Raw genomic sequence first — 57671 nt, 5'->3', positions numbered from 1 at the left:
ATATCATAAAAGCCTCTTATTGCTGCTAAAGCCATCGAGTCATTCATGCAAAAAATAGCGCTAGGGCATTTTTCCATATTCTTGAATTTCTCAGCCGCAATCAGACCAGACCAATATCTAAAATCCCCTTCAACAACAAGTGATTGGTCGAAGTTTATGTTGTTATCTTTCAGAGCCATAAGGTAGCCTTTCATTCGTTCCAATGTGTGCGGGTTTTCTCTCAAACCAGAAATCACGCCTATTCGCTTGTGGCCTAAATTGATTAAGTGGCTAACAATTTTATATGCAGCGCCGACATTATCGATGCGAACCGAGCTATAGGGTGTTTCCTCGCAGCTATTAGCGCTGACTGAAAATACTCCTCTTCTAGGTAAGAGAGAGTTACACTTAACGTATGGACTTAGGTTTATGACCCCATCAGCTAATAGATTTTCAACCATACGAATAAACTCTTCCTCTTTACTTACAGAGCCTTTGGTTTCACCTATGAGCACATCATAACCCGCTCGTCGCGCAACAGATTCAATACCTCTGATTGTTTTAGCAAAAAACAAGTTGGCGATGTCAGGCACTAGAACAATAATTGCGTTAGCTGTTTTACTACGAAATTTTTTTGCAAGCATGTTAGGTTTATAATTCAGCTTCTTGATGGCCGTGTGAACTATATCCAAATTTTTTTGAGATACGCGTTCAGGTCTATTCATAGCTTTGGATATGGTTCCGGTGGATAAATTTGTTTCTTTCGACACATCTCTTATAGTTGCCACATCACTACCTCTTAACAGAATTTCAAGTGTGCTTTGGTTTGTTAATTTGTGATACTAATACAGTTCCAAAATAACCCAAGCTAGTTTACTGATTATCACATCAAACACTATAACTGCGAAAGAATGTTAGCTGATATATAACTTGCTCTATCCTGCTTCCATGATCGCGATCGTAATTTTACGTGTACATATCGAAATCTACTGGGAGTAACAATCAAATCAATTTTTTCGTAGATAATCAAATAACTCGGTAAATTCTAAGCTTGAAGAATATCCTTGGTTTACTCTAAATCTGTGGAAAAATTAGAGTTGCTTCAATTGAAACTTTGAAATTGGCAATGATGAAATGAGAGTTGTTGTAAACGAGAATAGTAATTAATTGCTATTCCAAACTTTTTCACGCTGAATATAAGTCATACTTGCCGTGTACCGCGTTAGTTCCATTGATTAAAAGGGTCCTCATTAAATCGTAACATTTACGCCAAATTAAATCTGAAAAACTCTTGTATGAAATAACTTATTGACTAGATGTAACCGGTTACGTTAATATTTTGTTGAGTAGTTTGCAACATCATTGAAATTAAGTGGTTACTGGTTACATTGTTGGTTTAGATGTTGACTATGACAGTTACACGCTAATACAAGCTAGAGATGAGTGTAGACGTCTTGACTCGGTACCTGTTCAAGTTTCGTGTAGAGGGACTTTTTAGCATTCTGGCTTTGCAAAGAACGGCTATTGGGTCGCCTTTTTATTTAAATACAGGTTATTTTGACTATGAAAACTCCTTTTAAAACCAACATTGAAATGAGATCTGAGCCGCTAATAGAAGATAAGAAACGACGGTCTATTCTTTTCGGCCTCAGCGCTGTCATCGGCAGTGCTGGAGCCTCAAAAATGCTTGGTGAAAATGCGTTAGGCGTTGCCATGGCCTATCAAAATCGCCCTGATTGTGTTCGAGCAGTGGGCCGACTATTTACATCTGGACAGATGCAAATATTGCGTGAAGTGTGCCAGCTCGTCATTCCAAAAACCGACACTCCAGGTGCAGCCGACCTAGATACGCATGGTTTTATCGATAATCAGCTAGTTCGTTGCCATCGGGCCGACGAGCAACTACGAGTGGTAAGGTTATTGAAATTGATGGATTCGTCAGCAAAAAAACAGTTCAAGAAGAATTTTATTCAGAGTAGCGAGCAACAACAACTATCCCTTTTAACGTCGATTGAAAATGCAAAAAACGGTTTTTTGGAAGACGATGCTAAACATTTCGCTTTTCTAAAACAACTAATTGTCTTTGGCTATTTTACGACTGAAATTGGCGCAACTGAAGAATTGGCGTATTTACCTGTACCGGGTGGTTTTAAAGGGTCGTTCCCATATTCTTCCGTTAATAAGGCTTGGTTTGGCTAACCTGGAAGCTAGCGTTCCGGATTTTGAGACAAAACGTTTAGCTTAAAGATTTTCTTATAGGGCAATGTGATGAACAACGAAATGTATATTAAAGAAAGCAATCAGGTGTATGACGCGATAGTCGTGGGCTCTGGCTTATCAGGAGGTTGGGCGGCAAAGGAATTTTGCGAGCGCGGCTTAAAAACGTTAATGATAGAAAGAGGACGCGTTGTAGAGCACAGGAAGGATTATATTGGAGAAGGTGTCCCGCCTTGGGAAATGCCGATGCGAGGCAAGGTTGACAATATCTTACTCGAGCAACGTCATCGAATTCAAAAGCAGTGCTATGCCTTCAATGACGCTACCAAGCATTTCTTCGGAAACGATAGAGATTTACCTTATACCACTAAAGAGGGAACGACATTTAGTTGGATACGTGCCAATCAGCTCGGCGGGAAATCCATGCTATGGCATCGACAGTCCTTCAGGTTAAGTGACTTCGACTTCAAAGCAAATACCCACGATGGTTACGGAAATGATTGGCCAATTCGATATTCAGAAATCGCAAAGTGGTACGAGCACGTGGAGAAACATGCAGGAATTAGTGGTGCAAAAGAGGGCTTGGAACAGTTACCTGATAGCGATTTGTTTCTACCTCCGTTTGAAATGACAAAACCGGAAATTGATATAAAGGCTGCTATAGAAAAAGCCTTTCCCGATCGTAAAATGATAATGGGGCGCATGGCTCATCTGACAAAGCCAACCGAGCTTCACATTCAGCAAGGTAGAGTTCAGTGCCAAGCACGGAACGAATGCCAGAAAGGATGTTCATTTGGCGCTTACTTTTCTACGCAAAGTTCAACGTTGCCTGCTGCCGCTGCAACAGGCAATTTACATATTGCCCCAAATAGCGTGGTACATAGCCTGATTTATGATGAAAAAAGTAAACAAGTTCAAGGTGTTCGAGTTATTGATAATGACACGCTTGAAGAGCGTGAGTACTTTGGCAAAGTTGTTTTTCTTTGTGCTTCAACCTTAGGCTCCACGCAAATAATGCTAAATAGTACTTCAAAGTCTTTCCCCAATGGCATTGCTAACAGTTCTGGCGTATTGGGTCATTACTTAATGGACCATAATTATAACGCTAAAGCCTATGGAGACATTCCGGGATATGAAGAGGAGTATTACAAAGGTCGTCGCCCTGGTGGGATCTATATACCAAACTTTCAATATGAACCTAAAAAAGGCAGCAAGAAATACTTAAGGGGGTACGCATTAGCAGGTGGCGCGTATAGAGAAGGTTGGAAAGAAAATGCCAGTAATAAAGGCTTTGGTCGTGATTTTAAAGATGGTATTTCAAACGCAGGTAAATGGAAATTTAGCCTTAGCGCTCAAGGAGAAATGCTTCCTAGATATGAGAACACTGTTCAGTTACACCCTACTCTGAAGGACAAATGGGGTATTCCCCAATTAGATATTAACTGTCGCTGGTCTAGCAACGAACTCGATATGATGAAAGATGCAGCAGATACAGCTGAAAAAATGTTAAAGGTTGCAGGGGTAGAGAACATCAAAAAAACGGTGACGCAAAAGCCACCTGGTTTAGCTATTCATGAGTTGGGCACTGCCAGAATGGGAAGTGATCCCAAAACGTCGGTTCTCAACGGGTTTAACCAATCGCACGATATCAACAATTTATTTGTAACTGATGGATCTTGCTTTAGTAGCTCAGCGGTTCAAAACCCCTCGTTAACGTTCATGGCTCTGACCGTCAGGGCTGTAGATTTTGCAGTAAAAGAAATTAAAAACGGACGGATTTAAAATGGGAGTAAAAAAAATGTTTACTAATTTTATCGCTAAGCAGTTATTCATCAGCAGTATAGTTTCTATTTTATTGCTGCTAAACGGTTGTGCAAATAGGGCTGAACAATCACCCACGCCAAAAGTTAGCGTGCAACTATGGTCTGTAAAAGACGCCGTAAAAAGCGACTTTGAAGGGACATTAAGTGAATTAGCAGATATGGGATTTGATGGAGTGGAATTTGCAGGTGAATTTGGCAAATACCAAGAAGACCCAACAGCACTTAAATCGTTTTTGGACGGTATTGGGTTACAAGTTAGCGGAGCACATATTCATTTCGACAAACTAAACTCTGAGAATTTTAGTGCAACCACTCGTTTTTATCGCGCACTAGGATGTGACACGTTGATCATCCCTTTTGATAAAAGAGCGTTTGATGATGACCAAGTAGACAACCTTATCGCAGACTTAAACCGATTGTCCGTTCAGCTGGCACCTTTGGGTATGAAGATTGGCTACCACAATCATGCGCAAGAATTTGGTGTTCATAAAGATACAACGTTTTGGGATTATATCGCCAAAAATACAAATGAGAATGTCGTCATGCAACAAGATGTGGGTTGGACGACTTACGCAGGGAAGGATCCAATTGAATATGTGGAACGTTATCCTGGCCGCACGCTCACAACGCATTATAAGGTAGAGCTACCTGAAGGAACTCAAGGGAAATTGCCGTTAATTGGCCAAGACACTATTGATTGGGCAAATCTGATTGACGCGAATATTGAGTTTGGTGGGACTAAGTGGCTCGTTGTCGAACAAGAGACATACCCTAACGGCTTGACCCCTCTTGAAGCGGTCAAAGTATCTAAAAATGGATTAGATTCTTTTTTACAAGATCTTTAATTACAGGTAACTCGATTTGGCTACTTTGTCCTTAGGAACGCTTAGTTTTGTTTAATTGTTATGTTCTTTTGGGCTTGTCGCTAGAAATGTAGTACTAGATATTTAGGAATAAAATATATGCTTAACTCGACGGCGATTAATAGCATTTTAATCAGCGTGCTGTTAATTTTTTCTACAGTGGTCTGTGCGCAAACTCAGTTGGAAAAAAATACCTCTCAACCGAACATAGTGTTGATTTTAACGGATGATCAAGGATGGGGAGATGTGGCTTATAACGGTAATAATTTGATTGACACCCCCAATATTGATGGAATAGCGAAAAAGGGTGCTACGTTTTCACGATTTTATGTTAATCCTGTTTGTGCACCCACACGCGCTAGCTTATTGACCGGTCGTTACTCTTTAAGAACGGGTGTTCACAATGTTACGCGGGGCGAAGAAGCGATGAGGGCTGAAGAAGTAACGTTAGCCGAAGTTTTAGCTGACAAGGGATACGCAACTGGTGCTTTTGGAAAGTGGCATAACGGTGCATATTTCCCGAATACCCCTCTAGGGCAAGGGTTTGATGAATTTGTGGGATTTAACGCCGGGCATTGGAGTGAATATTTTGATACAGAACTAGAGTTTAATGGTGTGATGAAAAAGACGTCTGGTTACATTACCGACGTTCTCACTGATGCAGCGATAGATTTCATTCGAAAGCAGAAAGATAAGCCTTTTCTTGCCTACATCCCCTATAACGCACCACATAGCCCCTATCAGGTCCCTGATACTTATTTTGAAAAATACAAAGCTAGGGGGTTAAACGATAGAACTGCGTCAATCTATGGGATGGTAGAAAATATCGATACCAATATTGGGCGGGTTTTGTCTGAGCTAGATAGGTTAGGCTTAAGTGATAACACTATTATTGTTTTTCTTTCTGACAACGGGCCTCACCAAAGTGAGAATGTAGGAGGACGTCGTTATAACGGAGGTATGCGAGCAGGGAAAGGTAGTGTGCACGAAGGAGGCGTAAGAGTGCCACTATATATACATTGGCCAAATCATATAGAGGGAGGCAAGGTTGTTCAGGACATAGCCCAGCATATAGACTTGTTTCCAACTCTTCTTAACCTTACTAATGTTGATGTACCTCAAAATCTAGATATAGATGGAATGGATTTAACTGCGCTACTTACATCTACAAAAAGCCAACTGCCATCAAGGATGCTGTATACACATAGGTGGAGTATGGGCGAGGTTGTACCTTCTCCTGGCGCAGTGCGCACTAAACAGTGGCTAGCTACGCTTGAGGAAGGTAGTTGGTCACTGTACGACGTTGTCAATGATAGCGAAGAGCAGCACAACCTCGCTACTGAATATCCCGCTCAGTTAGATAAAATGTCTAAGGCCTACTTCTCCTGGTTTGAAGATGTCACGTCTGCAGGGTTTGATCCTATACCGGCTGATATCGGCCACAAAGATTATCCCGTGGTGATGCTTGAAGGGGCTAACGCTTATTTAACAGGTACAGGTATTGGCTACGCCGGAGGCAACGGTTGGGCGCATTCCTGGGTAACTAATTGGATTGATCCCGAAGCTTATATGACATGGCATATAAATGTCGTTGATGCCGGAGCATATAGTTTATCAATGCGCTACGCCCTAAATGAAGACGCCAGAGGTATGATTGTGAGAGTTGAGATTGGTGATCAGCATATTGATACCAAAATTACTAAGTCTCACAAACGCAAAGCGTTACCTGCCAGTGATCGAGCTCCAAGGTATTCAGTTTTTGAACAAACTTGGGGGACAGTCGATATTGGAGCTATTAACCTTGCTGAGGGGCAGGATAAAGTACATATCAGAATCCTATCCAACTCGGGTAAGAAGGAGATTGAAGTGAAGGACTTATCGATCAGTAAGTTATAATTGTCATTCATCTGTTACATCGTATTTGTTAAAACATAAATTTCACAGCACTCTGTAGTGGTCAACTCCAACCGGACACTTTCTTTTGAGATATTTCATATTTAATCGGTGACATATTGCCATTTGCCGTATGTAACCGATCTTGGTTGTAATATTTCATATATTCAGCCACATCTTGCTTCATATGTTCACGAGTCGGTTGAGCTGTTTTTAATATCCAATCGTGTTTTAAACTCCCGAAGAAACGCTCAACTACCGCGTTATCCCAACAAGCCCCCACATCACCCATTGATGCGCGAATGCCATATCCTTTTAGCAACATACTAAAGTGCTTGCTCGTATATTGTGAGCCTCGATCGCTATGGAATACGAGTCCAGCCTTAGGTTGTCTCAGATTCACTGCTTTGATAAGTGCTTTACTTATTAAGTCAGTGGTCATGTGTTTTTCTATTTGCCATCCCACAATACGGCGAGAGTACAAATCCATAACGATAGCCAGATACATCCAGCCTTCTGCTGTTTTCAAATACGTAATGTCGCCAGCCCAAATCTCGTCACTAGCGAGCGGATTAAAGTTTTGATTCAACAGGTTATTCGCCACTTTATCGCTATGTTTACGCTTAGTTGTGACCTTATAGGCGATGCGCTGCTTCACCTTTAGCTTTAATTTTTTCATCAATTTGATAGTGCGATATCGACTGATTTTATAGCCAGTTTCGTTCAGCTTTTTAGATAACTCTCGGCTACCCAAACTGTCTCGACTGGCTTTGAACAGGGCTTTAGCTTGACGATAAAGCGATAGTTCGTGCTCTGTTATCAATTGACCAGACCGAGCGCACCAAGCGTAATAGGCTGACTTACTGACCTTCATCACACGACACAATATGCGCACCGGATAGTGCACAGCTTGTGTCTTTATGAAACGAAATCTTATTTCATTTCTTTCGCGAAGAAGGCACTGGCCTTTTTTAAAATCTCTTTCTCCATGCGCAATTCTTTATTTTCTTTGCGCAGGCGTTTTAACTCTTCGCGCTCATCTTCAACAAGCACTTTACCTTGGATTTGCTGCTCATGAAGCTCTTTCCAGCGGTAAAGCATATTGGCGGCTATATCCAATGACTTAGCGGCTTCAGGGACGGAATAACCTTGCTCTAATACCAGCGCAACCGCTTCTTCTTTAAATTCCTTTGGGTACTGCTTATAACTACGTTTCTGTGTCATGTTCACACCTTAATATTTGACGGTTAATTGTCTCTTATTAAAGTGTCCGGTGCCATTTAACCAGAACACTCCTTAAATGAATGACTAGTGCACGTTACTGTTAAAACAGAGTTTATCTGCAGTACCTATATTAATAGTCATTTTTCTTTAAATTAAAAATTACAACAATTCTTGGTAATATAACTTAACGCTGTACTATGACTGTTCTGTTTAATAAACATTAGACAGATATAGATTCGTGTTTGATACTTAGAATAGAGATTAATAAGGGACAAATATAGAGATTTAACTCATCACTTCTTCCCAATTGGAAATTCCTGAGAATCCAACAAATAAATCTTACTCAAAACTGGTATTTAGTACTTCTGTACCAGAGATTACTAATAGATGTAGTGCAATAAATAATTGTTTTTCATTTTAGTAAAGAATCTAAATCACTTTGACGTAAGTTACCGGTTACAAATAGTGTATGAAATAATAGTTATAGAAAATTAAGTTGTCACAAGAACCCAAATTTAAAAATTACAACCTCGCTTCGTAACCGGTTACAACTGGGGTTGGGTGTTCTTATTCTCATATTACGCTGGAGTGAAGACAACTTAAGAGCGGGTTGTAATATAATGTTAAAATTAAATAATTCATTTTTACTACTTTAACGTTATGATTTTATTGCATATATTTTACTTGGCATTTAATTTGTCAAAATAATTATAAACGAAATTTGAGATGTGAGATATCTGTAAATGTACCGAAGAGATATTTGAGTGTTTGGTTTTCTAGTTGTTTCTCTGAGAGAAAGTACTAGTGAAAGAATATGGTGTTTTTATTATTATAATTCAATAGGTTAAGGCGTATGTTTTTGCTTTCTTGATATTTATGTAATTAAAATGTTGATTATTTGTAATCGGTTACGTTAAGCTTCACATACATTGTTTGAGTGGAATTTTTTTCAATTTCAATGTAACCGGTTACTCTATTCGGTGTAAATGTGAATATTTTATTAAATTGTTAGTCATTTAGCACTGAACATTTATAGATGCACGGGATGCTACCTAAGCTACGTCTCAGAACATAATTAAAACAGGAAATGAAATATGCTTTTTGAAAATAGAAAATTTAAGCGCAGTATTTTGTCGGCTAGCGTATTGACGGGGTTAGTCCTAGCTCCCAACACACTCTTTGCTCAACAAACGTCTGAGGCAGAACTCGAAAACGAAGCCGAAAGCGGTGTCGAAGTGATTCAAATTAGGGGGATTAAGGGCTCTCAAATTCGTTCAATAAATACAAAGAGATTCGCTTCTAGCGTAGTAGATTCAATTTCTGCAGAAGATATCGGTAAGTTGCCAGACGCAACTATTGCAGATTCTTTGCAGCGCGTTTCAGGGGTACAGATTACGCGCTCCGCAGGGGAAGGCGCCCGATTAAACGTTCGAGGTATGCCACAGGTTAATACAACACTAAATGGTGAACAGTTTTTAGCTGCTGGTTCAATAACAACAGTGCAACCTGACTTTGCTGACATACCGTCTACAATGGTGTCTGGTATGGACGTGATTAAATCGAACACGGCTAGTGTACTCAGCGGCGGTATTTCTGGCACTGTAGATCTGAAAACACTCAGAGGTTTTAATCTTGATGAAGGTACTACTTTCGCAGGTTTAGCTGAACTTACACAGGGCTCATTGGGAGATGACACCGACGGAAAGCTATCTATTTTTGGCGGAATTAATACGGGCACTATTGGCGCTACAGTAAATGTGGCTTATCAAACATCCAATCTAGCTGATTATACGTTAGGCTCGGCCGGCGATGGTTGGTTTCGTGGCGCATCCGAAGACGGACCTGGTGGCGGGCGATTTGCTCGTTCTCCTGATGACATAAACGGTGACGGCGATTTCAATGACGGCTTCCAATCTTTCCAAGGGCACCAAGCGGCAAATAAGTTTACGGACCGTGAGAGATTGGGTATCAATGCGTCTTTTCAGGCACAATTATCAGATAGTTTTGTACTGACGGCTGACGTTTTTTATACCCAAATGGAAGAGTATCAGCGCTCAGCAGCTTTCATCGCGAGTAATGCATGGCAAGGTAATTGGGGATGGTTCAATCCTATTGAAACAGTAGCCCGCCCAGATATACACGACGCAGATGGAGGAGACTTTCATTCAGTCCAAGCTGCTGAGCTTCAGGCTCGTCGAACTATGTCTCACTCTGAAACGCTATACTCTGACAGAGACTCATTAAATACAAATATCGAATTGGAGTTCGACAACGGTGGAGTATTCTCAGGCAGTGTTCGTTATGTACACGGGAGTGCAAAGAATGATCAATATGGCGGATTTGCCGATAATTACATTAATGATGGCTCTCAAGTAGGTGCAACTTATAAGGGGCCTGGTGGTGAAGTGATAAGTGCGGTAAATCCTTGGGGCTACGCAGGCCAGCCTGCATTAGATGCAGCATCTCAACCAGTTTTAGATTCAGACGGAGCTCCCGTTTATACGCAAATCCCAGTGGGGATCCGTTATTCAGGAGACAATCAGCACTGGGAATTACCCATTATTGATGGCGAAGTGTTAGGTTCTAATCGCAGTAGATATGCAGCCACGTCCATCAACAACAACGGAAATGAAACTGACGCCACGCTAGATGTTTTGAGGGCAGATGGTAGTTATATGTTTGACTTGGGTGACCTTGTGTCTGTTGATTTTGGTGTGCGGGCATCAGAACGCGAAGTTGAAAGATTTAACTGGAATGGGTTGGCCGAGTTCACAAATGCAAATGGAGATGATTTTGTTGCTCGTTGGAAAGATACTGCATCAGGTGCACCTGTTACGGGAGAAACCTACATTCCCCCAATCTCATTTGATGACTCGCGTATTGCTGATAACATCATTCAAATAAGTGATTTTGGCGGTGCAACCGGCTTGGGTAGTCTTTACTTTCTTGACCCTAAAGTGTTGGATAACGCAGCAGACTTTAATACCAAGTTATATGGCTCAAATATTAAAGCGATGAATCCGGACAATACATTTGTCGTGAATGAAGAAACTATTTCAATTTATGCTCAGGCAAATTTCAGTGGTGAATTGGGCGTCCCTTACAATGCAAACTTAGGTTTTCGCTATATAGAGACAGATCTGGAAATCACTCAGCACGAAATTGTATCGGGCACGACCGCTGTTTTTAATAATAAGACATATTTGCTCGGGCCTGGGGCTGAGAATTTAGATGGTGGAGAAACAACTACTAGCAATGATTATAGTGACTTTCTGCCTAGCGCAAATATTTCGTTTGAAATCGCTGATGACCAAATTTTCCGCCTTTCATATAACGAAACGTTAAGCTCTCATGATGCCAATAACTTAGGCAGAGGACTGAGCGTGACGCGATTGATACAACCTGATGGGTCGTTTCAGGCACAATCAGCATCTGCCAATGGCAACCCAAATTTAAAGCCTTGGCGTTCTACTAACATTGATGCTTCATATGAATGGTATTTTAACGAAACAGGGTTAGTGAGTATTGGTTTGTTCAGTATGGATATCGAATCATTCATTGAAAATGGAACTGTGATACGCAGTGACATAACTGATTCAGATGGACAAGTAACCAACACAAGCGTACCCACAAGTACGATCCTAAATGGAGCTGGAGGGAAAATAAAAGGAGTTGAATTTAGTTATCAACAAGCATTCGATTTTCTCCCTGAAGCCATAAATGGTTTGGGTATGATGTTTAATTACACCTACGCACCAAGTGATAGTGCAAATACAGATTGGTATGGTGACGAGCTACCAATTAGTGATAATTCCGAAAACCAAGCTAATACCGTAATATATTGGGAGAAAAATGGCTTAGCGATCCGAGTGGCTCACAACTATCGCAGTGAATCCTTGGTTGGCGTGACCAGCATATGGGATGATGGAGCTCAAGTTAGCCGACCATTTGCTCATTACAACGAGCCAACAAGTTATGTTGATATGTCGGTCAGTTACGATATTAATGAAAATATATCGGTCTATGCGCAAGGAACAAATATAACTGAAGAGTCTCAAGCTCAATATCTGCAGTGGGAAGATAATCGCCAGAAACAGTTTATCAATGAGGCTAGATATACTTTAGGTGTGCGAGGAAGACTTTAGGGTAGCCTTCACAAACAAGAAATAGAAATATTCAACCACTTATAGTTTATCTATAAGTGGTTTTTTATAATTATAAGGGCGAAAACAGGGCAAAATCATCCTTGGATGATTTCTAACCAAATATCAGCTTTTCTCTGGCATCATCAGACCATGCAGCCTGTTTAAGTTTTCCTTTTATACTGTCTTTTAGTGGGCTTAAACGCGCTAGGTTCATAGCAAGTCGTCTGAAGGTGGCCATGTTTTCAGGTGCATCTCCCCGTCTTATACGCGACTCATCTTCCTTGAACGTCACATCTAGCGCCCAATGAGAGGCGTTTTCAATTGCCCAGTGACTACGTATTACTTTCGCTATACGTGGCAGGTCAACTTCTAATGAACTGATGTAATAGGCGGTTTCTGAGCTGGCTTTCTCATTGATGTATCTCGTCCTTGTTACTTCAATCACTGACTTTAAGTTGCTCCAGCCTTTGCGTTGTTCTAACCATTCGGTGACAGGAAGCTGTACATATTGCCTATGCTCTACGCGACCATGTCCATCATTGGTTAATGATAATGTGTGCTTCTTGAGTTCTTCAGGTGCGTCACGGCGGACTTTATGAAAATAGGCTTTGATTTCATTCGCTAACTTTCCCTGGTTATCTTTCACTTGTAATGCATAGTCGCCGCCTTTCTTATCTACGGCTAGCGTCACTTTCTTTAAACAATGCATGGCATCAGCAGTCATAACGTGGCCTTTAAGCTCCAGTAATTCGATCAACTCCAAAACAGTAGAGACTTCATTCTTCTTACTCAATGATTTACGTTGTGCCAGCACTAAGCCTTGCTCTACGGCATAGGCTGATACGCTGTGTAATGCTGTCTTTCTATCACCATAAAATGAATGTCGAAGCGTTTTACCATCAAATGCAATAACAGATTGACCGTTACTTTCCCGTATTTCGTTGACCCAGCTCATAAAGCAACTCAATAAGGCGCTTGGCTCTAAACGACTGATAATACGAGCGATTGTGTCGTCTACTGGGATACCTGCTTCAAAGTCTCTGAACTGACGCAACCATTCAAGCTTGCTATCACCGAACTGCTTGATATCTTTCCACCCTTCGGCACCTGATAAGATAGCGACAACCGTTAAAAAGATGATGTCGAGTAGTTCGTGTTTCTTATTGATATGGGAGCGCGTATCTTCGAGATTATCGAAATGGGTGATAAATGACATGAGCCTAGCCTTAAAAAGCTAGATTTGATCATACTCTGACTTGGGTGTGCAAGTTTAAGTATGATCTTGCCCTGAGGGCGAAAATGGAACAACTTTCTTTTATTTAACTTCATAATCTATATAGTTCATTGTACAACGTTGTATAAATAATTTAGCATCTTTAAAATTGTCATTTGTGTGATTTCTGTTGGGTAAATTAAGATCTTGAGGGAAATAGCCATTCCCTGACAAAATGGCATACCACGAAGGGATAGGGTAATACTCTGACAATCCTAATTTTACTATGAGTTGCGAGATATCAGCTCCATTTCTCCACCCATGCAGTAATTTTAATATTCTAGCATCCATGTTTGAAAAATTTTTGGAGTTTTCAATCCAGTAAGGTGTATCACGTCGAGTATTTAACGTGTAATGCAAGAGTACGTATTCTTTAATTCCGTCAAAGTCAGAATTAACACTATTGTTGAAATCAGTTTGATATTTATTAGTAAATTTGCCTTTCTCAAAATAATCAACAAACTTGCCAACCGTTTGTTGAATTAGCAGTAAAGCAGTAGCTTCTAATGGTTCGATGAAACCTTGAGACAAACCTACAGCTAAACAATTTCTATTCCAATGCTTATTGTTACGCCCTAGTTTAAATGACAAATGCCTTACCGCTATATTATCATCAAGAATATTCAAGTGAGTCTTGAGCTCCTTTTCAGCATCCTCTTTGCTTATATGCTTTGAGCTATATACATAGCCATTTCCGTATCGATTTGTGAGTGGGATCTTCCAAGTCCAACCGCAATCGAGAGCTGTCGATTCTGTTGCAGCACTTATTTTTCTATTGGTTAAAGGTGTTGATATTGTAACGGCTGAATCATTAAGTAATTGGCTGCCATAACTGACGAATTCGGTATCAGGAAATTGATTGATTATCACTCCTTTGAAACCAGTGCAATCGATGAAAAAATCCCCTTTAACAACTTCTCCATTTTTCAATTCTACAGAGCTAACTCTATCTTCTCTTGTAATTTTTATGTTTTCGACATGGGCAACGACATGCTTAACTCCTAGATCTTTTGCAACTTTTTGTAAATACTTGCCTAGTAAACTTGAGTCAAAGTGATAAGCGTAATCTATTTCAAATGGAAAATTTTCTTTTGGAATAGGGTGTTTTCGCAGCTGAGAAATACTAGAAGATAAATAAAAATCGCTCGGGTTAGCATTTACATTAATACCCGACGCTCTAAGTCTTGCGTTGTAAAAAAAGCTATTTTGAGTGTGAAAGTCCAGTTCAGATGGGAATGAATGAAAGTAGCTTTCATAATCTTTTACGGTAGACCAATCGTTAAATCGAATGCCTGTTTTAAACGTCGCATTACAGGCAGGCATCCAATCTGACTCTTTAATATTAAGTAAGTCAAAAAAATTTCTTAGCGCTGGCGTCGATCCTTCTCCCACACCAACCGTAGATATTTCTGGTGATTCAATTAAGCATATTTCAATATTCGATTTTTTAAAGGAGTAAGCTAAGATGTTAGCTGCCATCCACCCAGCGGTTCCACCTCCAACTATGATTATTTTTTTCATATCTAATCCATATCAATTTAGTCATCAAATTATAATTAATTAACTAAAATGAATAAATAGACAATTGTTTATTGAAGCTAATCTGGGACCCTTCAATTACAATATTAAATATGACGACAAAAAACTTTTGACCCACATGATGCGGACTTTAAACTAGTTAAAATAAGAGATGTAGAGAATTAGGCGGAACCTGATGACTCACAAATGTCTCACAGTTTACCCATTGACGCCTCACAAATGACTCATTGGCGTCCCACGGACTAAGGTTGTTCGATATTTATACAGGAGTTTTGAACGTAAGTACTTGAAAAGAAAAGTGGTGGTCGCTACTGGGCTTGAACCAGTGACCCTCGCCTTGTAAGGGCGATGCTCTCCCAACTGAGCTAAGCGACCATGTCTTTGTTTTTACTACTAAAAATGTGGTGGTCGCTACTGGGCTTGAACCAGTGACCCTCGCCTTGTAAGGGCGATGCTCTCCCAACTGAGCTAAGCGACCAAATTTTACTATTACTGGATTGAACCAGTGTCACTCGACCGTCTTTTGTAAAGAGCGGCGATGCTCTGTATTTTTTCAACTGAGCCAAGTGACCAAATGTTGTTGCTAAGATAACGGTGTGTACCAATTGTCCTTTGCAACTTTTAAATTCAACTTAGTAGCCGTGGCTAGTAAGTGGAGCGCTATTATAGGTATGGACTTTCGACTGTCAACATCTAAATGAAAAATAATGTCTGAGTGGGTAAAAACCAAACAATATCTTTAAATTAGTGGGTAGAATGTGAGCATAATTGTAATCAACTGCTATCCAATAAAATTTTAGGTCCCAGAGTAGGTTCTAAAAAACGCACCAAGTTAGCCTATACTTCGAATATCAATTAGGGGTTGAATCGACCATGTATAGAAATACCGTTGTTATCGTTTTCTTATTGTTAGCTGTTTCGTCCTGTGGAGGAGGTGCCGATAATAGTGCGTCAGCCCCTCCAGCCGTTGTCATTGAAACACCCACACCAACTGTAGATTTAGATGCTCGTATGAAAGACGCAGCACGGCTTTTAAATCAGGCTTCATTTGGGCCTTCAGAAACATCCATTGAGAAAGTAGTGGAACTGGGAAGAGAGCAATGGATTGACTGGCAAATGGAGTTGCCTTTGAGTTCTCAAGTTGACTACTTAATTGAGTTGCAATCCACTTTCTCCGTAGAAGATGAATTATCTCGCATGCATCGAATTGAAGCTTGGTGGCAAAACACTTTGCGAGGAGAAGACCAGCTGCGGCAACGCGTAGCGTTTGCACTGAGCGAAATTTTTGTGATTTCTGAAAACAGCAATTTTTTTGAAGAGTATGTTGGTATCGCTAATTATTATGATGTGTTGGCTAAACATGCCTTTGGAAATTATCGTGCCTTGTTAGAGGAAGTGACACTGTCACCTATGATGGGCATGTATTTGAGTATGTTGGGTAACGAAAAACCAAACAGTGAACGTAATATAAGGCCCGACGAAAACTACGCTCGGGAGGTTATGCAACTGTTTAGTATTGGTTTAGTTGAATTAAACTTAGACGGTACGGTTAAGTTGGATGAAACGGGAAGTCACATTCCTACATACGATCAATCGACAATAGAAGGTTTTGCACATGTGTTTACGGGGTGGAATTTTAATGGCACTACTGAGCAAACGTGGTGGCATTGGTGGGACAACTACGACGCCTTGAATCCTATGCAAGCGGTGCAAGCGCGTCACGATATTGGTACTAAAACATTGTTAAATGATGTGATTTTGCCCGCTAACCAAAGTGCAGAGCTGGATTTAACTCAAGCTTTAGACAATATTTTTATGCACGATAACGTGGCGCCTTTTATCAGTAAGCAACTTATTCAGCGACTTGTTACAAGCAACCCTAGTGCTGAATATGTCGCTAGAGTCAGCGCTATTTTTAATAATAATGGTGCGGGCGAGCGCGGTGACTTGGGAGCCGTAGTCAAAGGTATATTGATGGACGACGAGGCGATACACGGTCACGTTAATTACCCTAATGTCTTTGGCAAGTTACGAGAGCCTATCCTTAAGGCCACTCACCTATGGCGTGCATTTAAGGCATATTCACCTAGCGATAGATTTCAACAAGGTTACCCAGATTATTTCTTTAAACAGGCCCCTTTAGCCGCGCCTTCGGTATTTAATTTCTTTTCTCCTGGTTTTTCTCCACCAGGCGTAATTGCCGAGCAGGGCCTGGTTGCACCTGAGTTTCAGATAACCACCGAAAATTATGCGATTCGCACCAGTAACTTTTTTGCATATTCAGCGTTGTGGAGTCACACACCTAATGGTGATGCTGAGCAAGTGATAGTCGACTTTAGTGAAGAAATCGCCTTAGTGAACGAAACCGATGATTTATTAGAACGACTAAATATCCTATTGATGGCGGGTGGTATGACAGATGAAATGCGCAAAATACTGTCTGATATGCATGACGAAACTGTCAATGCGCAACCCGCGGAACGAGTCGCTGACTTAGTTTTTTTAATTATGAACTCACCGCAATATTCAGTACAAAAGTGAGGAGCATTCTATGAAACATAATACTCACGTTAATCAACCCCGAAGGTCATTCTTACAAAAATCTCTAGCCTCTATTGCGGGTATCACCTCTGCATCAGGCGTGGGATTAAATTTCTCCTTAGCAAATGCTGCCCTTGCAAATTCAATGAGCAGGTTTGACGATTACAAAGCGTTAGTTTGTGTATTTTTATACGGAGGAAATGATTCCCTGAACATGTTGGTTCCCACCGAAGACTATGAATATCAAATTTACCAGCAGGTGAGGCAAGGCTTAGCGTATTCTCAGGAGTCATTATTGCCGATCAATCCCAATAGCCCGCAACCTTATGCGGTGGGTATGCCTGCTGCAATGAGCGCGGCGCACTCTTTATTTCAACAAAATAAACTAGCGGTAGTGACCAATACTGGTCCACTAATGCAACCGACCACTAAGGCGCAAGCAATACAAGATAGAACGTTATTGCCACCACAGTTGTTTTCTCATAATGATCAACAAAATCATTGGCAAAGCGCTAAACCTCAAGATCCTGCTTTTAGCGGGTGGGCGGGTAGAATGGCTGAGTTAATTACCGATACTCAAGTAGGCTTACCCGTTAATTTATCAATTGACGGAATAAATCTGTTGCAAACTGGTACTAGTAGCTCTCCTTTTTCCTTAAACTCAGGAGGTCCAGAGCAATTTGCTGGACTCGATGCCACTAAAGACTGGAATTCGCAACGAGTAGCGGCATTTCAAAAGCTGCTCAATAACACGCCTCATTTGTTAGAGCAGGGGTTTAAAAATGTATTACTGAGCGCGGCGACTAATAATGCCCTAATATCCACTGCACTTGAGCAGGCAGTCGCGACACAAGTTCAATATCCCGCGAATAATTCATTGGCTGAGCAACTGAAAATGGTGGCTAACCTTGCCAGCGTGCAAGAGCAACTTGGGCAGCAACGGCAAATATTCTATGTAGGCCTTGGAGGTTGGGATACTCATGACAATCAAGCAACGTCCCATCCTAGGTTACTGCAGTCGTTGAGTGAGGCGCTCAGTGCTTTTCAGGCAAACATAGACGAATTAGGCTTATCCGAGCAAGTTACTACTTTTACTATGTCTGATTTTGGGCGTACGTTAACCAGTAATGGTGATGGAACCGATCATGGTTGGGGAGGGCACCAACTGATTATGGGAGGAGCAATTAATGGTCGCGAGTTATACGGCACAATGCCATCCTTAGAGTTGGGGGCCGATGATGACTTAGGTGATGGCAGGATAATTCCTACCCTATCTGTTGACCAATACGCGGCTAGTTTATCCCGGTGGTTTGGATTGAGTGAGAGTGAACTAAACGCAGTTTTCCCCAACCTAAGCCGCTTTGATACTAGCGATTTAGGTTTCTTTTAGCGTAATTTCAGCGTAATTTCTTTGGGGGACTTTTTATTTTGAGGTTAAACCTTTTGAATTATTCCCTTGGTTTCTCAAATTCAGCCTAAATCACCGCACATATTTAAATAAATTTGCCTCAAGTTGAATATGTTATTTTGGCCTGTTTTGGGTATATATTCCTTTGATTGGCTGATAAAATGCCGCCAATTTTTAGATCAGGCTTTTTATATACATGACAACTGTTACTCGTTTCGCTCCTAGCCCCACAGGTTACCTTCACGTTGGTGGTGCACGTACTGCACTTTATTCTTGGTTATACGCTAAAAGTAAAGGTGGAAAATTTGTATTACGTATCGAAGATACTGATATTGAACGCTCTACTCAAGCTGCAATTGATGCCATCCTTGAAGGGATGCAATGGTTAGGATTGGACTGGGATGAAGGGCCTTTTTATCAAACTCAACGTTTTGACAGATACAACCAATTAATAGACCAATTGTTAGCAGAAGGTAAAGCTTATAAATGTTTCATGTCAGCGGCTGAATTAGACGCTATTCGTGAAGCCCAAATGGCAAAGGGTGAAAAGCCTCGTTACCCAGGTACATGGCGTGACCGTACTGATCATCCCGAAGGTCAGCCCTTTGCTATTCGTTTTAAAACCCCGCAAACCGGTAGTGTGGTGATTAAAGACCACATTCGTGGGGATATTGAAATTGCGAATAGTGAACTGGATGATTTAATTATTCGTCGAACAGATGGAGCGCCTACTTATAACTTTTGCGTAGTTGTAGACGACTGGGATATGGGTATTAGCCACGTAGTGCGTGGTGAAGACCATATCAACAATACTCCTCGTCAAATCAACATATTACTTGCTTTAGGCGCTCCTATCCCCGAATACGCTCACGTATCTATGATTTTAGGCGACGATGGTAAAAAATTATCCAAACGTACCAATGCCGTGGGGGTAATGGAGTTTAGAGACGACGGATATCTTCCTCAAGCACTGCTAAATTATTTGGTGAGACTTGGTTGGTCTCATGGTGATCAGGAAATTTTCTCACTACAAGAAATGATTGAGTTGTTTTCATTGGACGCGATTGGACAGTCTGCTTCTGCATTTAACACTGATAAACTCATTTGGTTAAACCAACACTACATTAAAACATTGCCAGCTAGTGAAGTGGCTGAATACGCCAAATGGCACTTTTCACAACAAGGAGTCGATGTGACTCAGGGGCCGGCGCTTGAAGATGTTATTGCTGTGCAGGCAGATCGTGTTAAGACATTAAAAGAATTAGCTCAGATCAGTGGGTATTTTTACCAAGATTATGAAGCTTTTGATGAAAAAGCCGCTAAAAAACATTTACGTCCTGTTGCTAAGGAAGCGTTAATGCTTGTTCAAAGTAAATTGTCAAGTTTAACTCAGTGGAATTGTGAATCTATCCATAACGCAATTAATCAAACTGCAGAAGAATTACAAATAGGTATGGGAAAAGTGGGTATGCCGTTGCGTGTTGCAGTGACGGGTGCAGGAAACTCGCCTTCATTAGATGTGACTTTGAATCTATTAAAACCTGCTCAAATTGAACAACGTATAACCAAAGCGCTCGAATATATAGCAATCAGAGAAAATTCCTGAAAAAATCGTTGACATGAAAAGAGCAGATGCCTAGAATGCGCCCCGCTGTCACGGAACGACACCTACTTGTTGGGTAAAAGCGCAAGCTTATTTAATGAGTTTGGGGCCATAGCTCAGCTGGGAGAGCGCTTGCGTGGCACGCAAGAGGTCGGCGGTTCGATCCCGCCTGGCTCCACCAAAGATCAAGGAGTATCTACTACCACCTAGGCCAGTAGATAGAAAGATAAGACAGGTAATTAGAAACGAATAGTTTTTATTTATTTGAGACAATATTTTAGTTGTTCGGAAAACATATTGCGGTTCAGTTCGCATGCTTGCTTCTCCTAACAACAATTTATCAAAGCAATGCTTTGATAAACAAAATTGTTGTCCCCATCGTCTAGAGGCCTAGGACACCGCCCTTTCACGGCGGTAACAGGGGTTCGAATCCCCTTGGGGACGCCATTTCTATTGAGTTAAAAGATTTAACTCAAGCAGTAAAACAGGGATTATTAACTACCACCTAGGCCAGTTGATATATAGTTTGATGGAAGTTGGTTTTTTTAAGAATTAGGTCACTTGGTTTGCAAGTTCAGCTCTTCTTATAAAAACATGTCGAAGCACGCTTCGATACGTAAAGTTTCTGTCCCCATCGTCTAGAGGCCTAGGACACCGCCCTTTCACGGCGGTAACAGGGGTTCGAATCCCCTTGGGGACGCCAAATATCAAAGCCGCTTAAGCAATTAAGCGGCTTTTTTATTGTTTGAAAGTATTGATAACCCAAGGGGGTGAGAACCCCTACGGTTCGACAAAAATGTCAGGAACATTTTTGAACGTGCTTCAGCACGGCCGCGCAGCGGTAAAATCAGCTGTTAGACTTATCATACCTCAACGTTCTAGGTGTCTTGTTCGATGAGTAATTTTTCAAAGTTATCTATTGAAAGCGGTTTTGCCAATAAGTAACCTTGGCCAAACAAGCAGCCTGCTTGCAACAATAGTTGTTTTTGTTGTTCTGTTTCAATTCCTTCGGCTATTACTTCAATATTAAGCTTTTTGGCCATTACGATAATTGCTTCACACAATGCCGCGTCTTTACTCTCCGAGGAAATAGCGTGTACAAAGCTTTTATCAATTTTTAAGTAATCAATCGAATAGTTCTTAAGATAAGCAAAAGAACAATAACCCGTGCCGAAATCATCTATTGAAATGGCAATGCCTTTCTGACGTATCTCGCTAAGTGTATCGACTATTTCTGCCTGATTTTCCATGAGTAAGTTTTCAGTAATTTCAAGAGATATAGCTTCACATGAAATGTCTTGCAAAATCAGTGATTCTGCCCAGGATTTTATTTGTGCTCCTTTATTTTTAAACTGAACTGGTGAGGTGTTTATACTGATAGTCAAATCTGGGGAATAGGTGTTGCGCCAAAAGTTAGCTTGTTGTGATGCTTGGTTAAATACCCATTCGCTGATTTCATTAATTAGCCCTATTTCTTCTGCAATAGGAATAAAATCTATTGGTGAAACTAGCCCTTTATCCGGGTGGTCCCAACGAATAAGTGCTTCCGCTTTTATAATTTGTTGGTTTTGTAAATTCACTATTGGTTGATACACCAAGTGGAATTGTTTTTGAGCCACGGCAACACGTAGGTCTTGAACAATATCCATTCGTTTGAGAAAGTCAGTTCGCATATTTTCGGTAAAATAATCAACATTGTTACGCCCCCGCGTTTTAGCTCGGTACATAGCCTGATCCGCATTTCGTAGTAATGTGTCAATATCCGTGGCATCGTCTGGATAGAACGCTATGCCTATGCTAGCAGAACAATATACATTTTTTTCTTGGATAACGTAGGGTTGCGCTAATGCGCTGATTAATTTTTGCCCAATGTTGTCAATGTCTTCAGGCAAGGTAGTGCCTAAAAATACTATGATAAACTCATCCCCTCCCAAGCGAGCGGCAATCTCATTTTTCCGAATGCAATTTTTAATACGTTTTGAACATTCAATCAGAACATGATCTCCGGCTTCATGGCCTAAAGAGTCATTGACGTCTTTAAATTTATCAAGGTCTAACATTGCAACAACCAATTGCTGTTTTACTCTCTGAGCGTTGTCTATGGCGCTTTTTAGGTGCTCGTGAAGTAAATTACGGTTCGGTAAACTAGTTAAACTGTCGTAGTTTGCCTGTTGCCATATTAATTGGTCAGCTTTTTCTCTCTCTATTGCGATTCGCGTGATATTGGTAAATTGCTCAATGAGCTTAAATTCAGCGTTATTTGGAGTTGAAGTTTTGCGCTTGTAAATAGAAAAAGTGCCTAATACGTTTCCTTGGTTACTAATGATAGGTTCCGACCAACACGCTGCAATTTCTGCTTTTGAAGCTAAGTCTTTCCAAGAACCCCAATAAGGGTGGGATGTTATATCAGTGACAATAACTCTTTTGCCAGTGTAGGCTGTGGTGCCACAAGAGCCTATTTTGGGCCCAATTTCAATACCATCTTATGCATCGATATAAAAGTCAGGCAAACTTGGGGCGGCCCCCATTGCTAAATGTTTACCAGATTTATCGAGTAATAAAATACTGCAGATACTGCCAGGTAATTCGTTTTCAATAGAGTGCACAACTTGAGTTAATATCTTGGACAATTTATTTGCGGTGGCAATGGATTCGAGAATGTTATTACGAAGCTGACTAATCTCGTCTTTTTTCAATAATTCTCGGTTTTTATTTTGCATAAATAGTGAAAATATAAACGCGAATATATTTGTTGCAACAAAGGCCGCAATAATACGAGGAAAAGTAAAACTGTCGAATTGTTGGTAGGTAAGCAAACAGGCGACAAAGATAAGAATTATATTAATTATACCTGCGACGTAAGTAGGCAATAAATAAAATCCAGCAACTATTATCGGAAAAATCCAGTAAATTAAAGCCATTCCTTTGACATAGATGCCAACTAATATTGTGACTTGGGCGAGAATCGCGAAAAGCGCACTAAAAAGTTTAATATTACTAGTGAACCAAACTCCAAGAAATATGGTGAAAATTCCTACTACCGCGATAAAATCCACAACAATATGCACTTTATCTGTAGTAAAAAAGCTGGTAATTAGAAATGGAAATAAAACCAAAGAGGCCACTGCGGTAATTGCGAGGAGAATTTTTTCTTCTAAAGAACGGTGTTTCAGCTTAACCGTCATATTGTCTTAGCCCTTATCTAAAATTCTTAGTTATTGAATAGTTAATGCGTAATTGGCTAAAAATACCTAATAGAAACGTACCCACATATCTCACACCAATAAACAAATATATGGTAGAGCTAGAATAGACTCGGTATTTACAGGTGTCTACATTTGAACGCTTAGTAACAATACGCTGTATTTATTTTGTCGTTGTGCCAACTAATACTTCTCTGAAATTTGGGGTTAGTCTGCTACTACCGATTCAATGGCTTCAATATTAATGATAGCGGAACGGTTTAAGGTAATTTTAAAACGTTGGCTTTGCTGTTGGTTTTGTTTATCTGTATGCATTAAAACCACATTAATTTGGTAACGACGTTCGACTGCTTGTTTGGTTATTTTTCCATTGTCGAGTGTATACAAACGGCCTTCTCCTCTTTTTAGAAATCGAATAAAGGGAGTTAGATTAAAATAGAACCTTTGTTGTATGGCATCGTAACCGGGTAAAAAACCTTTCGCATTCACTTTAGTATCGCTACGAAAATGCAGTAATTGTGCTGCTTGTTTATTTTGTTGTCGCCTAGTTTGCAATAATTGGTCTACTTGTAGTGGCAGATCTTTATTACGAATATATTCTAACCAAATAGTTTGACTAGCAATGCGGCTTTTATTCACACTATGACGATAAATCACTTTCCATTTTGGCAAACCTTTTTGAATTCGGCGCCAAATGATTCGAGTAATATCATCCTTAAATATTTCCCGTAAACCGTAGATAACGCCTAACATGGCGATTAAGGCAATAGTGACTTCGGTAAAGTTGGTGCGAGCATTAAGTACCAGCAACATGACAAATGCCATAATTACGGCAGTGACAGTGCCACGTACAAACCGGTTTAAATTGGTGTTAAGGTTTTTAACTTGTTTTTGGAATACCACACCATACTCTATTAAACGTTGCAGCAAGCGCATCTTATTGGTGATGCGGTTAGGATCACTTAAAGTAACTTGTGAGTTATATTGGTTTTCTTTTCGGTATTGATTTTCATTGCGACACAAGGTTAATAGGAAGTTTCTTTCACTCGTAAATTCACTACTTTTTGGGGCCCTAGATAGCAGTTTCAAAAATGATTGTTCCACTTGCCAACTAAGGTAGTTGTCGGCATTTTCAAAATATGCCCTGAGTTTTCTATCTGGAGGCGTATACCTTCTCAGCTTTTTTAATAACCCAGTTATTTGTTCTGCCAACTCTATTGCTCGTGGGTAAAACTCCTCACATTCTTTTAATTTTAAAGTTTGTTTTATATCGGTATCTAGGGCGATGCGAATTTGATACGAAAATAAGTTGAGGTTAAGCCGGTAATCACTTTGTTCACCTTTTTTCTGACTAATAAAGCGACTGCGCACTAAGGGTAAATGTAATTGATCCGAAAAATACGCACTATGGCTTTGTATACTGCTATGGAAATAATGTTCTTCAGTTAGGGTCTTGGGGCTAATACCCATTTCATCGGGTAACGAAAAATATAGATCGAACCTTTGCTGATCGCTAGGCAATAATGGGTAACTAACTTTGATAGAAAGATTCTCATCTTGGGTGAGCTTAATTTTATTCACTAATACTGTGTTCTCTTTGCGGTTGTTTTACGGATCCTTAGCGATACAAGTTCGTCAATTATGCCTTAAATTTTAATTGAAGGGGCATTTGATTACCCAACGTCTAGGTTTTTTGGATATCACCACTGGGAATTTTAAAACACATACTTTGAATAAAAGTTTTGAGTATTTTCTAAATATCATGCTATACAAGGTGTGGGCGCTCATCAATACATTCGCACAAGGAGTTAACTATGAGTAGAGTCACAGGGATTGGCGGTATTTTTATAAAAGCAAAAAATCCAGGGGAATTGCAACAATGGTACAAGGACCATCTTGGCATCGATGTTCAAGCATGGGGAGGCACCTCATTTCGTTGGGTGGACAGTAGTGGTAACCCCACTGCGGGGACGACTGCTTGGATGATAGGTGATGGTGGTAACTTTGCACCGAGTGAAGCGCCCTTCATGGTGAATTACAGGGTGTCCGATCTGTTTGCACTGTTAGAAACACTCAGAGCAGAGAATTGCCAAGTTTTGGAAAAAACTGAAGAGTCTGAATATGGAAAATTCGCGTGGGTTATGGATCCTGAAGGCAACAAAATTGAATTGTGGGAGCCACCCGCCAACGAGTAAACCGTTTAAACCGAGCGCCCATTGCAGCAAAGTTATTACTTAAATTTTATTATAAGTCTTGAATTTACATAAGCGAAACCCTAAAAAACAATTGAGATTGAAAAGAAAAACTCATAGGAAAACTACAGTATGCAATTTCAACGACACGGTTTATCCATTGGCATTGAAAGAACAGGCAATGAATTTTTTCTGTCTTTGAAAGCCCAAGGGACCTTAACCCATAAAGATTATGAAATAATTACACCCTTGATAGATTCTGCTTTGTCTGAAGTTAAGCAACCTACCGTTAATGCCCTTGTTGATGCCACAGAATTACAAGGGTGGGAAGTAAGGGCGGTCTGGGATGATTTCAAAATAGGCTTAAAACATGGTCGCCAGTTTGCGAAAGTGGCAATTTACGGAAATAAAAAATGGCAAGAGTGGGCAGCGAAAATTGGCAGTTGGTTTATTTCTGGTGACGTAAAGTATTTTGATAACGAAATTGAGGCCATGACTTGGCTTAATGAATAAGATAACTGAGCCAAAGCCTTTTTAGTCAATTACAATCCCCTTCCTCGTGCAACCATCAATGTGATTGTGCGTAACAAACTTAGTCTTCAATCACAGTCAGGAATCCCAAATTAATGATAGATTATTTAGCCGTTTTTATTACCTTTTTTGCTGTTGTCGATCCTATAGGAACCATACCCGTGTTTATCGCGGTAACGGATAAATATGAGCCGAAAATTAAACGTCGTGTAGCCTTAATATCTTCAATAGTATCGGCATGTATTTTGTTATTTTTTATTGTCGCTGGCGAGGTGTTATTGCGGGCATTGTCTATCCCTCTCCCTGCATTTCAAATATCAGGAGGGATCGTTTTATTTCTATTCGCTTTAAATATGATTTTTGGTGAAAGTAAACCTGAAGAGGAAATAAAACTGTTATCACAATCACATAGAGAGACTGCTATTTTTCCGCTTGCGGTTCCTTCAATTGCCAGCCCTGGGGCGATGTTGGCGGCTGTGTTATTGACAAAAAATTCAGTATTCACCATATGGGAGCAAATGCAAACAGCATTGGTCGTGTTGTCAGTTTTATTATTGACCTATGTATTAATGTTACTTTCTGGTTTTATCGTAAGGTTTATTGGTAGTAGTGGTGCAAGTGTAATAAGTCGAGTCATGGGATTAATTCTTACTGCAATCGCGACAACCAATATATTATCGGGTTTTAATGAATACAATATTCTATTTCAACCCTAACGCCAAAATGAACAATCGAATCAGATTTCTGTAGACAGTTTTCAGATGAAATGAATGAAGTATTGAACAGCAAGATTAGTCGCTACTCAATACTTCACAAACCTAAACGTTTTTGTTTAGTTTATAAGAAAGACAACAAATCCTGATCCAATTGCATCAAGGTTTTGGGATCGGCCATCATGGTTTTGGCCAATGACTTGGTTCTAGGCAATAAACGTTCAAAATAAAACTCGGCGGTTTTGATTTTTGCTCGATAAAAATCGCGGTTTTCAACATCTCCCGCCAATTTTTCGTAAGCTGTTTGTGCCATCTGCGCCCAGAAGTATCCCATTACGATATAACCAGAATACATCAAATAATCCACCGAAGCAGAGCCAACTATGTCTCTGTCTTTCTTGGCTTTAAGTGCTAAGCGCATAGTGTATTGTTGCCAGTTCGCCACGTTTTTGCTTAATGCCCAAACAAATTTATTCATTTGGCGTTTGTGTGGGTTACTGGAAATCATGCTTTTATCTTTGCAAAATCCAAGAATTTCTTTACTGAACGCATTTAGTGATTTACCACGAGTAAGTAAAACTTTACGACCTAATAAATCCAATGCCTGAATGCCGGTTGTGCCTTCGTAAAGTGTTGAAATACGTACGTCACGAACAATTTGTTCCATACCCCATTCTTTTATAAAACCATGACCACCGAACACTTGCATTCCATGGTTGGCGCTTTCACTACCTAATTCGGTCAAAAAAGCTTTAAGAATTGGCGTGATGAAGCCTAATCTATCGTCTGCCGCTTTACGCTCGTCTTCGGTTTTTGCCATTTCGATCTGGTCAACAATTTGCGCGGTATAGTAAATCATGGCGCGCCCACCTTCGGTAATCGCTTTTTGCGTCATCAACATTTTACGCACATCAGGGTGGACAATAATCGGATCTGCTACTTTATCTGGGTACTTTTTACCCGTTAGCGAGCGCATTGATAAACGCTCTTTTGCATATAATAATGCGTTTTGATATGAAAGTTCAGAAGCGCAAACTCCTTGCAATGCCGTGCCTACTCTAGCTGCATTCATAAAGGTGAACATACACTCTAAACCTTTATTTTCAGGGCCTATCAAAACACCCTTAGCATTATCGAAATTCAGAACCGCAGTTGACGAGGCTTTAATACCCATTTTGTCTTCAATTGCACCGCAAGTGACATTGTTGCTAGCACCTAAGTTGCCTTGTTGGTCAACTTGGATTTTTGGCACAATAAACAGTGAAATGCCACGGGTGCCTTCAGGGGCACCAGGAAGACGAGCTAATACAATATGAATAATATTTTCTGTTAAGTCGTGTTCACCAGCGGAAATAAATATCTTGGTTCCTACAATGTCATAAGTACCATCTTCGTTAAGTGTGGCTTTGGTTTTAACTTGTCCTAAATCTGTACCACATTGAGGTTCAGTCAAACACATGGTGCCGGTCCAAGTACCTTCGGTTAAACGAGTCAGGAATAATTCTTTTTGCTCTTCGGTTCCATGGGTTTGAATCGTATTCATTGCACCATGACTTAAGCCTGGATACATTGCCCATGACCAGTTAGCCGTGCCCATCATTTCTTGTTTGGCCATGCCTAAAGATGGCGGTAAACCTTGACCACCATGCTCTAAAGGGTGCGATAGACTTTGCCATCCACCTTCAACATACTTGTCATAAGCCTCTTTAAAACCCTTAGGTGTAGTCACAACGCCATTGTCAAATTTACAACCTTCTTTATCGCCGCTCTGGTTTAAAGGCAGTAGTTCGTTTTCACAAAATTTTGCACATTCTTGCAGTATTGCATCGACTAGATCTGGTGTTGCTTCAGCGAACTCAGGGTATTTTTCATAATGGGAATAATATTTAAATACATCTTCAATAAGAAACTTAATGTCCATTATTGGTGCTTTGTATTGCAACATTGTAGAACTCCAAAAAGGTTGGGTTGAATAAATTTGATTGAAGTATAGCAGAATTTTTTACTGGTCATACCACTAGAGTGAAAATACTTTGTTTTAGCGCGACAATGGACATCTCCGCTTTCCGTAGGTTGTTGATTTGTCGCTGTATAGGCATCAATAGATAGTAGGGCACAGAAAATTTAAGCGGATTTCGCCTATCATTTTGTTTGTGAAATATTGCTTTGTAGATATTAAATTACAGACAGTTCAGCCACTACCAAGTATTATTGCTGCCAATAGATGCAGCTGATTGGCGATATGACCCTTTTCAATGAATAACCGTAATTCAAGTGACATTCCGTCTCCTTGTGTCCGAAACTGCTGTTTGGATGACAAAGATATGTGCCTCGGTTGTTTTCGAGTCATAGACGAAATTTTAGTTTGGGGTAAAGCAGATAATAATCAAAAATTTGCAATATTAGCCTTATGTGAGTCCCGCAGAAAAGCTCGTCTAAGTAGCCATCCCCTTTAGTTTTCTCTATTTGTTAGAATAAACAGCCCAGTTTTTATAGGTACCAATCCCAGCGATGCATATTACTTTAGCCCCGATGGAAGGGGTCGTTGACCACCTGATGCGCGACATGTTAACCCAAGTGGGCGGCTTCGACTTATGTGTGACCGAATTTGTACGAATTGTCGATCAGTTGATGCCTAAGAGGGTGTTCTATCGAATATGCCCAGAGTTACATAATCAAGGTTTAACCTCTAACGGTGTGCCAGTGAAAGTGCAGTTATTAGGTCAACATCCTGATTGGTTGGCTGAAAATGCGTATCGTGCTGTTGAACTAGGCTCCCACGGAGTGGATCTTAATTTTGGTTGCCCAGCGAAAACGGTTAACAAAAGTAAAGGTGGAGCAGTGTTATTACGAGAGCCAGAGACAATTTATCAGATTGTTAGCGCGGTGCGTAAAGCGGTGCCTAACAACCAAATTGTAAGTGCAAAAATGCGCTTGGGGTTCGAAGATACTTCATTAGCGATAGCCAATGCTCAGGCCATAGCTGATGCAGGGGCAGATTCGTTGGTTATTCACGCCCGTACCAAAGTCGATGGTTATAAGCCACCCGCTTATTGGGATTGGATAGCGAAGATAAAACAATCGGTAAATATTCCAATTATTGCCAATGGCGAAATCTGGAGTGGACTTGATGCACACAATTGCCAACAGCAATCACAATGTGAAAATATCATGTTGGGTAGGGGCGCGTTAGCCATGCCTAATCTGGCTCAAGTCATAAAGAACGCTCATGGGGCGATGCCATGGGAACAAGTCAAGGCCTTGTTAGTGCGCTATTCAGGTTACGAACTATATGGAGATAAGGGCAAATATTACCCTAATCGCATCAAACAATGGTTAGGCTATTTAAGCCGACAGTACCCACAAGCTGAAGCATTGTTTATGGAGATAAGAGCGTTAAAAAAGTCCGAAGAAATTTTGATAAAAATCCAATCCTAGTTAACCCTTCTAAGCTGATTTAGATGTACATACTAAATTAACTACAGGTTTAATAGACAATAAAAAACCGAGTTGCATAACTCGGTTTTTTATTTTGAGACGAACTTAAACACTTACGTCGACTACTGTACCGACTCGTTGATCTGGGCTTGGAATATCAGCCTGAGTCTCTTGCGGTGCGGGAGATTCTAATACTGCTTGCTGTTCAGCTCTATTAACTTGCTGCACTGAGCCCGTTTGAGTTGGTGCAATTTGTGCCACTGAACCTGCACCCGATGAACCAATTTCCATGCCGTCCTCCTGATTTAAAAAGAATGAATATTGAATGGATGTTCAACCGTCATTCTAGTTGGTTATTTTTTATTCCGCTAGGGAAGAATAATCTCACCTAAGGTTTTTTGCATCTCTTGTGCTATTAAAACTTGTGCTTCAGCGGTTGGATGAATGCCATCTCGTTGCATTAAATTTTTATCTAAAGCGATGTTTTGTAAGAAAAAAGGTAACAAGATTAAATCATATTCTGAGGCTAGATTTGTATAGGTATCAGTAAACATACTGGTGTATCGTTTGCCATAATTAGTGGGTATTTGCATTTGTTGCAAAATAACCTTCACCGCACTTTTATGTGATAGTTGAATTATTTTTTCTAGATTGTCGCGCATTTTATTGATTGGATGGCCTTGTAAACCATCATTACCGCCCAATTCAACAAATATATGAGTGGGAGAATGTTGTTCCAATAATCTAGGTAATCTAGCAAGGGCACCATCAGTCGTTTCTCCACTAATGGCAGCATTAATTACCTTGATATCTTGATTTTGCCACGCATCTTGTAACAAACTTACCCAGCCTTGCTCTTGCTTTAGACCATAAGCAGCACTTAGGCTATCACCCAGTATAAGTAATTTTGTTTCTTGGGCCCGTAACTGATCTGAAATCAGTAACAAAGGTATAAAGATAAACAATGTATAAATTTTATTTCGCAACGATTTGGTATTAAGAAACAACACTATGACTCCAACAACTATGATTAAGACAAACGGTATTAGCAAAACAGTTACTACGACTCAAGGTCAATTACAGATCCTCAAGCCAATTAGCTTTGATGTCAAGGCGGGTGAGTCGGTTGCCATAGTCGGTGCGTCGGGTTCAGGTAAATCTACGTTACTTAGCCTGTTGGCTGGCCTAGACGAGGTGAGTGAAGGAGAAATATATATAGATGGACAAGCCATGCAAAACATGGATGAAGAACAGCGTGCACAACTTAGAGGCGCTAAAGTAGGCTTTATTTTTCAAAGTTTTATGCTGGTTCAAAGTTTAACTGCGCTTGAAAATATCATGTTGCCCGCTGAAATAGCTGGCCATGGCGACGCAAAAAAACGCGCCATGGATATTTTAGAGTTGGTAGGGCTAGAGCACCGGGCCAGTCATTACCCTAATCAGTTGTCTGGTGGTGAACAACAACGGGTTGCGATAGCAAGGGCGTTTATTTCTGAGCCTAAAATTTTATTTGCTGATGAGCCTACTGGTAATTTAGATGCCGCCAACAGCGATAAAATTGAAAAACTATTATTTGAGTTAAACCAAAACTCACATACAACTTTGGTATTGGTTACACATGATTCTAAGTTGGCAGACAAATGCCAGCGTCAACTGCATATGCAAGCAGGTGAGTTGACCGAAGTATTTGCAACCTCAGTTTCTGAGCAAGCTGCTCAAAAAGTAGGTTAGCATCATGACTAATCATACTTTGAGTTTAGCGTGGCGACTTTTTCGTCATGAAACTAAACGTGGTGAACTAACCATTATTCTACTGGCAATTATATTGTCTGTTGCATCAGTTTTATCACTTTCATTGTTCAGTGAACGACTTAAATCAGCTTTAACTGAAAAAAGTGCTGAGTTTATTGCCGCTGATAGGGTACTCGATTCAAACAAACCAGTTGACCTTGCTTGGATTGAAAAAGCCCAACAAATGGGATTAAACACAGCTCACCAAACCTATGCGCGTTCAATGGTCTTTGCTAACGAACAAATGGATTTAGTCGACCTAAGAGCTGCAGATAAAGGTTACCCACTCAAAGGGGTGGTTAAGGTCGCGGAACAGCCGTTTTCACCAGGTACTGCTATTAATCAACTACCCAACTCAGGTGAAGCCTGGCTTGAGTCTCAGTTGTTCCAAACCTTAGCTATTAACTTAGGCGACAACATTGAAGTAGGCGACAAAGTATTCAAAGTGACTAAGGTGCTAACCGAAGTGCCGGACGCGGGTTTTAGTGTGTTTGGCGGTGATCCTAAAGTATTAATTTCTAAGCAAGATTTATCAGCAACTAATGTCGAAGGTCCAGGCAGTAGAATAAATTATAGTTACTTTTTTACGGGCGAAAGTGACGTCTTAGATGAGTATTACGAGTGGCTGGAACCACAACTTGACCGAGAGCTTCACGATTGGGACTCAATTGAAGATGATGAATCTGGCATTGGTCGCGCAGTAGGTAGGGCTGGGAAATACTTTTTGTTGGCCAGTTTGTTAGCCATTGTACTTGCTGCAGTTTCCATTGCAGTAGCAGCGCAGCGCTACAGTATGCGACATTATGATCCCGTAGCTATTATGAAAACCTTGGGTGCACCCAAAAAAATGGTGCAGCAAATTTACCTTTTACAAATCCTTTTTATTACCATTCTTGGTCTTTTAATTGGGGTGGTTTTAGGCTTTTTAATACAACAACTGGTAGTAGCAGCTATAGCCGATAAAGTGGATGTGTCGCTAGATGTATGGCACTGGAAACCACTGATCATTGCTATCTTTACAGGGTCGGTTTGCGCAGTTTTATTTTCGTTGTATCCCTTGATGAAACTATTTTCAGTGTCGCCATTGCGGGTTTTGCGCAGAGACCTAGGGGCAAACTTAAGTTCACGATTGATTCAGTTTTTAGCGTCGGGTGGTGCGATATTTTTATTGATGTGGGCGTACAGTCAAAACATCGAAGTTAGCGCAATCTTGTTTGTTTCAGGGATCATTTTAGTTATCAGTTTGTTAGCTATGACTTTCGGTTTGATTTGGGTTGGCCGTAAATTGGGTCAAGGTAAAATGGGGGCGTGGCAGTTAGCTTGGGCAAGAATTCATCGTCGAGCGATGGACAACAGTGTGCAACTGATCAGTTTTGCCGTCACCATTATGTTACTACTGATTGTGTTGGTAATGCGCAACGACATGGTGCAGCAATGGCAAAACCAATTACCGCAAGGCACGCCTAATTACTTTTTAGTGAATATAAGTCAGGCACAACAGCCCAATTTACAGCAACACTTTGCGGATAACCAAGTGGTTATAGAGAAGTTTTACCCTGTGGTACGCGGCAGATTTGTAGCCGTTAACGATGAAAAAGTTCGTACAGCGGTGTCTAAAGAAGATCCTGATGAACAAAACCGAGGTCGTGATGGATTAGGAAGAGAGGCCAATCTAACTTGGAGCAATACTCTTCAAAAAGGTACCGAAGTGGTAAAAGGTAAATGGTTAGGTGATAACGACGATTCCGACACTGCGGAGCAGCGACCTTTTGAAGTGTCTATCGAAGAAGGAATCGCAGAGCGTATGGACCTCAGTTTAGGTGATAAGTTGACCTTCAACATTGGAAGTGAAATTGTTGATCTTAAGGTTACCAGTATCAGAAACGTGAACTGGCAATCTATGCAGCCTAATTTTTTCTTTGTGATCGAGCCTCGAGCCTTAAAAAGTTTCATTCCTACTTATATCTCGAGTTTTAATTTGCCCACAGAACGTAAAGCCGATATCACCGAATTAATGCGACCTTTTGCAAATGTCACCTTAATTGATGTAGATGCGCGAATTAATCAACTGCGAAATATCGTTGATCAAGTGTCGTTGGCGGTAGAGTTTATATTGGTATTAGTTTTAGCTGCGGGGGCCTTAGTGCTAATTGCGCAAGTACAGGCAAGTATGGATGAAAGGCAACAAGAACTGGCTATCTTACGTACACTTGGTGCTAAAGGAACATTGATTAGAGCCAGCGTGGTATTTGAATTTATCATCATTGGCGTGGTGGCCGGCGCTATGGCCGCAGCTGCGACTGAATTTAGTTTATACATGTTACAAACCCAAATATTTGATATGCCAGCAAATTGGCATATCGAATATTGGTTTATCGCTCCAATAGTTGGCGCGTTGGTGGTGGGTATTCTTGGTGCTTTAGGATGCTGGCGATTATTGTCACTTAATACCAGTCATCTACTGAGGCAGATGGTTTAGTTAAAAACCACGAAAAAGTTGGTACCTTTGGGTATCAACTTTTTCGTATCAGAAGCTAATCCAGCACATTGTTACTTTTGGAAACATTCAAAGGCTTGAGATAGGTTAGGGTAGATAAATTCATATCCACTTTGTTGCAGGCGTTTGGGTACCACCCTTTGACCATATAAAACTAAATCAGCCATTTCTCCCATCATCATCCGCAACATAAATTTGGGGACTCTCAATAAACAAGGGCGTGATAATGCCGAAGCAAGTTCACGGCTAAATTCTTGGTTAGTGACAGGGTTAGGGGCAGTGAAATTATAAACACCTTCGCAGCTTTTATTGGTAATGAGATGAGCGATACCTTGTAACATATCTTCAAGGTGGATCCACGACATGTATTGGGTTCCGTCGCCAATTGGCCCTCCTAATCCTAGTTTAAAAGGCAAAAGCATTTTCTGTAATGCGCCACCTCGTTTGGTAATCACCACCCCAGTTCGTAATATGCATACGCGAGTTTTATCTGATTGCGCTTTTTGGGCTAAATGTTCCCAACGTTCACAAAGTTGATGGCTAAACTCGTCGTGAATAGACGTGAAGTTTTCATCAATAATTTGGTCCTGTTGACGGCCGTAAAATCCTATGGCTGAGCCACTGATTAATAAATTAGGTGGGTTGTCACCAGCGTTAATTAAGGACACTATTTTTTCAGTGATTGACCAACGACTGTGCTCAATTTTGGATTTTTGTTCAGCTGTCCACTTCTTGGCCGCTATTGGCTCACCCGCAAGGTTAATCACCACGTCATATTCATCGAGGTTAGTTAAATCCGACAAGGAGGACAAAAAGTTAATTTTATGACCCAGTATTTGTTCTGCCATGGCTACATTTCGGGTATATACCGCAATGTCACATGGACGCAAAATGGGGATTAGGTTTGAACCGATTAGGCCCGAACCTCCGGTGATGAGTATTTTCATATATCCCCTGTATAAAACTAGGTTTTATTGCATGACAAACATAAAGAAACTGAATCTGCGAACCGCAATGCGTGGGGTTTATCCACTTCTACCTCAGCATAGTTCACTCTGGTGTGTTCTGCTGCAATGCTAAGTACATCAGCTGTGAGTTTCTCGAGTAAAGAGAAGCGATTGTTTTCGACCAGTTTAATGATTCTTTTGGTTATTGTTTTGTAGTTCAGAGCGTCATCCATTTCATCTGAATCCGTCGCTTGATCTGCTTGGTAGTCAATTTTAACGTTTATGACAACATCTTGCATATTGACAATTTCGTCGTCGTTAATGCCAATATAAGTGCGCAAACGTAAATTTTTAATTCTAATGGTGGCTGGGTTGAGCTTCATACTTGTCCTAATGTGAATCTTTTGGTTATGCGCTATAAAATACCATACAGATCTGCTAGTTTGCCCACAAGGAATTCATTCAGAAACTTGATATGCAAATTAAATCTCAAAGATCCGTTAAGATACTACTCATTATGGCGTCTATCGTCATCATATTAGCAGGTGTTAAAGCCGCTAGCGCCATTGTAGTTCCATTTTTATTATCTGTTTTTATTGCTATGGCGTGCAGTCCAATCATTACCTGGGCAAATCGCTATAAATTGCCCAGAGCCGTAGCAGTTATTCTAGTTATACTGATTATCGTAGTATTTGGATTGATTCTGGCTGGCTTAGTAGGGCAGTCAATGAATGAATTTAGTCAGAATATGCCTAAATACAGAGAGCAATTAGTAGAAGAGTTTTCATGGGTGATTGGTCAATTAGATAACTTCAACATTAACGTCGATAAAGAAGCGTTAATCTCGTATTTAGACCCCGGTGCAGCCATGAATATGGCGACAAACCTTTTAACGAGTTTAGGCGGGGTGTTAACCAACTTTTTACTGATTTTATTAATCGTTGTATTTATGTTGTTTGAAGCGGAATCAGTACCTAAAAAAATTCATATTGCGCTAGATGATCCCAGCATGAAAATGCAACAAATCGACAAGTTTTTACTCTCTGTCAAAAATTATCTAGTGATCAAAACTCTTGTTAGTTTAGGTACGGGATTAATCATTGGAATTTGGTTATATGTACTCGATATCGATCATTTTTTACTTTGGGCCGTTTTAGCTTTTTTATTTAATTACATCCCCAATATTGGCTCTTTTATCGCAGCGGTGCCCGCGGTGTTGTTAGCTTTTGTGCAACTTGGTCCTGCCGCAGCTGGATTTACTGCATTAGGTTTTGTAGTGTCGAATACCATAATGGGCAATGTAGTAGAGCCGCGTTATATGGGGCGCGGATTAGGCTTATCTACCTTAGTCGTGTTTTTGTCGTTGATTTTCTGGGGATGGTTACTAGGCACAGTAGGTATGCTGTTGTCTGTGCCGTTAACAATGATCGTAAAAATAGCACTGGAATCCAGCCCAGATACACGCTGGGTGGCGTTGTTATTGGCCAGTGAAGATGATGAGCCTGAGATTGAAGAGACGCAGGTTGAAAATGCAGAGGGATAAAAAGAGGCCTAGGCTTCGGTGATTGATAACATCCTCATATTTGTGACGTCAGTAAAGGTGAATATAGATATTGAGGATGCAATACCTATGGAATGACAACCTACAAATATCATGATTCAAGTATTAGTACCCTAAGGAACCACCTATCGTAAACTTCGACGCTTTGCAGAGTCATTTTACAATAACTGGAATACACGTCAGGTATAGGTTTATTATGAAAACTCTGTTTTTTTTATTCGCTTGTTTCATTGCCATCAATAGCAAGGCAGTTGTGAAACGTCACGATATTTCGGCTGAAAATTATATTGTAGAAAAAAAGCCAGAGTACTTAATTGATATGCCCCATGAAGGGCATGGGGTATTAATTGATCCACATTGGGTTCTGACCGTCGCACATACTATTTTTTATGATTATGTTGGTAAAAAATTAAAAATAGCGGCAAAAGATTATGAAATAGAGAGCGTATATATACACCCTGAATATATTGAGCCTAGTGAAAACTTATTGAATGGAGATATAGCACCTCTGATGAACTTTTTTCGATCCAGAAGTGATATCGCATTAATCAAATTAACTTCAGCGGTTAGTGGTGTAGAACCAATCAAACTATACAAAGGTACCAGCGAGAAAGGTAAAAAAATCACCGTGTTTGGAAAGGGAGCTGGAGGCAATGGACTTACCGGGGAAAATCTTACTACTAAATCTCTAGGTGTATTAAACCAATTTCACAATGTAGTTGAAAATACTGAAGGTAACTGGCTAATATTTACATTTGACGCCCCATCAAATGCATTGCCACTTGAAGGGATGCATGGTTCTGGGGATAGCGGAGGAGCCTCTATTATCTTACAAGAAGGTGTCGCACATCTTGTAGGTTTATCAAGTTGGCAATTGGCGTATGGCGATATATCTAACTTCAAAGGCGGGCTTTATGGTACTCGTGCTTATCAAGTCAGAGTGTCAAATTACCAAAATTGGATATCTAGCGTACTAGGAAAAGCCGTAAACTAAAGGTCAATGCTAACCATGTTTAGCCGTCACAAGATACTATAAAGCATGCTGATTTTGACTCATCCTAGTTTGAAACTTGTTGTATGTGTTGTAATAAAATCGCGCGTCTAGGCAAAAAAGCAATCTTTATGTGTTTTCACCAAACCAAACCGCACGCACTCGAAATTCGCCCTTGTTTTATGCTTTATTGTTAAACATGGTTTTCATTTGATTAGCGAACGCGACAAACTTTTCTTTGATGGTGCGTTTTATTTTGATGTCTAAGCCGCCAAACATGACAAGCCCTTCAATGGTGAGTATCAGACATAAGACATAAGACAAAGACCATTCGCTTACTACTAAGTCTTTCCACAATTCATCAAGTAAATGGTATTTTTCGACCACTTGATGATCCGCCAAAATGAGTTTTTAAAGAAATTGGAAAGATTTTTCTGGAAGATCAATAACCAATCCCTGCTTGAGGGGATCAAGTGAAAATCCACAAAATTGGTAAATATAAGGTTTAGTATCCATGCCACCCACTTATAAAGCAGTTTGAATATTGATGTCATGCTGGATAAATATCAATCACTAATTAAAAAAGGGCATTTTTTACAACCGATTTATTATCAGAGATAAAACCAATTAGCGTATTGGTACCTTTATAAATGCAGGATTAATTGGGGAATTTTCGTTATTTTAAGAGCCGTTATTTTCTAAAGCCGTTTGATGATGACCTATTTTATGTGGCTTTCAAGCGAGGTAAAGTGCGACCTATTAAGTTATCAATAGTAGTGCTTATTTTAAGGTTGATGATCAATTAGTATCACTTTTTTAAAGTCTTTTGACACAAAACCATTTTTCCTAAGACTAACTAATTAGTTCCACAATAAAAATGCCTCAAATAGGCATGAGGCAGTTCATGCAACAAGAATTTGAACAGGTAATAGCAAATAATCAGGGGCGAATAAAATATATCGCTTCTCGTTATTCCCAGCCGCATGAATTTGAAGATTTATATCAAGAAATCTTAATGCAACTGTGGCGCAGCTTTACTACTTTTAAAGGCCACTCATCCCGAGAAACTTGGCTATATCAGGTGGCATTAAATACTGCTTCAAGCTTTGTGACGAAAACCATCAAACACAGAGAGCTACAACAAGTGTTGGCTGAAATTGTGAAACCTGACTCAGCCGCAGTGCAGGAAAATTGTCAGGCAGAAATCCTTAATAAATTTATGCATACCTTATCGGATATCGATTCGAGTATTTTGATGATGTATTTAGATGGCTTAAGTTCCGAACAAATCGCCACAGTGGTTGGTATTAGTGATAATGCCGTGAGACTTAGGATTAAACGTATTAAGGCAACATTTGAGAATGAATTTATAGGTGAGAAGTCATGAAGTTTGATGATCTAAAAGCTAATTGGAAAGCCGAGATAGCATCCGATAAGAGGGCTCAAGATTTAACCCTTATGATTAAATTGTTGGCAAAGGAAACAAGTAAGGTGGATAAAAGTATTAAGCGTCGAGACACCTTAGAAATTTCAATCGCATTACTTTTAATACCCGTATGGAGTTGGAAACTTTTTTATGCTGCTAGTTTAGTTCAGAGTATTGGGTTATGGATTGCGATATTAGCTTGTTTATTTATTCCTTATAAACTGATTAAAGCCAAACGTGTCAATGCGCCAAAGGACAGCAGTGTGATGGCGTTTTGGCAGGTTGAAAAAGTAAAAATCGAGAATCAGGTCAAACTATTAGAGTCAATTGCTGTTTGGTACTTATTCCCCTTAATGTTGGCCATAGTGTTGATCACTGCGGGTGCTACAGTTGATGGATCGGGAGTGCCGAGAATGACCGAACAACTGGCTATTTATTATGGATTTTGTGCGCTCTTAAACATCGGAGTATATTTTCTGAATAAACGAGCCGTCAAAAAACAATTACTCCCCTTACTTGATAAAATTAAGCAAAGGATTAGTGAATTAAACGAATTAAAGGAGATTTAAAATGCAACTATTGATCAGTAAGTTACTGGTAATTTTTCTAATAATCACCACGCTAAGAGTCGCTCCAGTATTGGCAAATATTGACACCGAGAGCATTCAAGAAATCATTAAACTTAAGTTAGAAAAACAGAAAAGTGTGGTGGGTGTATCGATCGTCATTATTGAAAATGGAAATATTGAATATTTAACTTTTGGAGTTACTGAACAAGGGAGTAAAACCCCAGTTACCGTTGAAACACTCTTTGAAATTGGTTCGATTACTAAAACTTTTACTTCTATGGCTCTCGCCAGCTTGGTAACAGAGGGAAGGGTGAAGCTTTCAGATCCAGTGCAGCAATATTTACCCAAATCGGTAAAAATACCAACAAGAAATGGTAAAACAATCACTTTATTATCACTGGCAAATCATATGTCGGGACTACCTAGGTTACCAGGTAATATGCCTTTTGGTGATCCTGCCGACCCCTATGCGGACTACACCTTGGAGCTGTTGTACGAGTTTTTAAATAGCTACGAGCTAACCCGAGAAATAGATGCACAGCTTGAGTACTCCAACCTCGCCGTAGGCTTGCTAGGGCACATTCTGGAACTTATTGACAATAAAACTTACGAGCAAGTGATTAACGATAGAGTCTTTAGTCCGTTAGGTTTGGCTAGTAGTTTTGTCGATGTGCCTGAATCACACAAAGCCTTACTGAGTAACGGGCATGATGCAGGTTTAAATGTGGTTAAACATTGGCAATTGCCCGCGCTTGCTGGAGCAGGCGCAATTAAGTCAAACATTAAAGATATGGCCCAGTATTTAAAGGCTAACTTAAACCCACAATTCGATTTTATTAAATTAACTCATAAACAAACTACGGGGCGGGATAAGAAAGGTCCTAAGGTTGGTTTAGCATGGTTTACCTCTGAACATGATAAGGGATCCTATTTATGGCACAACGGCGGTACAGGTGGTTTTCGGTCTTTCATGGGGTTTGACCAAACAAACAATAAAGGTATTGTCATTTTAGAAAACTCTGCCAATGGTTTGGACTCAGTCGGCAATGCCTATTTGCAAGGTACACTTGCTCAATTAAGGTCAGATATCTTAAACGTCAAAATGGTGGATGAAGAGAAGTTAGCGCGGTTAAATGGCGAATATGAATTAGCACCTGGATTTATTCTGACTGTGACTAATCAAGCTCAACAACTCTTCATACAGGCAACAGGGCAAGCAATGTTTCCGGTAACAGCCAAATCAGATCTTGAGTTTGTACAAGCTGCAGTGGGGGCCATAGTTACTTTTGAACTGAATGATAAAGGTGAAGTGCTGTTTTTAACTTTAGACCAAGGTGGTCGTAAAACAAAAGCACTTAAGTTAGATCCTAAAAAAACTAAGAAGCATGTTAATAAAGTAACATTGACTCAAATTGAGCTAGACAACCTTAGTGGTATATATGAGTTAAGCCCTAACTTTGCTATCAACATAACCAATGAAAATGGCCAGTTGATCATTCAGGCCACAGCTCAACCGAAAATTCCTTTTGAAACCCTGTCCAAGACAGAATTTAGCAATGCCATGGTACAGGCAAGGCTTGTTTTTGAATTAGACATCGCAGGTAACGCTAAAAGTTTAACGTTATTCCAATCAGGGCAAACCCTTAAAGGACTTAAAAAGTAGTCTTATTACTCTTAGTCGTTATGCTGCGATGTTGAACAACCATGTTAAGTACGATTGTTAAACATGGTTTTCATTTGATTGGCAAACGCGACAAACTTTTCTTTGATGGTGCGTTTTATTTTGATGTCTAAGCCGCCAAACATGACAAGCCCTTCAATGGTGAGTGTGGGGGCTTGACGTGTAGCGATAGATGGAGCTGAATTATCGATACCGCCCAAAATACAGAAAGCCTTTGAGATAATATTGATATCTTCGGGTACTGATATATCGGTGCCGCCAAATAGGCAAAGTATTTTTATGGTGACGTTTGGCGTGGTAAATATCGCGTCGGTAAAATCGATATCTGCGCCTCCGAATAGGGTAATGATTTTTATTTCTCGGGGTACTGTCCATTGGCCACTGCGACAGGAGCCGCCAAGAATATTAATAATGGTATCGGTTTCATCATTCTCACCGGCTGCATAGTTGATGTTGAATTGGCGTTCTTTTTGAGACGCGAATTCTGTGCCTGCGGTTTTTTCTAAGTCAGCGGCTAAATTGAATATTTCTTGATGATTTTGACTCGCCATGGCTTGATCTAGTCGACGTTCAAAGGCTTCGCTTGAAATCACTCCGTGACTGTAGTTATAGATTAGTGTGTCGATCACTTCTTCTCGGAGGTTTTCAATTGGTCTATCTTCAAGTATTACGGCCATGTGGGTTCCCTAATTATTAATCATCGAGGTTTTAGCAAAATAATAAAAATATAAAGCAGATACTATGCCACTTGAAAAATCATTATAAATCATACGGTTAATAATGGTTGGTATTTTCGACTAGAGTAGAAAACGTACTTTTTAGTGGTTCTCACACTTTCTTGGGGAAAATACTGGTAAAAATGTAGCGAAAAATATCAAGAGCTAGGAAAAACCAAAATAAGCTTGGCACCGCCTAAATTACTTTCTTCGATTTCGAGTTGACCTAGGTAGGCTGACACTAAATCGGCCACCACTGCCATGCCAATTCCTTGACCTTCTTTGTAACTGTCCAAACGTGTTCCTCTTTCTAAAAGGTGTTCACGTTTGTCTTGAGGAATACCAGGGCCATCGTCTTCGATATGAATTAACAATTTATTTTGATTCATTAATACCGATAGTTTGACTTGACTGACCGCGGCTTTACAGGCGTTGTCTAACACGTTGCCTAATATTTCCATTAAATCTGTCTTGTCGCCATGAAAGCCTAGCTTTTGATTTTCAATATTGTGGGTAAGCGTGAGATGTTTGTCTGCGTAAACCTTATCCATAGCGTTGAATAATTTATCTACTACAGGTTTAATCAAAATTGCTTGCTCAAATGTACTTGTGGTCCCGGCAACGGCTCGTTTTAGTTGACGTTGTATTTGTAGGTCAATTTGATTTATAGGCTCTTTGGCTTGTTCTGGCAAATCTGCAGTACCACTTAACACGGCTAAGGGGGTCTTAAGGCTATGAGCTAAATCACTTAGACTATTTTTGTAACGACTACGTTGTTGCTGTTCGGTATCTAACAAGTGATTGATACTATTTTTGAGCTTTTCTAATTCGGGTGGGTAACGCTGATCTATACGTTTTAAATGGCCACTTTCAGCCAAACGTATTTGTTTATTTAGTCTGCTTATTGGCAACAATGCAGCGTTTAAACTAACCAATAATAAAATCAGCAATAACAAAGCAATTAAGCCTAACCAATTCCATAGGGTATTTGCGAACTTGCTTTTTTCGGCATTAAATACGTGCTTATCTTGAAGAATATAAAAGCTAACCGGTTGATATTCTGTGTCGGTTTCGAATTCTGCGGTGTAGGCATATAAAAAATAATTATTCTGCATTTCAAAATCTTCGATAAATGCTTCAGAGCCTATATCTGGTTTCATAAATGTAGGTTGATGTTGCCAATTCAAGGTAGACAGGGATTGCCATAACATAGCCTCATCGGATTGTATAAAAGCGTATAGTCCCGAGCCCGGGATATTAAATTGATCATTGTAAAGCTGTTCGGGCATGACTGCATGTTTGCCGCCATTATCTAGTTCAAATTCAGAAATTAAGGTCAAACTTTGAACTCGCAATTGTTGCAACATAGATTGACTTAAACTGCTGTTGAAAGCTTGCTCTAGGGTGACCGCCGTTAGCGGTATAAAAATAAGCAGCGCCAGCAACGCGGCAGCAAAACTTCTTAATCTGAGAGACAGATTATGCACTGGCGTTTGTATTCAAGTTAGAGCTCACGATTAATTCGATATCCTCTACCCCGGAGTGTTTCTATGGGGTTAACAGTGCCATCGGGATCAATTTTTTTACGTAAGCGCCCCACAAACACTTCGATAACATTGCTGTCTAAATCAAAGTCTTGATCGTAAATATGTTCGGTAAGTTCAGTTTTAGAGATCACTTTTTGTGGGTTTAATAACAAGTATTCTAATACCTTGTATTCATAGGCAGTCAGATCAATATATTGTCCGTTTACGCTGACTTCTTCACTTAGGGTATCTAAAGTAATAGGACCTTTTTCGATCGTTGGGTGTGCTTTACCTGCGGCTCGGCGAATTAATGCATTTATTCGCGCTAATAACTCTTCGTTGTGAAAAGGTTTGGTTAAGTAATCGTCTGCACCTGCATCTAAACCTTCGACTTTCTCTTGCCATCTATCCCGTGCGGTTAGAATTAAAATCGGGCAACTTACATCATTTTTACGAGCTTTTTGGATCACTTCAAAGCCATCGATTACTGGTAGGCCAATATCGACAATGGCCAAATCATAGGTATGTTCTTGCAATAAAAATAACGCTTTTGCTCCGTCATCGGCTAAATCAACACTGTAGCCGTTTTTTTGCAGTAATATGTCTAGCTGCGTGAGTAAACGGCTATCATCTTCTACTATCAATATGCGCATTTAAAGCCTATTTATTTTTGGTGTTTATCTTTACTGGAGTCTATTTCCAGCGCGACGAAATCAGGCTAATCTTTTCCTTTCTTTCTGCTGACTTTACCTGATTTTTTGTCTACATCGACAGAGATGACCCGCCCAGATTTTTGTAACACTTTAACTCGATACTTGTTGTTATTTTGAACAACCTTTAACACTCTACCGTTGACCTTTTGTTGCGCCTTTTTGGCCGCTTCTGATTTGGTTTTAGGTGGCGTTTCGGTATCTTGAGCAGCAATAGACATACTGCTTAACGAAATCATCGTTACGCAAACAACAATAAATCTAATGTAAGGATTCTGCTTCAAAATTCAGCTCTTGTTAGTTAATGTTCAAATCTTAGTTTACCCCAATCATCAATTGACTTAAAAGCAATTGCTTTTGTTATTATGAGGTTGAGTGACGATGTAAACATGAAACTTATTAATAATAAATACTAATGAACCTATTAGGCCGCTCATGCCTAAAAGTCTGATAAATTTTTCCCTTTACGCTATAGGTGACATTATAGCCATCTAACACTCGCACTTTTTGTGGCTGGTTATATTGGGTTACACAGCGTTGTTTTTGACTGTGATAAGCCTTTGAATTGTGTTTATAACTGAGGTCAATTTTATGAGCTAACGAACTACCGATTACCGCACCCACTACAGTGCCTAAACCTTTGTGACGGTCGTTGCTAGCTGCATGTCCTATCGCGCCACCTACAATCCCTCCAAGGATAACCGCGCCTTTATTCTGAGATTGGCTGTGGGTTGTCGAAATTGGTTGGCAAACAGTTTTTTGCCGAGGTGGAAAAACGTATTTGTATATTGGCGTTGATTCTATAACCCTTGCTTTTAAAAGACCTTGGCTATGTTTTGTCCCATTAAGATGACTATATTCATGTTTAGCCAAAGCTAAAGGAGAAAACGTTAAAACTAGAACTGCACTTGTTATTAATAGGTTCATGTAATCACTCCTGTTTAAGTGACCATAAGACTACTTTTTTTTGGCTGAATTTTAGCTGAATTTAGTTTGAATAGAGTGCTACATTTCTTTTAATTTTTCGTATAGGGCTTTTGCTTCTTGTTGCTCTGAAAAATCAACATTCTTCTCAAGTAACGTTTCAAGCTCAGATCGCGCCTCAGAAAATAACCCTAACTTTTCTAAACTAACAGCAATGTAGTAGCGAATCTCTGGTACTTGTTGTCCTCGAGCTGATGCTTTCCTAAGTAATTCTAAGCCCTTACCAGGTTGAGATTGCTGCGTTAGCAACCAACCATAGGTTGTCAGTATCTCTGGGCTTGTATTATCTAAGTGGTAAGCTTCTTTTGCATATTCGGAGCTTTTAAGTATGTCAGTGGGCATAAACACTAATGCCAAACGGTTTAATAATGCAGGACGATTAGGTATAGCTTTGTGGTTCAGTAGCTTTTCATAGTGGAAGGCCGCTTTAGAGTACTCGCCAGAATAAAAATAAAACTGCGCTAATAAGTTACGTGGGAAATAACGATCTGGATGAGCCGAAACAATTTCATTTATCTTCTTTTTGAACGGCTCTGGTGCTGCTCCATAGGATAGTAATGAATAGAGTTTAGCGAGCGCTATTTCATGTTGGTCATTCATATTCAAAGTATTTAAGTATAACTGACTTGCTTGGTCTATTTGACCTTGTTGTTCGGCTAGCCTACCTTGTAAAAACAAAACATCAGGCGAGTTTTTAAATTTACTTGATAGTAATTTCATTTGAACAACCGCATCTTCAGTTAAATCATTATTTAATAATAACTCCGCAAGTAAAATACCTACTTTTAAACTATTGGGCTGGATTGTTTGGGCAGATTTAAGCGATAGCAATGCTTCTTGTAAATCTCCTTGTAATAATTGCAATTTACTTAGAGCGAGCAGTAATGCTGCATTTTCTTTTGCAATAAGTTTTAAACTCTCTATTTGGTATTGGCTGTTTTCATAGTCACGAAGTGACAAATATATTTGTGCTTTTTGGAGCATATATTTAGGGTTCAGAGATTCAATCTTCCCTAACTTGTTTAGCGGAACAAGCGCCTCCACTCTTTCATTTCTACTCAAATGTATTGCTGTGATACCTTCTAGAGCCTCAATATTATTTCTGTCGTTAACCAATACTAGACGATAATTTTTATAAGCTTCATCAAGTTTTTTTTGCGAGTACTGAATCTTTGCCATTAGTAATAATGCAGGTCCATAACTTGAGTTGTCCCGAAGAATATCTTCTAAAATATGAACGGAACTAAGGTAGTTGTTTTGCAGATAATAAGTACTCGCTAGGTTAATCTTGGCGGAGAGTAAACTGGGGAGAATATCTAAGGCTTTTTTGATGAAAATTTGTGCTTCATCTATTTGATTTTGTTGAATTAAAATTGCGCCTTTAATATTTAGTTTAGTTGCATCATTTGGAGTTGTTTTCAGCAATTTTGAAATGCTGGTGTTGGCTTTCGAAAACTGCTGTGTTTGTAAATTTAGTATGCTGTGCACCAATAAAATATCCCGGTCTTCTGGATATTTTGAAACTAAAAAGTCTAGATGTTCCATGCCAGATTGTATTTGTCCTCTGGCAATTTTGAGTTTGGCTTCCAGTAATTGAATCGAAATATTCTCAGGGTATTTCATCTGCAGCGTTTGCAATAGTGATAGTGCTTTGAAATTTTTATTGTTGTTGATGTACAAATCTGCAAGCATAACTAATACATCTGGTAATTCGAGTAAGTCTTGTTGAGTATCTTCTAATAGCAAAATAGCTTCTTTTTCTTTACCCAAGGCAATGTAATTTTTGGCAAGTAACACCACGGCAGATATATCACTTTCATCCTTTTTACGTAAATGGATGAAATCGCGAGCAGAGTCCTCATATCTCTGTCGCCTAAAATTAACTAGCCCTCTCAAGAATAGTAATGAATGTTCTTGCAGCACATACTCGTTTGGTAAATTGTTAATTTTCGTAGTAACTTCTTTAAGCTTCTTCTCCGCGTTGTCTTCTAAAGCGGTATCTTTTTGTAACCAGCTATTCACTAATATTGCGAAAGGGTCATTGGGTGAAACGCTTAATATTGTATTGATAGTGTCTTTAGCAGCTTTATTGTTATTGGTTGCTAAATAGACATCAGCTAAATGGCGTAATATGTAAGGGTCGTCTGGATCAAGTTCAAAAGCTTTCCGGAGGTGTGTCAAAGCCAGTTCTAATTGATTGTTATTTTTAGCTACTAAGCCCTTTAGTTGCCAAGTAATAGGATTACTTGGATCAACTTTAATGGCTTGATTTAGATACTCATTGGCCAGCTCAAATTGCTTCAAATTGAGCTGAACGCTGGCTAATCCATTTAACGTTTCTGTTTCATCTTTTGCAAGCTTGTTTATATCTAAATAGCTCTGGATCGCACAATCGTAATTTTTTGCGCTCATACAGGCGGACGCTCTTAGCCGCAGCCAATTTAATCGCTGGGTCTCAGAAAAATACGCAAATTGTTGGAAGTCGATAATTTTTTCATAGGCTTTACGCTGCATTAAGGTTGCACCCCAGACATCAGCAAAAAGACTGATGTCAGCACCTTGTGCAATGACGTCTTCAAACTCCAGTTCCGCGGACTCGAATTGCCCTAATTGTGCCAATAACTGAGCCATTAGAATTTTTGAGGGTAAGTTTTCTGGGGTTGCCAACAATGCACTTTTTAAGTGAATCATCGATTCCTCAAACTGCTTTTCTTTATAGGCTAAGAGGGCTTTTTCGTAGTGGATTTGAGTATTGGCGATTGTAAAAGATGAATAGTGAATACTAAGTGTTAAACAAGCTATTACTAGAACATTTTTAAAACAAAGGCTATTCAATAAAGCGCGCATTTATTTCCCTACACTTAAAATAAAAAAGACGGATAAATCCGTCTTAAATAATAACAAGTCAAGATAATAGCTTAAGTTTAAGCTAGTGTTTTGAATTTACGGTATGCCGCTAATACTAACCCAAAAGCGATAATTAAAGTACCCGCTGGAGCAGGCACCTCACTGATAGGTTTTGGGGGGGGAGGCGAGTAAGAATATAACGCATGATGCAATTGACTTTCGCCGTTAAATGATAATGCGGCAACTGAGCCATCAATATTACCACCTTTCAAATTTACCACTGCTAGCGGAGCTAAAACAGAACCATACCAAGAGCCAGCATTAAAGTTCACTTCAGTCGCTTCATAAAAATTCCATATTACATTGACTGCGGTTGCTGTTGTTGCGAAGCCTCCCAGAGGCTTCGATATAATATTTATGGTACCAGTACCAGCAACATTAATTACTACTGGAACACTTAAATTAGTCTGAAAATCATGCTCTCCATTTTGTTTTTCCAGAAAACTTTTATCTATTTCGAAAACATTCAAATCAACAGAATTATCATTTTCAAAAACGCCTCGTTTATCTTGAAGGATTCGATGATAATCGGCGTTTTTTTCTAAACTTTCAAAATATTCACTATCGTTTTCTACTTGTGCCCACAAAGTATCAAATTCGCTCTGAAGGTTTCCTTGATTCACCTGGTTGGCCGAGCCTCCTTCAAAACTAGACGCACCAGCATTGCCACCATAAATAATGTTATGGCCATTAAAGGTTCTAACAGTTTCAATGTTATTAATATCACCCACTATGGTCACTGCGTCGACAGTCGATGATGTTCCAAGCTTATCACCAACGATGAGATTTTTGTTATTCTGGTCAGCCCTATTGACGTTTCCACCAACGAAAATCTTACCTTGGATATCACTATTGATTGTTAAATCGTTTTTAACAATTAAGTTATATGATCCTACATGTGCCGAGGTGTTTACAGTATGTGTTGTTGCACCAAGCTCACATGAAATAAGCCCTAGAATCGCTACTGCGCTAAATAATAATTTGATATGCACCTAATTATACCCTTTAAAAACGATTGTTCATTTTTGCTTATCTTGAAATAAGCAAAAATCAAGCCGATATTTTAGAGTCTTGATTTTGAAGGCTATTTGTTTTGTTGGATGATGCCATTTCAAAAAAGTGTAAAATATCCTGACGCATTGGTCCGCTTCTGGAAGCTGCATATTATCCGGTAGTTAGGGGGTTGATACAATCCACATACAAGCTTTGTTTTTGTTTATGGGTGTAGATGTGCACACTAAGTGGAATACCATCAATCTCATTCCACATATTAGTGTGTTCTGATGATGGGCAAATAGCGGTGCGCAGGTAGGATTTTTGGACATCTTTAGTCATTTCTAATGGCCCAGGAATTTGAATGTAAGCGTTGATCTTTCCTTTGAAATTTCTGGCACCTTTATAACGCCATTCACTTAAAATAAAACTAGGATAAAACGCGGCATTCACTACCTTCAAAGTATTGTCAGTAATATGTTTTTGTGACGTGCTGGAAATTGCACTCTCAGAGGTTGCAGCGTTACTTTGAATACAACTACTTAATAAGCCTCCAATTAACAATATTGGCAGCAGGAAAATGGCTTGACGAATTCTACAGCCTTTGGATTGATTCATATATCACCTCAGATAACTTATCAGTGTTATCGGCCAATATCTGAATCTCTCTAGTTATGATTTTACTCTAATCTAACAAGCGTTTATTGATGTACGGGAAATCCTATCTTAATAATCGACTTTTTTACGTAGTGCTTTGGTTCTTCCTGATTTTACCTTGCTATCTACCCGTTTGATTTGTGAGCTTTTACTAGGTTTAGTCGCACGCCGGGCTTTCTGTAGTTTGCCTGCCTCAACTAAGATTTCAGTTAATCTGTCTAGTCCATCTTGTTTGTTCATTTCTTGGGTGCGATGGCTTTGAGATTTGATAATTAAAATGCCGTCTTGGGTGACACGTTTGTCTTTGCCCGATAGCAGTTTCTGTTTAACGTATTCGGGTATGGCCGCCAAGCGAACATTAAATCTTAGATGAATAGCACTGGATACCTTATTCACATTTTGTCCGCCTGCGCCTTGGGCGCGCATAGCGGTCATTTCAATGGCTGGCATCAGTGACTCGATATTTGGTGTATAACTCATTAACACTGTTTCACTGGTTAAGGTAACACTTTAATGTAAGGTTTAACTGTCACCTGTCGAAATACGCCAGCCAAAGTATAGGGGTCGGTATCAGCCCATTGTTGTGCGTCTGATAGGTTGTCAAATTCTGCAATGATTAGCGATCCCGTAAATCCTGCTTCGCCGGGGTCTTTGCTGTCTATGGCGGGATTTGGACCTGCCACCATTAATCGGCCTTGATCTACTAATATTTGAATACGCTCCAGGTGCGCTGCTCTTGTTTGTTTGCGAATAGGCAGACTGTTTTCAATGTCTTCGCAATATATTGTGTACCACATAAAGATGTCCTGTGAATTGTTTAGATAAACACGGCTACTTGTGAGTAGCCGCTTTCATTTCTGTTACAAAGCTTTGAAGTTTATCAAGCATGATTTCTGGCTGACTCAGGTTTTCCGCAATGATATTTACCGTTGCCGAGCCGGAGATAGCGCCTGCAGCACCTGATTGTATGGCATCTTTGACTTGTGCCGGTGTGGATATGCCAAAGCCCAGTAAAGGAGGTGCGACTTTATATTGTGTGAGTTTATCAATTAGTGCGCTGGCTGGAATGGTTACCGCTGTTTCTGCACCTGTTACTCCGGCTCTGCCTAACAAATAGGTATAACCCTGAGATTTTTCGCCAATTTCAGCGAGGGTGTCATCACTCGCATTAGGTGGTGCAATCAAAATTTGTTTAATACCGGTTTGCTTAGCAACAGCAATAAAACGGTCTGCTTCACGCAGTGGCACATCGGCAATTAAGATTGAATCAACTCCAGCGTTCATCGCGTCTTGATAGAATTTTTCGATGCCGCGTTTTAGTACTAGGTTGCTATAAAGCAATAAGCCAATTGGAATATTAGGATGGGCTGCACGCACTTGGCGGATTATTTCGAAGTTATCATCAGTTTTGATTTTATTCGACAACGCCCGAATACTCGCCTGTTGAATTGTTGGGCCATCGGCAATCGGATCAGAATAGGGGAATCCCAACTCTAGGGCATCTGCACCGCCTGAAATTAAAGCATTGATGATATTCACTGAAGTAGAAATATCAGGGTCGCCAACCATCACAAAAGGAACAAATGCACCTTCATTTTTTTGGTCGAGCTGTTCGAACAACTTAGCATAGCGGTCAATAGAGTTAGCAACAGAATTAGTCATGGTTTTGATCTCCTAAAATGCTATGGACATGGGCTAAGTCTTTATCACCACGTCCAGATAGGTTCACCACTATTATGGTCTCTTCCTCGGCTTCATCGGCCATATTTAAGGCATGGGCAAGGGCATGGGAAGATTCAAGGGCGGGGATAATACCTTCCTTACGGGACAATATTTGAAACGCATTTAGCGCTTCATCATCAGTTACTGATACGTATTCTGCTCTGCCAATATCAGATAAATACGCATGTTGTGGGCCTACCGCTGGATAATCTAAACCAGCAGATACGGAGTATGATTCTTCAATTTGACCATCGTTGTCTTGCATGATGTAACTGTAAGCGCCATGTAATATGCCTTTGGTGCCTTTACCTATAGCGGCGCCGTGTTCGGCGGTGTGCACGCCTTTTCCAGCTGGCTCTACACCAATCAGTTTAACACTTGGTTCGTCAATAAAATCGGCAAACATGCCAATGGCGTTTGACCCTCCGCCAACACAAGCAACGACTGCATCGGGCAAACGTCCTTCTTTTTCAAGGATTTGCGCTTTGGTTTCTTCACCTATCATCCTATGAAACTCTCGGACAATAGTCGGGAAGGGGTGAGGACCCGCAGCTGTACCTAACAGGTAGTGGGCTTTGTCGTAACTTGCAGACCAGTCACGCATGGCTTCGTTCACTGCATCTTTTAAGGTACCTGAACCTGCGTGCACAGGAATAACTTCAGCACCCATCAAACGCATTCTAAATACATTAGGTGCTTGGCGTTCTACATCTTTCGCGCCCATATAAATTCGAGCTTTAAGGCCCATAAGTGCACAGGCTAAAGCCGTGGCCACACCGTGTTGTCCTGCACCAGTTTCGGCAATGACTTCGGTTTTCCCCATACGTTTGGTTAGCAATGCTTGGCCTAAAACCTGATTGGTTTTATGGGCACCACCGTGTAACAAATCTTCACGTTTTAAGTACAATTTTACTTTTGGGTTATTCACTAAGTTACGGGTTAAAGTCATTGCTGTAGGGCGACCAGCATAATCTTTTAGTAGACCCATAAATTCAGCTTGGAAATCGGGATCTTTTTGAGCATCGATAAATGCTTGCTCAAGTTGGTCGAGGGCAGGGATCAGTAACTCGGGTACGTACATACCGCCATAGTCACCAAATTTACTGTCTAAATGATTCATTTATTACTCACTCTTATAAACTGATATCGCTTGTTGCGACTAAATATTTCACTTGCCATCAAAGCAAATTATTACCCCAGAACATAATGTACTCACTTCACTGGGGAACTTAATACTCTCTAAGCTGGCTAAAAGCTTGATTAATTTTCTGTTGCTGCTTAATGCCTGGAGCGCTTTCTACGCCAGAATTTAAGTCCAGCATGGCCACTCGTGCGTGGGCGGCTTGCTTAACATTGTTTGGGTTGATGCCTCCGGCAAGTATAATGTTGGACTTGTCGGATAGTTCATCTAACAATTGCCAGCTGAAAGTTTGGCCTGTACCACCCGATTGATCACCTACTTGGCAATCTAATAAAAAGTAATCAACACTCGTTTCATCTAACCTAGGTAAGGTTTGCGTCACCCCTTTAGCTAACCAAATTTGGCAAGCGCTAGGCAACTGTATACGTAAGTTGTCAATATAAGTTTGGTTTTCATCACCGTGTAACTGCACTGCAACTAAATTTAGTTCTTTGGCGTAATTTGTGACTTGTTCAATAGGCGAATTGACGAACACTCCGACATAATTAAAGGGCACAGCGTAGGTAATTTGTTTGGCTTGCTCTAAGGTCACAAAGCGTTTGGATTTCTGCGCAAAAATCAAACCCGCATAACTGGCAGGACTATCTTTGACTAACTTAGCACCTGATAGACTGGTGGTTCCACAAATCTTGACTGTTCCATAAACTAGTTGTTTTGCTGCAAGGTCAATATCTTTTTCGCTCATCAAAGAACTACCCACCAAAAATCCCTCTACTAGTGGTGCTAATCTAAGTACGTCTTGATGGCTGTAAATACCTGATTCTGAGATGATTACATGGTCATGAATCGCATGTTTTTTGATTAAAGGTACCAAACGTTCTGTGGTGGCTAAGTCAGTACTTAGGTCGCGTAAGTCTCGGTTATTTATGCCAATAATTTTAGCCTGCAATGCACAAGCTCTGAGTACTTCCTGTTCATTACTCACTTCAGTTAACACATCAAGCTGGTAATGTTTGGCCAGTTCAGCTAATTCAACATACTGTTCGTCATTTAACACTGACAACATTAGCAACACTGCATCGGCATGATGGTAACGAGCCAAGTGAATTTGATACGGCTCGACAAAAAAGTCTTTGTTGATTACTGGTTGAGTGACGTGGCTTCGTACATATTCGAGGTATTCAAATTTACCTTGAAAGTATTTCTCATCTGTTAGCACTGAAATACACGCTGCGTACGGAGAGTAAGCTTGGATAATTTCGTCTAAATCAAAATGTTCACGAATTAAACCTTTGGAAGGTGAGGCTTTTTTACATTCTAAAATAAACCCTGCATTAGGCTGCGCCAAAGCGTCGTAAAAACTTCTATCCGATGGTGTTAATCCATCAATAAAATCCGCTAGAGGTAAGTCTATTTTACGTTGTGCAATTTCTAACTTTTTGTCTAAAACAATTTTTTCTAATACGTTGGCCATGTCAGTTAACGTTACCTTTTACTTTCTTGGCTGATAGCAGCCGACTGTTTAATTGTGGCTAATGGTAGTTGTTGCTGCATAGCTTTGATTGCCATTTCTGCCCCTTCCCTATAACTTTGTGCTTTACCGCACAGTTTGAGTAACGCGCCTGAATTCATAGCCACTGCGGCTTGGTGTGCTCCCTTTCCTTTGCCAACTAGGACGTTTTCAATTAGTGTTTTGTTTTCTTCTGGTTCGCCACCTTTAATGGCTTCTAACGGATAGTTTTCAAGTCCAAAATCTGCGGGGCAGACTGTTTCTTGGCTGAGCTCCTTGCCATTTACTTCTACTATTTGAGTGTCACCGTGTAAGGCAAATTCATCTAAGCCACTACCGTGTACAACTAAGGCTTTTTGGTAGCCCAACAACTGTAAGGTTTTTGCAAAAGGCATTAATAATTCAGGCGCATACACGCCAATAATGATATGGCTAGGGCGAGCTGGATTAACTAAAGGCCCTAGTAAATTAAACAAAGTGCGAGTTTTTAAAGTTGTGCGCACTGGCATTGCATGGCGAATGCCAGAGTGATAGTTGGGGGCAAACAAAAAACACAGGTTTGATTCGTCGAGACATTGGAGTGCGGTGTCTGCTGACATGGTTAATTCCAAATCGAATGCCTTAAATAAATCAGCTGAGCCCGATTTACTTGAAACACTGCGATTACCGTGTTTGGCTACTTTTAAGCCACAACTTGCAGCCACTATGGCTGAAGCTGAAGAAATATTAATGGTATTGTGTCCGTCACCACCTGTGCCTACTATGTCGGCAAAATCGTAGTTAGGGCGTGGAAAAATCGCTGCGTTGGCAATTAACGCCGCCGCTGCACCAGCTATTTCTTGCGGTTGTTCACCCTTAATTTTTAACGCTGTCAGTAATGATGATAAAACGATGTCATCCACTTGACCTGTGACTACTTTAGAAAATATCTCAGTCACATCATCTTGCTGTAAATCTTTACCTAGATAGAGTTGTTCTAGAATGTTATGGATCATTGTGCTGGCACCTTATCTTGGGTTAAAAATTCAATACTTTGCATCAATAACTGGCTTCCATGAGAAGTTAAAATCGATTCGGGGTGAAATTGGAAACCTAACATTTGATCTTGTAAATGTGCCACTGCCATAGGTATCTCAGAAAAACGCGCCAATACACTCAATTCTTCCGGCATATTACTGGCCATTAGTGAATGGTACCTAGCTACAGGTAAGGGCTGTGGCATGTTGCTAAACATTTTATCGCCGCAATGTTCAATTAAGGATGACTTACCATGCATGACTTTATCTGCGCGAATAATGTCGCCACCATATGACTCAATAATTGCTTGATGTCCTAGACAAATTCCTAACACCGGAAATTGACCTTTGACTAGATCTAGCAATGCTAACATTGACCCAGCTTGTGACGGATTACCTGGACCAGGGGATAACATCAACATCACCTGCCTTTTTTGCCCGTTTGAGTCTGTCTGCTGCGCTTTATATTGCATCTTTTGTAACACTAATTCAGCTGGCACACTATTGCGATACACAATCAATTCAAGGCCTAAGGTTCTTAGTTCGTCCACTAGGTTGTAAGTAAAGGAATCAAAGTTATCTAACAAAAACACACAAATTGGGTGAGTGGTTTGAGCCGCGGATGAAGTCATTATGCTGCTCCTTGTGCTGGTGATTGAGAACTGGAAATAATGGCACTGATGACCGCTTGCGCTTTACCGCGGGTTTCATCGGCTTCTGATTGTGGATCTGAGTCATAAACCACACCGGCACCCGCTTGAATATAAGCGGTGTTGTTTTTCACAAATGCAGAGCGAATTACAATACAAGTATCCATATCACCTTGGCTGTTTATATAACCAACTGCACCGCCATAACTGCCACGACGTTGTTTTTCTACCTGTCGAATTAAAGTGGCTGCACTGACCTTAGGAGCGCCTACTAAGGTGCCCATATTCATACAGGCTTGGTAAGCATTGAGTGCGTCTAAGTCCTCGCGCAATTGCCCCACTACTCGTGACACTAGATGCATCACATGAGAGTAGCGGTCTACCTTGAGTAAGTCAGTGACATAACGAGTGCCGGGTTTTGACACTTTAGCTACGTCGTTACGTGCTAGATCGACCAACATGATATGTTCAGCGCGTTCTTTCTGATCTTCTTGTAAGTTAAGCTCTAAACGACAATCTAAATCTAAGTCGATGCTACCATCTGCACGTTTACCTCTGGGGCGCGTGCCTGCTATAGGATAAATTTCTACTTGATTACTTTGTTTGGTGTATTTCAATGCTGACTCTGGTGATGCGCCAAACATACAAAAATCGTCGTCTTGTAAGAAAAACATATAAGGACTAGGATTTTGTTGTTTTAAGGCCCGATAAGCATCGTGAGGGTGAGGGCAGGGTAAGCTAAAAGTACGGGATGGTACCACTTGAAAAATGTCACCCGATAAGATGTTTTCTTTCAACTTAATTACATCATCAATGTATTCTTGATCGGATTTGTTAACCTCTAAATCTTGAGCTGTGATGACTGATTTTGTGGTTTCAGTTAAGGGTTTGATTGTGCCTAGTTTATGTTTGACTTGCTCTAAACGCTGACTTACTGAAAAATAATTGTTGGCCACATTTTTACCACTAAACACACTTCCGATGATTTCACTTTGCTGTGTCTGATGATCGATAATTACTAAGGTCTCTGAAAGGTAAAAAACAAAGTCTGGGCAAGTATTGGCGCTGTCTACAACCTCAGGTAACTGTTC

General features: G+C 40.2%; 48 protein-coding genes, 5 tRNA genes and 1 pseudogene (2 of these 54 cut by a window edge). 23 read left to right on the top strand and 31 right to left on the bottom strand.

Features of this window, described 5'->3' with window-relative positions; all coding sequences use genetic code 11:
- Window positions 1-767 carry the 5' portion of a LacI family DNA-binding transcriptional regulator gene (locus KO534_RS19570; protein ID WP_215932387.1) on the bottom strand. 238 nt of this gene lie to the left of the window's left edge, so the window shows 767 of its 1005 coding nt (coding positions 1-767); it begins with the start codon at window positions 765-767; the stop codon falls past the left edge of the window.
- Between the two features lie 775 nt (window positions 768-1542).
- Here KO534_RS19570 and KO534_RS19565 point away from each other — a divergent pair.
- From KO534_RS19565 to KO534_RS19550, 4 genes are all read left to right on the top strand, one after another.
- The gene (locus KO534_RS19565) at window positions 1543-2178 is read left to right on the top strand and encodes a gluconate 2-dehydrogenase subunit 3 family protein (RefSeq protein ID WP_215932385.1); all 636 of its coding nucleotides are present in this window, start codon (window positions 1543-1545) and stop codon (window positions 2176-2178) included.
- Window positions 2179-2247: 69 nt separating this feature from the next.
- A complete protein-coding gene (locus KO534_RS19560) occupies window positions 2248-3978 on the top strand; it encodes a GMC oxidoreductase (protein WP_215932383.1) in 1731 nt (576 codons plus the stop codon).
- A 16-nt stretch (window positions 3979-3994) separates the two neighbouring features.
- Complete coding sequence (locus KO534_RS19555) at window positions 3995-4864, top strand: sugar phosphate isomerase/epimerase family protein (RefSeq protein ID WP_215932381.1); 870 nt, start codon at window positions 3995-3997, stop codon at window positions 4862-4864.
- Window positions 4865-4981: 117 nt separating this feature from the next.
- Complete coding sequence (locus KO534_RS19550; protein ID WP_215932379.1) at window positions 4982-6778, top strand: sulfatase-like hydrolase/transferase; 1797 nt, start codon at window positions 4982-4984, stop codon at window positions 6776-6778.
- Between the two features lie 61 nt (window positions 6779-6839).
- Here KO534_RS19550 and KO534_RS19545 read toward each other — a convergent pair.
- A protein-coding gene (locus KO534_RS19545) for an IS3 family transposase (RefSeq protein ID WP_215932376.1) occupies window positions 6840-7999 on the bottom strand; the annotation gives its coding sequence in 2 pieces (ribosomal slippage) (window positions 6840-7750 and window positions 7750-7999; 1161 coding nt in all).
- A gap of 1094 nt (window positions 8000-9093) precedes the next feature.
- On the opposite strand from KO534_RS19545, the gene KO534_RS19540 reads away from it, so the two are divergent.
- On the top strand, window positions 9094-12144 hold the full coding sequence (locus tag KO534_RS19540) for a TonB-dependent receptor (RefSeq protein WP_215932374.1): 3051 nt from the start codon (window positions 9094-9096) through the stop codon (window positions 12142-12144).
- Between the two features lie 112 nt (window positions 12145-12256).
- Here the strand turns inward: KO534_RS19540 and KO534_RS19535 are convergent, their stop codons facing one another.
- The 4 genes from KO534_RS19535 to KO534_RS19520 form a co-directional block, all read right to left on the bottom strand.
- Complete coding sequence (locus tag KO534_RS19535; RefSeq protein WP_215932372.1) at window positions 12257-13360, bottom strand: ISAs1 family transposase; 1104 nt, start codon at window positions 13358-13360, stop codon at window positions 12257-12259.
- Window positions 13361-13459: 99 nt separating this feature from the next.
- The gene (locus KO534_RS19530) at window positions 13460-14938 is read right to left on the bottom strand and encodes a tryptophan halogenase family protein (RefSeq protein ID WP_215932369.1); all 1479 of its coding nucleotides are present in this window, start codon (window positions 14936-14938) and stop codon (window positions 13460-13462) included.
- A 317-nt stretch (window positions 14939-15255) separates the two neighbouring features.
- Window positions 15256-15331: transfer RNA gene (locus KO534_RS19525), tRNA-Val, on the bottom strand.
- 27 nt (window positions 15332-15358) lie between these two features.
- A tRNA-Val gene (locus KO534_RS19520) sits at window positions 15359-15434 on the bottom strand.
- Window positions 15435-15829: 395 nt separating this feature from the next.
- On the opposite strand from KO534_RS19520, the gene KO534_RS19515 reads away from it, so the two are divergent.
- From KO534_RS19515 to KO534_RS19490, 6 genes are all read left to right on the top strand, one after another.
- A complete protein-coding gene (locus tag KO534_RS19515; protein WP_215932367.1) occupies window positions 15830-17497 on the top strand; it encodes a DUF1800 domain-containing protein in 1668 nt (555 codons plus the stop codon).
- A gap of 10 nt (window positions 17498-17507) precedes the next feature.
- A complete protein-coding gene (locus tag KO534_RS19510; RefSeq protein WP_215932365.1) occupies window positions 17508-18887 on the top strand; it encodes a DUF1501 domain-containing protein in 1380 nt (459 codons plus the stop codon).
- A 214-nt stretch (window positions 18888-19101) separates the two neighbouring features.
- Complete coding sequence (gene gltX, locus KO534_RS19505; protein WP_215932363.1) at window positions 19102-20511, top strand: glutamate--tRNA ligase; 1410 nt, start codon at window positions 19102-19104, stop codon at window positions 20509-20511.
- Between the two features lie 102 nt (window positions 20512-20613).
- Window positions 20614-20689 (top strand) — tRNA-Ala (locus KO534_RS19500).
- A gap of 190 nt (window positions 20690-20879) precedes the next feature.
- Window positions 20880-20955: transfer RNA gene (locus KO534_RS19495), tRNA-Glu, on the top strand.
- Window positions 20956-21135: 180 nt separating this feature from the next.
- A tRNA-Glu gene (locus tag KO534_RS19490) sits at window positions 21136-21211 on the top strand.
- A 175-nt stretch (window positions 21212-21386) separates the two neighbouring features.
- Here the strand turns inward: KO534_RS19490 and KO534_RS23795 are convergent.
- The 3 genes from KO534_RS23795 to KO534_RS19470 form a co-directional block, all read right to left on the bottom strand.
- Window positions 21387-22967, bottom strand: a complete 1581-nt coding sequence (locus KO534_RS23795; RefSeq protein WP_354667967.1) for a bifunctional diguanylate cyclase/phosphodiesterase — start codon at window positions 22965-22967, stop codon at window positions 21387-21389.
- 24 nt (window positions 22968-22991) lie between these two features.
- Window positions 22992-23693, bottom strand: coding sequence for a hypothetical protein (locus KO534_RS19475; protein ID WP_215932359.1), 702 nt, complete (start codon window positions 23691-23693; stop codon window positions 22992-22994).
- 225 nt (window positions 23694-23918) lie between these two features.
- On the bottom strand, window positions 23919-25292 hold the full coding sequence (locus KO534_RS19470; protein WP_215932357.1) for a hypothetical protein: 1374 nt from the start codon (window positions 25290-25292) through the stop codon (window positions 23919-23921).
- A gap of 233 nt (window positions 25293-25525) precedes the next feature.
- Between KO534_RS19470 and KO534_RS19465 the strand changes: the two genes are divergently transcribed.
- The 3 genes from KO534_RS19465 to KO534_RS19455 all read left to right on the top strand — a co-directional run bounded on the left by KO534_RS19465 (window position 25526) and on the right by KO534_RS19455 (window position 27150).
- On the top strand, window positions 25526-25906 hold the full coding sequence (locus tag KO534_RS19465; RefSeq protein ID WP_215932355.1) for a VOC family protein: 381 nt from the start codon (window positions 25526-25528) through the stop codon (window positions 25904-25906).
- 129 nt (window positions 25907-26035) lie between these two features.
- Window positions 26036-26416 (top strand): STAS/SEC14 domain-containing protein, encoded by a 381-nt coding sequence (locus KO534_RS19460; protein ID WP_215932353.1) that lies wholly within the window; start codon window positions 26036-26038, stop codon window positions 26414-26416.
- Between the two features lie 113 nt (window positions 26417-26529).
- A complete protein-coding gene (locus KO534_RS19455; RefSeq protein WP_215932351.1) occupies window positions 26530-27150 on the top strand; it encodes a MarC family protein in 621 nt (206 codons plus the stop codon).
- A 121-nt stretch (window positions 27151-27271) separates the two neighbouring features.
- Here the strand turns inward: KO534_RS19455 and KO534_RS19450 are convergent, their stop codons facing one another.
- Window positions 27272-29092, bottom strand: a complete 1821-nt coding sequence (locus tag KO534_RS19450) for an acyl-CoA dehydrogenase C-terminal domain-containing protein (RefSeq protein ID WP_215932349.1) — start codon at window positions 29090-29092, stop codon at window positions 27272-27274.
- A gap of 310 nt (window positions 29093-29402) precedes the next feature.
- Here KO534_RS19450 and KO534_RS19445 point away from each other — a divergent pair, with 310 nt between their 5' ends.
- Window positions 29403-29603, top strand: a complete 201-nt coding sequence (locus KO534_RS19445) for a DUF1289 domain-containing protein (RefSeq protein ID WP_215932347.1) — start codon at window positions 29403-29405, stop codon at window positions 29601-29603.
- Window positions 29604-29658: 55 nt separating this feature from the next.
- Window positions 29659-30585, top strand: a complete 927-nt coding sequence (dusC, locus tag KO534_RS19440) for a tRNA dihydrouridine(16) synthase DusC (RefSeq protein WP_215932345.1) — start codon at window positions 29659-29661, stop codon at window positions 30583-30585.
- Between the two features lie 105 nt (window positions 30586-30690).
- Here the strand turns inward: dusC and KO534_RS19435 are convergent, their stop codons facing one another.
- Window positions 30691-30876 (bottom strand): hypothetical protein, encoded by a 186-nt coding sequence (locus KO534_RS19435; RefSeq protein ID WP_215932344.1) that lies wholly within the window; start codon window positions 30874-30876, stop codon window positions 30691-30693.
- Window positions 30877-30953: 77 nt separating this feature from the next.
- Window positions 30954-31595, bottom strand: a complete 642-nt coding sequence (locus KO534_RS19430) for an arylesterase (RefSeq protein ID WP_215932342.1) — start codon at window positions 31593-31595, stop codon at window positions 30954-30956.
- 1 nt (window position 31596) lies between these two features.
- Here KO534_RS19430 and KO534_RS19425 point away from each other — a divergent pair, with 1 nt between their 5' ends.
- A complete protein-coding gene (locus KO534_RS19425; protein ID WP_252732284.1) occupies window positions 31597-32316 on the top strand; it encodes an ABC transporter ATP-binding protein in 720 nt (239 codons plus the stop codon).
- A 4-nt stretch (window positions 32317-32320) separates the two neighbouring features.
- Entirely contained in the window at window positions 32321-34855 is a 2535-nt protein-coding gene (locus tag KO534_RS19420; protein WP_215932340.1) for an ABC transporter permease, read from the top strand.
- Between the two features lie 71 nt (window positions 34856-34926).
- On the opposite strand, the gene KO534_RS19415 is transcribed toward KO534_RS19420, so the two are convergent.
- Window positions 34927-35820 (bottom strand): TIGR01777 family oxidoreductase, encoded by an 894-nt coding sequence (locus tag KO534_RS19415; RefSeq protein WP_215932338.1) that lies wholly within the window; start codon window positions 35818-35820, stop codon window positions 34927-34929.
- 17 nt (window positions 35821-35837) lie between these two features.
- Window positions 35838-36203, bottom strand: a complete 366-nt coding sequence (folX, locus tag KO534_RS19410) for a dihydroneopterin triphosphate 2'-epimerase (RefSeq protein WP_215932336.1) — start codon at window positions 36201-36203, stop codon at window positions 35838-35840.
- Between the two features lie 92 nt (window positions 36204-36295).
- On the opposite strand from folX, the gene KO534_RS19405 reads away from it, so the two are divergent.
- Together KO534_RS19405 and KO534_RS19400 are read left to right on the top strand one after the other, a co-directional pair.
- The gene (locus tag KO534_RS19405; protein WP_215932334.1) at window positions 36296-37363 is read left to right on the top strand and encodes an AI-2E family transporter; all 1068 of its coding nucleotides are present in this window, start codon (window positions 36296-36298) and stop codon (window positions 37361-37363) included.
- A 214-nt stretch (window positions 37364-37577) separates the two neighbouring features.
- Complete coding sequence (locus tag KO534_RS19400; RefSeq protein WP_215932332.1) at window positions 37578-38375, top strand: trypsin-like serine protease; 798 nt, start codon at window positions 37578-37580, stop codon at window positions 38373-38375.
- 177 nt (window positions 38376-38552) lie between these two features.
- Here the strand turns inward: KO534_RS19400 and KO534_RS23875 are convergent.
- Window positions 38553-38672, bottom strand: a pseudogene (locus tag KO534_RS23875) (DUF1707 and DUF2154 domain-containing protein); the annotation flags it as partial.
- 604 nt (window positions 38673-39276) lie between these two features.
- Here KO534_RS23875 and KO534_RS19390 point away from each other — a divergent pair.
- From KO534_RS19390 to KO534_RS19380, 3 genes are read left to right on the top strand one after another with little or no spacing between them, the layout of a single operon-like run.
- Window positions 39277-39759, top strand: coding sequence for an RNA polymerase sigma factor (locus tag KO534_RS19390; protein ID WP_215932330.1), 483 nt, complete (start codon window positions 39277-39279; stop codon window positions 39757-39759).
- Window positions 39756-40367 carry a hypothetical protein gene (locus tag KO534_RS19385; RefSeq protein ID WP_215932328.1) on the top strand — a complete coding sequence of 204 codons (612 nt, stop codon included), beginning with the start codon at window positions 39756-39758 and terminating at the stop codon, window positions 40365-40367. The genes KO534_RS19390 and KO534_RS19385 overlap by 4 nt, the downstream gene beginning before the upstream one ends.
- 1 nt (window position 40368) lies before the next feature.
- Entirely contained in the window at window positions 40369-42030 is a 1662-nt protein-coding gene (locus tag KO534_RS19380; protein WP_215932326.1) for a serine hydrolase, read from the top strand.
- 44 nt (window positions 42031-42074) lie between these two features.
- Here KO534_RS19380 and KO534_RS19375 read toward each other — a convergent pair whose 3' ends face one another.
- The 16 genes from KO534_RS19375 to KO534_RS19300 form a co-directional block, all read right to left on the bottom strand.
- The gene (locus KO534_RS19375; RefSeq protein WP_215932324.1) at window positions 42075-42725 is read right to left on the bottom strand and encodes a LiaF domain-containing protein; all 651 of its coding nucleotides are present in this window, start codon (window positions 42723-42725) and stop codon (window positions 42075-42077) included.
- 197 nt (window positions 42726-42922) lie between these two features.
- The gene (locus KO534_RS19370) at window positions 42923-44251 is read right to left on the bottom strand and encodes an ATP-binding protein (RefSeq protein ID WP_215932321.1); all 1329 of its coding nucleotides are present in this window, start codon (window positions 44249-44251) and stop codon (window positions 42923-42925) included.
- A 17-nt stretch (window positions 44252-44268) separates the two neighbouring features.
- Window positions 44269-44943 carry a response regulator transcription factor gene (locus tag KO534_RS19365; protein WP_215932319.1) on the bottom strand — a complete coding sequence of 225 codons (675 nt, stop codon included), beginning with the start codon at window positions 44941-44943 and terminating at the stop codon, window positions 44269-44271.
- A 65-nt stretch (window positions 44944-45008) separates the two neighbouring features.
- Window positions 45009-45284 (bottom strand): PepSY domain-containing protein, encoded by a 276-nt coding sequence (locus tag KO534_RS19360; protein WP_436836595.1) that lies wholly within the window; start codon window positions 45282-45284, stop codon window positions 45009-45011.
- Window positions 45285-45399: 115 nt separating this feature from the next.
- Window positions 45400-45927, bottom strand: a complete 528-nt coding sequence (locus KO534_RS19355) for a glycine zipper 2TM domain-containing protein (protein ID WP_215932317.1) — start codon at window positions 45925-45927, stop codon at window positions 45400-45402.
- A gap of 78 nt (window positions 45928-46005) precedes the next feature.
- Window positions 46006-48831, bottom strand: a complete 2826-nt coding sequence (gene prsT, locus KO534_RS19350) for an XrtA/PEP-CTERM system TPR-repeat protein PrsT (protein ID WP_215932315.1) — start codon at window positions 48829-48831, stop codon at window positions 46006-46008.
- Between the two features lie 77 nt (window positions 48832-48908).
- Entirely contained in the window at window positions 48909-49883 is a 975-nt protein-coding gene (locus KO534_RS19345) for a choice-of-anchor A family protein (protein WP_215932313.1), read from the bottom strand.
- A 172-nt stretch (window positions 49884-50055) separates the two neighbouring features.
- Window positions 50056-50502, bottom strand: a complete 447-nt coding sequence (locus tag KO534_RS19340; protein ID WP_215932311.1) for a hypothetical protein — start codon at window positions 50500-50502, stop codon at window positions 50056-50058.
- Between the two features lie 108 nt (window positions 50503-50610).
- Window positions 50611-51021, bottom strand: a complete 411-nt coding sequence (gene arfB, locus KO534_RS19335) for an alternative ribosome rescue aminoacyl-tRNA hydrolase ArfB (RefSeq protein WP_215932309.1) — start codon at window positions 51019-51021, stop codon at window positions 50611-50613.
- A gap of 17 nt (window positions 51022-51038) precedes the next feature.
- On the bottom strand, window positions 51039-51338 hold the full coding sequence (locus tag KO534_RS19330) for a YciI family protein (RefSeq protein ID WP_215932307.1): 300 nt from the start codon (window positions 51336-51338) through the stop codon (window positions 51039-51041).
- A 34-nt stretch (window positions 51339-51372) separates the two neighbouring features.
- The gene (trpA, locus tag KO534_RS19325; RefSeq protein WP_215932305.1) at window positions 51373-52203 is read right to left on the bottom strand and encodes a tryptophan synthase subunit alpha; all 831 of its coding nucleotides are present in this window, start codon (window positions 52201-52203) and stop codon (window positions 51373-51375) included.
- A complete protein-coding gene (gene trpB / locus KO534_RS19320) occupies window positions 52196-53383 on the bottom strand; it encodes a tryptophan synthase subunit beta (protein ID WP_215932303.1) in 1188 nt (395 codons plus the stop codon). The genes trpA and trpB overlap by 8 nt, the downstream gene beginning before the upstream one ends.
- 109 nt (window positions 53384-53492) lie before the next feature.
- Window positions 53493-54878, bottom strand: coding sequence for a bifunctional indole-3-glycerol-phosphate synthase TrpC/phosphoribosylanthranilate isomerase TrpF (trpCF, locus tag KO534_RS19315; protein WP_215932301.1), 1386 nt, complete (start codon window positions 54876-54878; stop codon window positions 53493-53495).
- Between the two features lie 11 nt (window positions 54879-54889).
- Window positions 54890-55909, bottom strand: coding sequence for an anthranilate phosphoribosyltransferase (gene trpD / locus KO534_RS19310; protein ID WP_215932299.1), 1020 nt, complete (start codon window positions 55907-55909; stop codon window positions 54890-54892).
- The gene (locus KO534_RS19305; protein WP_215932296.1) at window positions 55906-56562 is read right to left on the bottom strand and encodes an aminodeoxychorismate/anthranilate synthase component II; all 657 of its coding nucleotides are present in this window, start codon (window positions 56560-56562) and stop codon (window positions 55906-55908) included. The genes trpD and KO534_RS19305 overlap by 4 nt, the downstream gene beginning before the upstream one ends.
- Window positions 56562-57671 carry the 3' portion of an anthranilate synthase component 1 gene (locus tag KO534_RS19300; protein ID WP_215932294.1) on the bottom strand. 495 nt of this gene lie beyond the right edge of the window, so 1110 of the gene's 1605 nt are visible here — the last part of the coding sequence; the start codon falls outside the window, past its right edge; its stop codon occupies window positions 56562-56564. Before KO534_RS19300 ends, KO534_RS19305 begins: the two co-directional genes overlap by 1 nt.

The organism is Paraglaciecola arctica, assembly GCF_018861065.1.
Taxonomy (GTDB): domain Bacteria; phylum Pseudomonadota; class Gammaproteobacteria; order Enterobacterales; family Alteromonadaceae; genus Paraglaciecola; species Paraglaciecola arctica_B.
Note: the sequence above shows the minus strand (reverse complement) of the source record. Positions and strands in the feature narration are given on the sequence as shown.

Excerpts from the sequence above, each read along its gene's own strand:
- KO534_RS19565 (WP_215932385.1), top strand. The coding sequence starts at position 1,543 with ATGAAAACTCCTTTTAAAACCAACATTGAAATGAGATCTGAGCCGCTA.
- KO534_RS19560 (WP_215932383.1), top strand. The coding sequence starts at position 2,248 with ATGAACAACGAAATGTATATTAAAGAAAGCAATCAGGTGTATGACGCG.
- KO534_RS19555 (WP_215932381.1), top strand. The coding sequence starts at position 3,995 with ATGTTTACTAATTTTATCGCTAAGCAGTTATTCATCAGCAGTATAGTT.
- KO534_RS19550 (WP_215932379.1), top strand. The coding sequence starts at position 4,982 with ATGCTTAACTCGACGGCGATTAATAGCATTTTAATCAGCGTGCTGTTA.
- KO534_RS19540 (WP_215932374.1), top strand. The coding sequence starts at position 9,094 with ATGCTTTTTGAAAATAGAAAATTTAAGCGCAGTATTTTGTCGGCTAGC.
- KO534_RS19535 (WP_215932372.1), bottom strand. The coding sequence starts at position 13,360 with ATGTCATTTATCACCCATTTCGATAATCTCGAAGATACGCGCTCCCAT.
- KO534_RS19530 (WP_215932369.1), bottom strand. The coding sequence starts at position 14,938 with ATGAAAAAAATAATCATAGTTGGAGGTGGAACCGCTGGGTGGATGGCA.
- KO534_RS19515 (WP_215932367.1), top strand. The coding sequence starts at position 15,830 with ATGTATAGAAATACCGTTGTTATCGTTTTCTTATTGTTAGCTGTTTCG.
- KO534_RS19510 (WP_215932365.1), top strand. The coding sequence starts at position 17,508 with ATGAAACATAATACTCACGTTAATCAACCCCGAAGGTCATTCTTACAA.
- gltX (WP_215932363.1), top strand. The coding sequence starts at position 19,102 with ATGACAACTGTTACTCGTTTCGCTCCTAGCCCCACAGGTTACCTTCAC.
- KO534_RS19475 (WP_215932359.1), bottom strand. The coding sequence starts at position 23,693 with ATGACGGTTAAGCTGAAACACCGTTCTTTAGAAGAAAAAATTCTCCTC.
- KO534_RS19465 (WP_215932355.1), top strand. The coding sequence starts at position 25,526 with ATGAGTAGAGTCACAGGGATTGGCGGTATTTTTATAAAAGCAAAAAAT.
- KO534_RS19460 (WP_215932353.1), top strand. The coding sequence starts at position 26,036 with ATGCAATTTCAACGACACGGTTTATCCATTGGCATTGAAAGAACAGGC.
- KO534_RS19455 (WP_215932351.1), top strand. The coding sequence starts at position 26,530 with ATGATAGATTATTTAGCCGTTTTTATTACCTTTTTTGCTGTTGTCGAT.
- KO534_RS19450 (WP_215932349.1), bottom strand. The coding sequence starts at position 29,092 with ATGTTGCAATACAAAGCACCAATAATGGACATTAAGTTTCTTATTGAA.
- KO534_RS19445 (WP_215932347.1), top strand. The coding sequence starts at position 29,403 with ATGAATAACCGTAATTCAAGTGACATTCCGTCTCCTTGTGTCCGAAAC.
- dusC (WP_215932345.1), top strand. The coding sequence starts at position 29,659 with ATGCATATTACTTTAGCCCCGATGGAAGGGGTCGTTGACCACCTGATG.
- KO534_RS19435 (WP_215932344.1), bottom strand. The coding sequence starts at position 30,876 with ATGGAAATTGGTTCATCGGGTGCAGGTTCAGTGGCACAAATTGCACCA.
- KO534_RS19425 (WP_252732284.1), top strand. The coding sequence starts at position 31,597 with ATGACTCCAACAACTATGATTAAGACAAACGGTATTAGCAAAACAGTT.
- KO534_RS19420 (WP_215932340.1), top strand. The coding sequence starts at position 32,321 with ATGACTAATCATACTTTGAGTTTAGCGTGGCGACTTTTTCGTCATGAA.
- KO534_RS19415 (WP_215932338.1), bottom strand. The coding sequence starts at position 35,820 with ATGAAAATACTCATCACCGGAGGTTCGGGCCTAATCGGTTCAAACCTA.
- folX (WP_215932336.1), bottom strand. The coding sequence starts at position 36,203 with ATGAAGCTCAACCCAGCCACCATTAGAATTAAAAATTTACGTTTGCGC.
- KO534_RS19405 (WP_215932334.1), top strand. The coding sequence starts at position 36,296 with ATGCAAATTAAATCTCAAAGATCCGTTAAGATACTACTCATTATGGCG.
- KO534_RS19400 (WP_215932332.1), top strand. The coding sequence starts at position 37,578 with ATGAAAACTCTGTTTTTTTTATTCGCTTGTTTCATTGCCATCAATAGC.
- KO534_RS19390 (WP_215932330.1), top strand. The coding sequence starts at position 39,277 with ATGCAACAAGAATTTGAACAGGTAATAGCAAATAATCAGGGGCGAATA.
- KO534_RS19385 (WP_215932328.1), top strand. The coding sequence starts at position 39,756 with ATGAAGTTTGATGATCTAAAAGCTAATTGGAAAGCCGAGATAGCATCC.
- KO534_RS19380 (WP_215932326.1), top strand. The coding sequence starts at position 40,369 with ATGCAACTATTGATCAGTAAGTTACTGGTAATTTTTCTAATAATCACC.
- KO534_RS19375 (WP_215932324.1), bottom strand. The coding sequence starts at position 42,725 with ATGGCCGTAATACTTGAAGATAGACCAATTGAAAACCTCCGAGAAGAA.
- KO534_RS19365 (WP_215932319.1), bottom strand. The coding sequence starts at position 44,943 with ATGCGCATATTGATAGTAGAAGATGATAGCCGTTTACTCACGCAGCTA.
- KO534_RS19355 (WP_215932317.1), bottom strand. The coding sequence starts at position 45,927 with ATGAACCTATTAATAACAAGTGCAGTTCTAGTTTTAACGTTTTCTCCT.
- prsT (WP_215932315.1), bottom strand. The coding sequence starts at position 48,831 with ATGCGCGCTTTATTGAATAGCCTTTGTTTTAAAAATGTTCTAGTAATA.
- KO534_RS19340 (WP_215932311.1), bottom strand. The coding sequence starts at position 50,502 with ATGAATCAATCCAAAGGCTGTAGAATTCGTCAAGCCATTTTCCTGCTG.
- arfB (WP_215932309.1), bottom strand. The coding sequence starts at position 51,021 with ATGAGTTATACACCAAATATCGAGTCACTGATGCCAGCCATTGAAATG.
- KO534_RS19330 (WP_215932307.1), bottom strand. The coding sequence starts at position 51,338 with ATGTGGTACACAATATATTGCGAAGACATTGAAAACAGTCTGCCTATT.
- trpA (WP_215932305.1), bottom strand. The coding sequence starts at position 52,203 with ATGACTAATTCTGTTGCTAACTCTATTGACCGCTATGCTAAGTTGTTC.
- trpB (WP_215932303.1), bottom strand. The coding sequence starts at position 53,383 with ATGAATCATTTAGACAGTAAATTTGGTGACTATGGCGGTATGTACGTA.
- trpCF (WP_215932301.1), bottom strand. The coding sequence starts at position 54,878 with ATGGCCAACGTATTAGAAAAAATTGTTTTAGACAAAAAGTTAGAAATT.
- trpD (WP_215932299.1), bottom strand. The coding sequence starts at position 55,909 with ATGATCCATAACATTCTAGAACAACTCTATCTAGGTAAAGATTTACAG.
- KO534_RS19305 (WP_215932296.1), bottom strand. The coding sequence starts at position 56,562 with ATGACTTCATCCGCGGCTCAAACCACTCACCCAATTTGTGTGTTTTTG.